The organism is Faecalibacterium sp. PGM34, assembly GCF_054456555.1.
This window is the reverse complement of the sequence record NZ_CM136898.1, coordinates 1-57,671: the sequence shown is the minus strand read 5'-3', so window position 1 is coordinate 57,671 and position 57,671 is coordinate 1. Positions and strand designations below refer to the sequence as shown.

Annotated in this window: 48 protein-coding genes and 3 pseudogenes (1 of these 51 running past the window's edge); 42 read left to right on the top strand and 9 right to left on the bottom strand. The window is 46.3% G+C overall.

Annotated features, from left to right (window positions below):
- The 3 genes in view from ACXPUX_RS00255 to ACXPUX_RS00245 are tightly spaced (at most 15 nt apart) and all read left to right on the top strand, a layout consistent with a single transcriptional unit that may run on beyond the window.
- Positions 1–1,450, top strand: the 3' portion of a protein-coding gene (locus ACXPUX_RS00255; protein WP_458829139.1) for a C40 family peptidase. Its footprint begins 287 nt before the window's first position; 1,450 of the gene's 1,737 nt are visible here — the last part of the coding sequence; the start codon falls outside the window, past its left edge; its stop codon occupies positions 1,448–1,450.
- A gap of 15 nt (positions 1,451–1,465) precedes the next feature.
- Positions 1,466–1,732, top strand: coding sequence for a DUF4315 family protein (locus tag ACXPUX_RS00250; RefSeq protein ID WP_458829137.1), 267 nt, complete (start codon positions 1,466–1,468; stop codon positions 1,730–1,732).
- Positions 1,716–2,447 (top strand): DUF4366 domain-containing protein, encoded by a 732-nt coding sequence (locus tag ACXPUX_RS00245; protein WP_458829135.1) that lies wholly within the window; start codon positions 1,716–1,718, stop codon positions 2,445–2,447. Before ACXPUX_RS00250 ends, ACXPUX_RS00245 begins: the two co-directional genes overlap by 17 nt.
- Positions 2,448–2,477: 30 nt before the next feature.
- Here ACXPUX_RS00245 and ACXPUX_RS00240 read toward each other — a convergent pair whose 3' ends face one another.
- Positions 2,478–3,701: an ATP-binding protein gene (locus ACXPUX_RS00240; RefSeq protein ID WP_458829134.1), complete on the bottom strand. Its 1,224-nt coding sequence runs from the start codon at positions 3,699–3,701 to the stop codon at positions 2,478–2,480.
- A 162-nt stretch (positions 3,702–3,863) separates the two neighbouring features.
- Between ACXPUX_RS00240 and ACXPUX_RS00235 the strand changes: the two are divergent.
- The 15 genes and pseudogenes from ACXPUX_RS00235 (at position 3,864) to ACXPUX_RS00165 (ending at position 22,951) form a co-directional block, all read left to right on the top strand.
- Positions 3,864–5,889, top strand: a pseudogene (locus ACXPUX_RS00235) (DNA topoisomerase 3).
- Complete coding sequence (locus tag ACXPUX_RS00230; protein ID WP_458829132.1) at positions 5,889–7,157, top strand: YodL domain-containing protein; 1,269 nt, start codon at positions 5,889–5,891, stop codon at positions 7,155–7,157. The pseudogene ACXPUX_RS00235 and the gene ACXPUX_RS00230 overlap by 1 nt, the downstream one beginning before the upstream one ends.
- Positions 7,147–7,350, top strand: a complete 204-nt coding sequence (locus ACXPUX_RS00225) for a transposon-transfer assisting family protein (RefSeq protein ID WP_458829131.1) — start codon at positions 7,147–7,149, stop codon at positions 7,348–7,350. Before ACXPUX_RS00230 ends, ACXPUX_RS00225 begins: the two co-directional genes overlap by 11 nt.
- A gap of 134 nt (positions 7,351–7,484) precedes the next feature.
- Positions 7,485–7,715, top strand: coding sequence for a DUF3791 domain-containing protein (locus ACXPUX_RS00220; protein ID WP_458829129.1), 231 nt, complete (start codon positions 7,485–7,487; stop codon positions 7,713–7,715).
- Positions 7,703–8,290 carry a DUF3990 domain-containing protein gene (locus tag ACXPUX_RS00215; protein WP_458829128.1) on the top strand — a complete coding sequence of 196 codons (588 nt, stop codon included), beginning with the start codon at positions 7,703–7,705 and terminating at the stop codon, positions 8,288–8,290. The genes ACXPUX_RS00220 and ACXPUX_RS00215 overlap by 13 nt, the downstream gene beginning before the upstream one ends.
- Positions 8,262–8,513, top strand: coding sequence for a hypothetical protein (locus tag ACXPUX_RS00210; protein ID WP_458829126.1), 252 nt, complete (start codon positions 8,262–8,264; stop codon positions 8,511–8,513). The genes ACXPUX_RS00215 and ACXPUX_RS00210 overlap by 29 nt, the downstream gene beginning before the upstream one ends.
- A gap of 267 nt (positions 8,514–8,780) precedes the next feature.
- On the top strand, positions 8,781–9,416 hold the full coding sequence (locus tag ACXPUX_RS00205; protein WP_458829124.1) for an AlbA family DNA-binding domain-containing protein: 636 nt from the start codon (positions 8,781–8,783) through the stop codon (positions 9,414–9,416).
- 24 nt (positions 9,417–9,440) lie between these two features.
- Positions 9,441–9,605, top strand: coding sequence for a hypothetical protein (locus ACXPUX_RS00200; protein WP_458829122.1), 165 nt, complete (start codon positions 9,441–9,443; stop codon positions 9,603–9,605).
- An 80-nt stretch (positions 9,606–9,685) separates the two neighbouring features.
- Entirely contained in the window at positions 9,686–16,171 is a 6,486-nt protein-coding gene (locus tag ACXPUX_RS00195) for a DEAD/DEAH box helicase family protein (RefSeq protein WP_458829120.1), read from the top strand.
- A 590-nt stretch (positions 16,172–16,761) separates the two neighbouring features.
- Complete coding sequence (gene ltrA, locus ACXPUX_RS00190) at positions 16,762–18,453, top strand: group II intron reverse transcriptase/maturase (RefSeq protein WP_458829118.1); 1,692 nt, start codon at positions 16,762–16,764, stop codon at positions 18,451–18,453.
- 139 nt (positions 18,454–18,592) lie between these two features.
- Entirely contained in the window at positions 18,593–19,447 is an 855-nt protein-coding gene (locus ACXPUX_RS00185; protein WP_458829116.1) for a hypothetical protein, read from the top strand.
- Positions 19,444–19,776 (top strand): plasmid mobilization protein, encoded by a 333-nt coding sequence (locus ACXPUX_RS00180; protein ID WP_458829114.1) that lies wholly within the window; start codon positions 19,444–19,446, stop codon positions 19,774–19,776. Before ACXPUX_RS00185 ends, ACXPUX_RS00180 begins: the two co-directional genes overlap by 4 nt.
- Before the next feature lie 106 nt (positions 19,777–19,882).
- Positions 19,883–20,161, top strand: coding sequence for a hypothetical protein (locus ACXPUX_RS00175; RefSeq protein ID WP_458829112.1), 279 nt, complete (start codon positions 19,883–19,885; stop codon positions 20,159–20,161).
- Between the two features lie 128 nt (positions 20,162–20,289).
- Entirely contained in the window at positions 20,290–21,501 is a 1,212-nt protein-coding gene (locus ACXPUX_RS00170; RefSeq protein ID WP_097783447.1) for an ATP-binding protein, read from the top strand.
- 67 nt (positions 21,502–21,568) lie between these two features.
- Positions 21,569–22,951: a relaxase/mobilization nuclease domain-containing protein gene (locus ACXPUX_RS00165; protein WP_458831262.1), complete on the top strand. Its 1,383-nt coding sequence runs from the start codon at positions 21,569–21,571 to the stop codon at positions 22,949–22,951.
- A gap of 66 nt (positions 22,952–23,017) precedes the next feature.
- Here the strand turns inward: ACXPUX_RS00165 and ACXPUX_RS00160 are convergent, their stop codons facing one another.
- Positions 23,018–24,898, bottom strand: a complete 1,881-nt coding sequence (locus ACXPUX_RS00160; protein ID WP_458829109.1) for a DarT1-associated NADAR antitoxin family protein — start codon at positions 24,896–24,898, stop codon at positions 23,018–23,020.
- Here ACXPUX_RS00160 and ACXPUX_RS00155 point away from each other — a divergent pair.
- Positions 24,870–25,196, top strand: a complete 327-nt coding sequence (locus ACXPUX_RS00155; RefSeq protein ID WP_458829107.1) for a hypothetical protein — start codon at positions 24,870–24,872, stop codon at positions 25,194–25,196. The two genes, ACXPUX_RS00160 and ACXPUX_RS00155, sit on opposite strands and share 29 nt — an antisense overlap.
- 35 nt (positions 25,197–25,231) lie before the next feature.
- Here the strand turns inward: ACXPUX_RS00155 and ACXPUX_RS00150 are convergent, their stop codons facing one another.
- Together ACXPUX_RS00150 and ACXPUX_RS00145 are read right to left on the bottom strand one after the other, a co-directional pair.
- The gene (locus ACXPUX_RS00150) at positions 25,232–25,567 is read right to left on the bottom strand and encodes a hypothetical protein (RefSeq protein ID WP_055185624.1); all 336 of its coding nucleotides are present in this window, start codon (positions 25,565–25,567) and stop codon (positions 25,232–25,234) included.
- A gap of 389 nt (positions 25,568–25,956) precedes the next feature.
- On the bottom strand, positions 25,957–27,108 hold the full coding sequence (locus ACXPUX_RS00145; RefSeq protein WP_458829105.1) for a tyrosine-type recombinase/integrase: 1,152 nt from the start codon (positions 27,106–27,108) through the stop codon (positions 25,957–25,959).
- Between the two features lie 260 nt (positions 27,109–27,368).
- Between ACXPUX_RS00145 and ACXPUX_RS00140 the strand changes: the two genes are divergently transcribed.
- The 22 genes and pseudogenes from ACXPUX_RS00140 (at position 27,369) to ACXPUX_RS00035 (ending at position 50,755) form a co-directional block, all read left to right on the top strand.
- Positions 27,369–29,546: a Helicase associated domain protein gene (locus ACXPUX_RS00140; RefSeq protein ID WP_458829103.1), complete on the top strand. Its 2,178-nt coding sequence runs from the start codon at positions 27,369–27,371 to the stop codon at positions 29,544–29,546.
- A gap of 45 nt (positions 29,547–29,591) precedes the next feature.
- A pseudogene (locus tag ACXPUX_RS00135) lies at positions 29,592–30,265 on the top strand (sugar transferase).
- 38 nt (positions 30,266–30,303) lie between these two features.
- Positions 30,304–31,434 carry a glycosyltransferase family 4 protein gene (locus tag ACXPUX_RS00130; protein WP_458829101.1) on the top strand — a complete coding sequence of 377 codons (1,131 nt, stop codon included), beginning with the start codon at positions 30,304–30,306 and terminating at the stop codon, positions 31,432–31,434.
- 299 nt (positions 31,435–31,733) lie between these two features.
- Positions 31,734–32,939, top strand: coding sequence for a glycosyltransferase (locus ACXPUX_RS00125; protein WP_458829099.1), 1,206 nt, complete (start codon positions 31,734–31,736; stop codon positions 32,937–32,939).
- Between the two features lie 44 nt (positions 32,940–32,983).
- Positions 32,984–34,171 carry a radical SAM protein gene (locus tag ACXPUX_RS00120; RefSeq protein ID WP_458829097.1) on the top strand — a complete coding sequence of 396 codons (1,188 nt, stop codon included), beginning with the start codon at positions 32,984–32,986 and terminating at the stop codon, positions 34,169–34,171.
- Positions 34,171–34,761, top strand: a complete 591-nt coding sequence (locus tag ACXPUX_RS00115; protein ID WP_458829096.1) for a hypothetical protein — start codon at positions 34,171–34,173, stop codon at positions 34,759–34,761. Before ACXPUX_RS00120 ends, ACXPUX_RS00115 begins: the two co-directional genes overlap by 1 nt.
- Positions 34,762–34,838: 77 nt before the next feature.
- Positions 34,839–35,486 (top strand): glycosyltransferase, encoded by a 648-nt coding sequence (locus tag ACXPUX_RS00110; protein ID WP_458829094.1) that lies wholly within the window; start codon positions 34,839–34,841, stop codon positions 35,484–35,486.
- A gap of 27 nt (positions 35,487–35,513) precedes the next feature.
- Positions 35,514–36,683, top strand: coding sequence for a polysaccharide pyruvyl transferase family protein (locus tag ACXPUX_RS00105; protein WP_458829091.1), 1,170 nt, complete (start codon positions 35,514–35,516; stop codon positions 36,681–36,683).
- A 15-nt stretch (positions 36,684–36,698) separates the two neighbouring features.
- Positions 36,699–37,739 (top strand): acyltransferase family protein, encoded by a 1,041-nt coding sequence (locus tag ACXPUX_RS00100; RefSeq protein WP_458829090.1) that lies wholly within the window; start codon positions 36,699–36,701, stop codon positions 37,737–37,739.
- Positions 37,736–38,920 carry a Coenzyme F420 hydrogenase/dehydrogenase, beta subunit C-terminal domain gene (locus ACXPUX_RS00095; RefSeq protein WP_458829088.1) on the top strand — a complete coding sequence of 395 codons (1,185 nt, stop codon included), beginning with the start codon at positions 37,736–37,738 and terminating at the stop codon, positions 38,918–38,920. The genes ACXPUX_RS00100 and ACXPUX_RS00095 overlap by 4 nt, the downstream gene beginning before the upstream one ends.
- 6 nt (positions 38,921–38,926) lie before the next feature.
- Positions 38,927–40,102, top strand: a complete 1,176-nt coding sequence (locus tag ACXPUX_RS00090; RefSeq protein ID WP_458829086.1) for an O-antigen ligase family protein — start codon at positions 38,927–38,929, stop codon at positions 40,100–40,102.
- The gene (locus tag ACXPUX_RS00085; protein WP_458829084.1) at positions 40,068–40,973 is read left to right on the top strand and encodes a glycosyltransferase family 2 protein; all 906 of its coding nucleotides are present in this window, start codon (positions 40,068–40,070) and stop codon (positions 40,971–40,973) included. The genes ACXPUX_RS00090 and ACXPUX_RS00085 overlap by 35 nt, the downstream gene beginning before the upstream one ends.
- Positions 40,970–41,965, top strand: a complete 996-nt coding sequence (locus ACXPUX_RS00080) for a DUF6625 family protein (protein WP_458829083.1) — start codon at positions 40,970–40,972, stop codon at positions 41,963–41,965. Before ACXPUX_RS00085 ends, ACXPUX_RS00080 begins: the two co-directional genes overlap by 4 nt.
- Complete coding sequence (gene murJ / locus ACXPUX_RS00075; RefSeq protein ID WP_458829081.1) at positions 41,966–43,507, top strand: murein biosynthesis integral membrane protein MurJ; 1,542 nt, start codon at positions 41,966–41,968, stop codon at positions 43,505–43,507.
- A gap of 25 nt (positions 43,508–43,532) precedes the next feature.
- The gene (locus tag ACXPUX_RS00070) at positions 43,533–44,642 is read left to right on the top strand and encodes a glycosyltransferase (protein WP_458829079.1); all 1,110 of its coding nucleotides are present in this window, start codon (positions 43,533–43,535) and stop codon (positions 44,640–44,642) included.
- A 68-nt stretch (positions 44,643–44,710) separates the two neighbouring features.
- The gene (locus ACXPUX_RS00065; RefSeq protein ID WP_458829077.1) at positions 44,711–45,775 is read left to right on the top strand and encodes an acyltransferase family protein; all 1,065 of its coding nucleotides are present in this window, start codon (positions 44,711–44,713) and stop codon (positions 45,773–45,775) included.
- Between the two features lie 278 nt (positions 45,776–46,053).
- Positions 46,054–47,028: pseudogene (locus tag ACXPUX_RS00060) on the top strand (acyltransferase family protein); the annotation flags it as partial.
- 16 nt (positions 47,029–47,044) lie between these two features.
- Positions 47,045–47,626 (top strand): VanZ family protein, encoded by a 582-nt coding sequence (locus tag ACXPUX_RS00055; RefSeq protein ID WP_458829075.1) that lies wholly within the window; start codon positions 47,045–47,047, stop codon positions 47,624–47,626.
- Complete coding sequence (locus ACXPUX_RS00050) at positions 47,623–48,558, top strand: sugar phosphate nucleotidyltransferase (protein ID WP_458829073.1); 936 nt, start codon at positions 47,623–47,625, stop codon at positions 48,556–48,558. Before ACXPUX_RS00055 ends, ACXPUX_RS00050 begins: the two co-directional genes overlap by 4 nt.
- A gap of 297 nt (positions 48,559–48,855) precedes the next feature.
- Positions 48,856–49,758, top strand: a complete 903-nt coding sequence (locus tag ACXPUX_RS00045) for a nucleotidyltransferase domain-containing protein (RefSeq protein WP_458829071.1) — start codon at positions 48,856–48,858, stop codon at positions 49,756–49,758.
- Positions 49,759–50,358 carry a Cap15 family cyclic dinucleotide receptor domain-containing protein gene (locus ACXPUX_RS00040; protein ID WP_458829069.1) on the top strand — a complete coding sequence of 200 codons (600 nt, stop codon included), beginning with the start codon at positions 49,759–49,761 and terminating at the stop codon, positions 50,356–50,358.
- Positions 50,359–50,464: 106 nt separating this feature from the next.
- The gene (locus tag ACXPUX_RS00035) at positions 50,465–50,755 is read left to right on the top strand and encodes a hypothetical protein (RefSeq protein ID WP_458829067.1); all 291 of its coding nucleotides are present in this window, start codon (positions 50,465–50,467) and stop codon (positions 50,753–50,755) included.
- A gap of 217 nt (positions 50,756–50,972) precedes the next feature.
- Here ACXPUX_RS00035 and ACXPUX_RS00030 read toward each other — a convergent pair whose 3' ends face one another.
- Complete coding sequence (locus ACXPUX_RS00030; protein ID WP_458829065.1) at positions 50,973–51,929, bottom strand: AAA family ATPase; 957 nt, start codon at positions 51,927–51,929, stop codon at positions 50,973–50,975.
- A 2-nt stretch (positions 51,930–51,931) separates the two neighbouring features.
- Positions 51,932–54,016: a hypothetical protein gene (locus tag ACXPUX_RS00025; RefSeq protein ID WP_458829063.1), complete on the bottom strand. Its 2,085-nt coding sequence runs from the start codon at positions 54,014–54,016 to the stop codon at positions 51,932–51,934.
- A gap of 83 nt (positions 54,017–54,099) precedes the next feature.
- On the opposite strand from ACXPUX_RS00025, the gene ACXPUX_RS00020 reads away from it, so the two are divergent.
- Entirely contained in the window at positions 54,100–54,630 is a 531-nt protein-coding gene (locus ACXPUX_RS00020) for a helix-turn-helix domain-containing protein (RefSeq protein WP_442249210.1), read from the top strand.
- Positions 54,631–55,032: 402 nt separating this feature from the next.
- On the opposite strand, the gene tnpC is transcribed toward ACXPUX_RS00020, so the two are convergent.
- The 3 genes from tnpC to tnpA form a co-directional block, all read right to left on the bottom strand.
- Positions 55,033–56,616: an IS66 family transposase gene (tnpC, locus tag ACXPUX_RS00015; protein ID WP_458828701.1), complete on the bottom strand. Its 1,584-nt coding sequence runs from the start codon at positions 56,614–56,616 to the stop codon at positions 55,033–55,035.
- A gap of 162 nt (positions 56,617–56,778) precedes the next feature.
- Complete coding sequence (gene tnpB / locus ACXPUX_RS00010) at positions 56,779–57,135, bottom strand: IS66 family insertion sequence element accessory protein TnpB (RefSeq protein ID WP_441915331.1); 357 nt, start codon at positions 57,133–57,135, stop codon at positions 56,779–56,781.
- Positions 57,135–57,476 carry an IS66 family insertion sequence element accessory protein TnpA gene (gene tnpA / locus ACXPUX_RS00005; RefSeq protein ID WP_441915329.1) on the bottom strand — a complete coding sequence of 114 codons (342 nt, stop codon included), beginning with the start codon at positions 57,474–57,476 and terminating at the stop codon, positions 57,135–57,137. Before tnpA ends, tnpB begins: the two co-directional genes overlap by 1 nt.
- Positions 57,477–57,671: the final 195 nt, after the last annotated feature.

Here is a 57,671-nt window from a genome sequence, read left to right as displayed (position 1 = left end):
CACGCAGGCTTTAAGCGAGGGCGAAAAAGCTGCCGAGACTACCCACGATATTTTCAAGAGCCGTTACGCTAGAAAGCTCAAAAAGAAAGCCAAGATGCAAGGCAAGAAAGGTGTCCGAAACGCAAAATCTTCCGTGCAGAAGCCGACTGCGGCACAAGATGCAGACGCATCCGGCACCGGCGAGAGCAGTTCCAACTGGCTTTCCCGGTGGCGGCAGAAACAGGATATTCAGAAAAGCTACCGTGCCGCAGCCCGGTCGGGCACGGCGGCGCAGACCGCAGGCGGTAAAGCGGCATCCAACGGTGCATCTGCCACCCGATCCGGCGTGGAGCAGGTCATCGACAAAGGAAAATCGGTGGTCAGCACCGCAGTCAACGGCATTGCCAATTTTGCAAAGAGCAACGCGCACGTTCTTTTGATCGTGGGCGTTTTTCTTTTGCTCCTACTGCTGGTCATGTCAGCGTTTTCGTCCTGTTCCATTCTGTTCTCCGGCACCACGCAGGTATCCGGGCAGACCATTTACACCGCAGAGGACCGGGACATCCGTGGAGCCGAAACCGACTACAAGAAGTTGGAAAAGGAACTGGATAAGAAAATCAAGCGTACCCCCACCGACCACCCCGGCTATGACGAATACCGATACCATCTGGATGCTATTGAGCACGATCCTTGGCAGCTCACTTCGTTCCTGACTACTCTTTACGACGACTACACCCGCAGCGAGGTGCAGGGCAAATTGAAGGAAACGTTTGCCAAGCAATACAAGCTGACCACATGGGTGGAGGTGCAGACCCGATACCGCACGGTAGTGATGATTGACATTTTTACTGGCATCCCCTACACCGTGCAAGTGCCCTATGAGTATCGAATTTTTCACACAAAGCTGGTCAATCGTGGCTTGGAAGTCGTTATCCGGGAGGAACTGGATGCTGACCAGTGGAAACGCTATGAGATCTTTCAGGATACGCTGGGCGGCAGACCCTACCTGTTCAACGGCGGTCTGCCGCCCGGTGGCTCCGATGGCTCCGGTACACCGGGCATTGATTATCAGGTTCCGGCAGAAGCCCTGACGGACAGCGAGTTTGCCGCCATCTACAAGGAAGCCCAAAAATATGTAGGCACACCCTATGTGTGGGGTGGCTCCACCCCGGAAACAGGCTTTGACTGCTCCGGATACGTCTGCTGGGTTTATAACCAGAACGGCTACGATGTGGGGCGCACCACCGCCAACGGCTTGTGGAATAAGAGCCAACACATCAGCGAGGTCGAAGCAAAGCCCGGAGATCTGGTCTTTTTCAAAGGAACCTACGACACCCCCGGCATGAGCCATACCGGAATCTATCTGGGCAACGGCATGATGGTCAGTGCCGGAGACCCCATCAAGTACGCAAACATTCACTCGTCCTACTGGGAGAAGCATCTCGCCGGGTTCGGACGGCTTTCAAAATGAAACGGAGGGATTACGATGAGCGAAAAATCGGATAAGCTGCGGGCAATGCTGGAAAAAGAGAAGGAGCGCCGCATCAAACTGAACAACCGCATCGAGATTCTGGAGCGGCGCATTCAGGAAGAGGATTCCGCCGAGGTCAACGAAATGGTGCGGACTGCCAAGCTCACGCCGGAGCAGCTCGCCGCTCTGCTGCGGCAGTCGGCTACCACCACCCCGAACCCGGCTGCGCTGTCTGCCGTGGGTGCAACTTTTGAGAAGGAGGTCGATGCAGATGAAGATTAAGAAACTGGGTGCGCTGCTGGTATCGGCGGCACTGTGCGCTGGCATGGCGGCTCCTGCCTTTGCCTTCGAGGGCGAAGCCGCCCCGGTGGAGCAGCCGGTTCTGCCGGAAGTCGTGGAGGAAGATGTTGTCACCGTCACGGACGAAACCTCTGGTGCCCTGACCCCGGAGGGCAACCTGACGCTGGTAGACGATTACCACACCGACTATTCCGATGGCAGCGGACAGCAGTTTATCACGCTGGTGTCGAAGCCTGGCAATACGTTTTATCTGGTCATTGACCGCAACGCTAAGGGTGAAAACACCGTTCATTTCATGAATCTCGTGGATGAAGCCGACCTTCTTTCCCTGATGGAAGATGAAGATGCCGAAGCGTACACCGCCGAAAAAGAAGCGGCGGCGCAGGCAGAACAGGAGCGCAAACAGACCGAGGAGGATGCGAAAAAGGCTGCGGAAGAAGCGGAGGCATCCGATTCTGAACAGACTGGTGGCAACAAAGTTACGAAGTATGCTGCCACATTCTTAGGCGTACTGGCGCTGGTCGGTTTGGTTGCTGGCGGCGGCATTTACACCTTTATGAAGCAGAAGCAGAAAAAGCAGGCAGAAAAAGAAGCCCTTGACCCCGATGCAAACTACACTGAGGACAAGGGCGACTTTGAAATCCCTGTGGAGGATGATCCGGAGGAGACCGGCGAGGAGGATAAGGCAGAAGAATAATTCTATTGGCGGCGTTTGCCGCCCTACATATCAGATAACCCAAATCGGAACAACGTAATTATCCCGATCCACCACACCGACTTTTGGCTTCATGCAGACAATAGCGCCTTTCCCGCGGGGAACAGATGCTTTATCCAGCAGGGAAAATACCTTTGTCAGTTCAGTACCGGGATTTGAAGTCTTTTTGATCTCGATGGGGTTCAGCACACCATCCTGTTCCAAAACAATGTCGATTTCCTTGGCGTCTTTATCGCGGTAGTAATACAAGAACGGCTCTCTGCCGGTATTCAGATAGGTCTTTGCAATTTCAGAAACAACGTAGTTTTCAAGGATCGCACCGTTCATAGCACCGCATTCCAGAACCTCTGCACTGCTCCACTTGGTCAGGTAACACACAAGCCCGGTGTCGTAGAAATAGAGTTTCGGGGTCTTTACCAGACGTTTCAGTAGGTTGTTAGAATAGGGGTGCAGGTAGAAGATGATGCCCAAGGTTTCCAGAATGTGCAGCCAGTCTTTTGCTTGCTTTTGATTGATGTCCGCATCCTGTGCGATCTCAGAAACATTCAGCATCTGCGAGCAGCGGGCGGCAACGGCAGTCATAAAACGCAGAAATTTCAGCGCATCAATGGCATCGGAAAGCTCTTTTATGTCACGTTCAATATAGGTAGAAAGGTAGCTGCTGTAAAAAATCTGGCTGTTGGTATTTTTTCCGCTTGCAATAGCGGGCATGGACCCCCTATAGATACGCTCAAAGATACCTTTGGTATCTGCGGGCAAAGCTTTTTCCTCTCGTTTCAGCAGAGCGTCCAAATCTACACGGAATGGCTCGGTATCTACACCGTTTATTTCTGACTGCGAAAGAGAAGTCATTGACAGCACAGCAACACGCCCGGCAAGGGATTCTTGTACCCCGTGCATCAGCTTGAACACCTGCGAACCGGTCAGCCAGAAGGCACCCGGCTCGTGGTGAGTATCTGCATAGACCTTGATATAGGTGAACAGCTCCGGTGCATACTGCACTTCGTCGATCAGAACCGGTGGCTTATGCAGCTGCAAAAACAATTCGGGATCGTTTTTTGCGAGCGCACGTTCGTTCAGATCGTCCAGCGAAACATAACCACGGGAAGTCCCCTCCATGAGTTTTTGCAGCATGGTCGTCTTTCCTACTTGTCGAGGTCCAGTTACAAGTACAACCGGATATTCCTGCGTGACCTGCTGCACGACTTTCTCAAGACTTCTGGTAATATAGCTCACGTTCGTCACCTACTTTCAATTATTTCGGCTGATTTTTCATCTAATTACATTTTAGCCGAAGCGATATGCTTTTTCAAGTGAATTTTGCGAAAAAATCAAGAAGAAATGGAGGAATGCTTATTGTCTTATCAACTTGTGGTCAGCGAGAAACCGTCCGTGGCCATGTCCTACGCCAAAGTCCTCGGTGCCACCAACCGCAAAGACGGTTATCTTGAGGGCAACGGCTATCTGGTAAGCTGGTGCGTGGGTCATCTGGTGGAACTGGCTCCGCCTAATGTCTACGATGCCAAATACGTCAAGTGGAGCATTGCAGATTTGCCCATCCTGCCGCAAAAGTGGGAGTATCTGGTGTCTGCCGGTACCAAAAAACAGTTCGGCATCCTGCAAAAGCTGATGCACCGCCCGGATGTGGACAGCGTGATCTGTGCTACGGACGCAGGGCGCGAGGGAGAACTGATCTTCCGCTTGGTGTATCAGCAAGCAGGCTGCAAAAAGCCCTTTTCTCGCCTGTGGCTGTCCAGCATGGAGGAAAACGCTATCCGGGAGGGCTTTGCTCATCTCAAACCGTCAACTGAATACGATGCGCTGTACAACGCAGCACTCTGCCGGGAACGCGCCGACTGGATAGTCGGCATCAATGCGTCCCGGCTTTTTTCGTGCCTGTACGGTCAACCGCTGGCGGTAGGGCGTGTTATGACCCCGGTGCTTGCCATGACGGTGGTGCGGGAAGCTGCCATTGCCGCCTTCACGCCAGAGAAATTCTACACGGTTGCCCTGACCCTTGCAGATGGCGGCACCGCATCCAGCAAACGGTTTGCTCAGAAAACGGACGCCGAACTGCTGCTTTCCAAATGCCGAAAGGAGGGGCGTGTCACGGTGCAGAAGATGGAACGCAAGGAAAAGTCCGAAAATCCGCCGCAGCTCTATGACCTTACCGCATTGCAGCGGGATGCAAACCGTCTGTTGGGATTTACGGCACAGCAGACCTTGGATTATGCCCAAAGCCTTTACGAAAAACGGCTCATCACCTACCCCCGCACAGACAGCCGATTTTTGACGGAGGATATGGCGGCATCCCTTCCGGGGCTGGTGACAGATACGGGCAAGGCGTTTGCTGTGGAGGAGCCGATTTCCATCCATGTGCAGCAGGTCATCAATGGCAGCAAAGTCACCGACCACCATGCACTGCTGCCCACGAAAAGCATGGAAAAAGCAGACCTTGCCGCCCTCCCTGCCGGGGAGCGGAATATCCTACGGCTGATTGCTGCACGGCTGCTCTGCGCCGTGGGTGAGCCGCACCGCTATGCTGAAACCACGATTATCACCATCTGCGCCGGGGAGGAGTTCTCCGCAAAGGGCAAGGTGGTGCTGTCCGAGGGATGGAAAGCTGTGGAGCGGAAAATGCTGGGCAAGCAGAAAGAACCGGCTGTTCTGCCCGATGTGCAGGAGCAGAGCCAGTGCAGCGTTGCCGGTGCCGAACTGAAGGAGGGGCAGACCTCCCCACCGAAGCATTTCACCGATGAACCTTCTACTTCATGCGATGGAAACCGCCAGTGCAGACAGCATGCCGGAGGGTGTGGAACGTCAGGGCATCGGCACCCCGGCAACCCGTGCCGCAACTATTGAAAAACTGGTGCAGAAGGGTTTTCTGGAGCGCAAGGGCACCAAGAAAACCAAGGTGCTGCTGCCCACGGATAAGGGCAAAGCCCTCGTCACCGTGATGCCCGAAGAAATCCAATCCCCGGAAATGACCGCCGATTGGGAAACAAAGCTGCTGCGAATCGAGCGCAGCGAAATGGAGCCGAGCGAATTTATGACCGAGATCAATACGATGATTACCGAACTGGTAAAGAACACGGAAATGAAAAAAGGAGCGAATGCACTTATGAAAAGCAAGATTATTGGTGTCTGCCCCAACTGCAGTGCAAATGTTGTGGAGCGTGAAAAAGGCTGGTTCTGTGAATCCAACCCTTGCCGTTTCGTGCTGTGGAAGGACAATGCGTTCTTTAAGCGTTTGGGCAAGCGTCTGGACGCCCATGTGGCAGACAAGCTGCTGCGGGATGGTCGGGTCCGGCTGAAGGACTGCAAGAGTGCCAAGGGCAAGACCTACAATGCCACCGTGCTGCTGGGCACCGAGGTCGATGGCCGCAGCAAGTTCAGTCTGGAATTTGAGAATGGGGGCTGCTGATGAAGGATGATGCCGTAATAAAGGACAACGAGGCAGTCTACCTCATCAACGAGCAGACGTATCTGCATCTGCGGGAAAATCTCGCAGGTGTCGGGTATGAGGTCTTCGATAAGAACAGCCCTCTCCCGGTGGAGGAAGGGCAGATTCCACGGGAAGTTCTGGGCAATACCCAGCGGCGCATTGAGACTGCCCGTGCGTACTATCTGGCAGAGCATCAGGACGAGCCTGTGGGAAGGATTCAGAACGTTGCCGTTACCACCTTGGAAAAGTTTCGCTCCGGGGTTCGCAGGCGCAGAAATCTGGCTCCACGTTCTCTGCCGGAAAATGATGTGCGGTTCATTGACCCGATGTACAACGAGCTGTTTCGGGTGCCGGACGGCGGCGTTGTGCAGATGACTTTCCCGGATGGACATCAGCGCTCCGAGAAGGTCGAATACCTCGATGACTACCACATGAAGATCGGGTCCTCGGTGCAGCACATCTGCGAATTTGCAGAGCGCATGGCGCGTAGCCGTGCCATTGTGGAACCGGAGCCGCTGACACAGCAGGAGCAGCGGGCATGGAATCTGGAATACGATTATTACCTTACCGTACAAGCAGCGGACGACGCATGGGAGTACGCTCTCTATCAGGGCGACTGCTGCCTGTTGGAGCGTGGGAAAATTGATGCGCCTGAACTGATGATCGAAGAAGTGCGGGACGAAATTATGTACACTCACAACCTATGGAACAAGGACTGCATCCCGCTCACGCAAGAGGAATTTGTGCAGAAACTCGCAGACCGAAACGAGATTCAGTCATACCGGATGAAGCAATTCCAGCAAAGCGGCCACGACTGCTATCTGGTCATGCAGCTGCATCAGGATGCAGACCCTGCGCTCCGATTTGCCGCCATGCGCTATCTGAATAAGCAGAACATTGCTCCGTCCATTGAGAATTACGAGATCCTGTACCGGGGCAATCTCCCGGAAGGAAAGCGCAGCGTTCCGCGAGCAGAACTGCTGGAACAACTGTACCAGAAATTCAACTTCGCCCGCCCTACGGACTACCATGGGCACAGCTTGTCGGTCAGTGATGTGATCATGCTGAATCAGGACGGGAAAATTTCGGCGCATTATGTGGACAGCATCGGCTTCAAGGAACTGCCGGGGTTTCTGGATAAAAAGCCGGAGCGCCTTTCTGTTCTGCAAAACCTCAAGGAGAAGTGCGATGCCCCAGAGTGCAATCCCATCGTCTGCCGGAAAGCGAGGGATGCGCATGAACTTTAATCACGAAGAACTCATGCTGATGATGCTCTACAACACCGGCACCCGGCTGGGGCTTATCCACGAACTGCGGCTCATGCAGTGCTACCTGATGCCCGATGAAGCCGCCCTGCGGGAGTTGTCGGAGGGCGTTATCGAAAAGCTGAAACTGCTGACCGATGCAGAGTTTGCCAAACTGGAATTTCCCCCGGACTGACTTTTGCCGCCTGCGGGCGGCGTACATAGGGTTTCAACCATTCCTTTTCAGGATGTTCATAATTCTTCCGTTGCTATGAAATGCAAAATGAGCTATACTTACATTAAGAAAAGCAATTGAAGGGAGGCTGCTTTATGAGTGAACGTCAGCTCAGTATTGCTGATATGCAGTGCTGGATTTTTCGTATGGCACAAACAAAATGGAAAATGTCACCCAAAGAATGTGCCGAACTGTTTAAGAAGTACGATATCCTCGGATTTATCGATGAATGCTATGAACTTCTTCATGTAAGCAGCTACGCTTGTGCGCTTGAAGATGTCGAAGAGATCCTCAAAGCTAATGGGGTAAATGTATGCAAAAGCTGACAGAAGGGGTGCTCCTTTATCATGGAAGCTATACCGAAATATCTGCGATTGATTTGAAATATAGTAAACGCACATTGGATTTTGGCAAGGGTTTTTACCTTACTTCTTCCTATGAACAGGCGTTAAACTATATTCCGTCTGCTGTCAAGAAGAATATTCGCTGGCGAAAACTTCCTGCCGATTTCAAAGTGGAAAACGGTTGTATTTCGGTTTTTCGATTCCATCCAACACCAGAGTTGTTGGTGCACTATTTTGATACAGCTAATCTTGATTGGCTTCATTTTATCTCGGCAAATCGAGACGATTCACTGTTTCAATCGCTCCTGAAAGAATACAATTCCTATGATATCATTGGTGGAAAAGTCGCAGACGATAGTACTGCGGCAACTTTGAACTCTTATATCACAGGCGAGTATGGAGAACCCGGCTCCGAACGAGCGGACAGCTTTACAATTAGTCAGCTTCTTCCAGAACGCTTGACCGATCAATTTTGCTTCAGGACAGAAGCTTCCATAGGCACACTTGAGTTTGTAAGGAGTGATCGCTATGGCGATGTCCATCAATCCAGTTTCTGATAAAAGAAAAAACGCTTGTGCTGTAAATTTAATGCGCAGTATGCTGGTAAAATATGCACAGAAGCATGGTATTCCTTTCGAGGATGCAATGCTTCAATTTACAGAATCAGACACATACGAAACACTGTTTGATTTTGACACAGCAGTTTGGAAAGAGGGCCCCGATTATCTTCTGGATGTTTATGAAGAAGAGCGGGCTTCAAACCAAAATCCGAGGGCATAATTAGCTTTTTCGTTTATAAGTGTATCCCTAAAGCGGATGGATTATATGTTCATCCGCTATTTTTATACACTGAAACTGCTGACCGATGCGGAATTTGCCGAACTGGAATTTCCCCCGGACTGATTTTTGCCGCCTGCGGGCGGCGTACATAACATCTTTTATACTGGTTTGCATTGTGGTATACTCAGTACAACAAGTTGATTTTATGCAGGCGCTTTAGGTCGATGATGAAAAAACATATAGCAGAGGTGGAAAAGGAGAAAAAGCATGAATATCGTTTCTAACGATAACATCAGTTTAATACTACAAGCTGGTGAAAGTAACACAGTTGAGTTTAAGACGAGAGTAAGCGGCTCGCCTAATTCATTACCCAAAATTATTAGTGCATTTGCTAATGCAGAGGGCGGAGTCATCATTTTTGGCTATGACGAACGTCGCAAACTTGCAGATGGAATCACCAACAATGAATTGGAAGTCCTCAGAAAAGTTATTAGAGCCAATTCGCTTGAAGGCATCTGCTATACTTATACAGTTCAGTATAAGGGGAAAACTTTGGCTGTTGTTCAAGTTGAAAAATCCAAATCAATCATCATTGCTGGTGGAGGAGCTTATATACGAAACGGTGATGAAACTACTCCATTGGCAAGCAAAGATGTTATATCACGAATCTTGTCCGATTCCGAAACTTCTGGGACTACATCATCCGAACTTGTTCTCGATCGATTGGAAAAGAGAGTAGAACAATTGTATGACCAACTGCGCCACTCCCAAGAAGTATATGAAGATGAGTTACAACGACAAAAAGAAGAACACAGAAACGAGCTGCTTTCCACTAAAAAAAGTAATTGGTTCTTTTGCATACTAGGTGCTGTCTTAGGCGGCATAGTTGGAAAAATCTTCTGATCGCATCCAGATTGAGACTACCAAATGGGTTCTGTTTTTGAAGCCCTCAAAAATGCAGTCTTGATAGCACCGTTGGGTTCATGTGTGTTCCGTGTCCTGCTTGCAAAACTGATCGAGCAACCGGAAGAAAAGCAGACCTTTGACCGTCTGCTGGAGATGGCAGAAAAGTTTGCCGCAAAACACGAATAAAATACCATAGATTCCATAGCGAGTGACCTGAAAAGGCCGCTCGCTTTTTTGTTTACCATGAACTTGAAGGGAGGAACGCTATGCCAAGCAAAACCGAAGAATATCTTGCCCTTGCCCAGCGCACGGCGAATGGTCTGACCCGGTACTGGGAAAGCTGGACGGACTACCTGACCACCGCATCCCGGTTGTACAAGTACCCCTTTGCGGACCAGCTGATGATCTACGCCCAGCGGCCCGATGCTACCGCCTGCGCTGACTATGATGTTTGGAACAACCGGATGAACCGCTATATCAGACGTGGCTCTAAGGGCATCGCCCTGCTGGACGAATCCAGCGGATTCCCGCGCCTGCACTACGTTTTCGATGTGTCGGACACCGGTGTGCGCCGTAATTCCCGTGACCCGGAGGTGTGGCAGTACAACGATGATCTGAAACAGCCTGTTTCGGAAATGCTCGCCGCTATCTACGGCATCAGCGGAGAGCGTGTTAGCCAGCAGCTTGCCGATGTTGCCGGAAAATTGGTGGCGGATTACTGGGACAACAACGGCGGCGACATCCGTGCCATCGTTGACGGCTCGCTCCTGATGGATTATGATGAAGCCGGGGTGGAGATGCAGTTCAAAAGCGCAGCAGCAATGAGTGTCACCTACACGCTGCTGGAACGCTGCGGCTTTGAGCCTGCCGGGTGGTTCGACAAGGACGATTTTCAGGCAATCTACAATTTCTCTACCCCGGATAGTGTCTACGCCCTCGGCGCAGCCGTCAGCGACATGAGCCGAGAGGTGTTGCGGAACATCGAGCGCACCGTAAAAACCACCATTCGCCGCCGAAACAATGAAAGGAGCCAGCATGAATATGAGCAGCAATCTGAGTTACACGCAGACCGGGGATTATCTTCTCCCGAACCTGACCCTGCATCAGCCGAAGACCCCGCTGGGCAAGTACGGCAGGATGCGCCTGAGCTTTCTGAGGCAGCAGCGCCCGGTGCTGTACAACACGATGCTCCTGAACGGGAGCCTGTACCCGCACCTGATGGAAGTGGAGCAGACGGCGGAAAGCCGGATGCAGCAGACCATGGCACAGCTTCTGACGCAGAACCCGGCTCCGAACAAGGAACAGAATCAGATGGCATGGGTGCAGCACATGAACAGCCTGCGGGCACAGGCAGAGGAACTGGTGCTGACGGAGCTGATCTACAGCTAAGTTTCTTCGATGCCCACATCCCCACCGAAGCCCAGCAAATTGAAACCATCGACCGAGCGGAGAGCGAAAAAACGCCCTCCGCTTTTTCGTTATCTCAAGCGGAAATTGAGAACGAACTGCGCAAGCACGGTTCAGGATTTATGGGCGGTAAACAGCGCATTATGGCACTGTACCAGACCCAGCCTGACCGCAGCCTCCGTGCCAAGGCTCTGGCAAAGGAGTACGGTATCGGTGGGCACTCCCACGATTATCTGGATGGCAGCAGAGGGTTTGTCAACCACGACTGGAAGGGACTGGAATTCGACCATTATCCCGACCACCAGAAAATCACCTTAAAATGGGCACAGGTGGAACAGTATATCGACCTGATGATCCAGTCCGACCGTTACCTGACGGACAAAGAGAAGGAGCATTACACGCCCCCTGCGCCTGTCAACGCAGAGCCGGATGTTGAGCTTGCTCGTGCCAAAAACCTGATTCGGGAGTTTTGTCAGGAAGAATACGACTCCGAGCCGGACTTTTCCGACCTGTCCAAGATCGGCGTTGCCTACACCAACGCCACCGATGAGGAGATTCCCATTCAGGTCAACATTGATCTGGTGGGATACCGTGTGGAACGCTATCTGGGCGATATTCTTGTGGATGAACGCCAGTATGAAAGTCTGGAAGATCTGACCGAAACCGAATTGGAGGCTCTGGATTTTTCGGAACTGGTCAGCGTCACAGACGAGGAACTGGAGCATTACCACAGCAAGGCAGAGGAACGCTCGGCACTGCTGCCGCTGGATGCCGCCACCGAGTACAATGCCCTGAAGGAACAGCACCCGGATGCGCTGGTGGGCTTTGAGCAGAACGGACAGTTTGAGTTTTACGGTGAGGATGCCCGGAAGGTCTGCGAACTTCTGGGCGGCAAACTTCTGGAAAAAGAAACAGCACTGGGCATCGTTCCTGTCACCGGCTTCCCCAGCGGCCAGTGGGTGTACCGTGCCAAGCAGCTGTGGCAGTGCGGCGAGAACGTCTATCTTGCCGGGCTGAACGAGGATGGCACCCACCACCAGACGAAGTATCTGCGCCGGGAGGATTATCTGCCGCTGGGTGCCACCGTCCACATGGAAGGGCGGGCCTTCCGGGTGGATACAGTAAACTTTGATAAGGGCAGCGTATCCTTGCAGGACGTGGCACTAGCAGAAATGCGGATGCCAATTTTCCGGGAAGCGCCGCTTGCTGTTGTCCGGGAGTTGTACGAGCAGGAACAGGACGAGCCGAAACTCTCTGACGGGGAACTGGATGCGCTGCCCATCTCTGCCGTGATGGACAGAAAGGTGCAGAACTTCCCGGATGCCGCTGCCTTAGACGAAGCTCTGAATGCTGTGCCTGCCGGGAACTTCCGCATCACAGATGACCATCTGGGCGAGGGCGGTGCAAAGCAGAAGTACGCCCGGAACATTGAAGCCATCCGCACCCTGTTCCAGTTGGAACAGAATCACCGGGGTGCCACCGCCGAGGAACAGCTGTTGCTTTCGCAATATGTGGGCTGGGGCGGTCTGGCAGACGCTTTTGACCCCAACAAGGAAAATTGGTCTGCCGAGTACACCCAGCTGAAAGAACTACTCTCTGAGGATGAATACGCCGCCGCTCGCGCTTCTACTCTGAACGCCCACTACACCAGCCCCACCGTCATCCGTGGTATCTACGATGCGGTGGAGCGCATGGGTTTCCGCAGCGGTAACATTCTGGAGCCGTCCATGGGTGTGGGCAACTTCTTTGGAATGCTGCCGGACAGCATGGCGGACAGCCGACTGTACGGTGTGGAGCTGGACAGCATCACCGGGCGCATTGCCAAAAAACTGTACCCTCAGGCAGATATTACTGTGGCTGGCTTTGAGACAACCGACCGCCGTGATTTTTATGACCTCGCTGTCGGTAATGTGCCCTTTGGTCAGTACAAGGTCAACGACAAGGCGTACAACAAACTTGGCTTCAGCATCCACAATTATTTCTTTGCAAAAACCATCGACCAAGTGCGTCCGGGCGGCATTGTGGCGTTTGTGACTTCTCGTTATACCATGGACAGCAAGGACAGCACCGCCCGCAAGCACATGGCAGAGCGTGCCGACTTGCTGGGTGCCATCCGTCTGCCCAATAGCGCTTTCCGCGCCAATGCTGGCACGGATGTTGTTTCGGATATTATCTTCCTGCAAAAGCGTGACCGTCCCATCGACCATGAGCCGGACTGGGTGCAGTTGGGCAAAACAGAAGATGGCTTCGCCATCAACCAGTATTTCGTAGACCACCCGGAGATGGTGCTGGGGCGGCTCACGATGGAAAGCACCCAATATGGTCACGACCTGACCGTTGCGCCCATCGAGGGCACCAGCCTTGCCGACCAGCTTGCAGAAGCGGTACAGCACATCGAGGGCAATTACACTGCGGTGGAGATTGCTGCCCCGGACATCGCAGATGCGGAAGCACAGCGCAAAACGCTGCCTGCTGACCCGGAGGTGAAGAATTTCTCCTACACGGTGGTGGACGGCGAGGTGTTCTACCGGGAAAATTCCGTGATGACGCAGGTGGAACTGTCCGACACTGCCAAGGGGCGTGTCACCGGCATGGTGGAACTGCGGCAGATCGTCAACGAACTGATTGACCAGCAGTTGAACGACTACCCGGACGAGGACATTAAGGCATCGCAGGCCAAGTTGAATGCCGCCTATGATGCCTTTACTGCAAAATACGGGCTGATCAACGACAAGAAAAATGCCCGCCTGTTCGATGATGACAGCTCCTACTATCTGCTCTGCTCACTGGAGAATCTGGACGAGAATAAAAATCTCAAGTCCAAGGCAGATATGTTCACCAAGCGGACGATTCGGCCAGAGCGTGTTGTCACCAGCGTGGATACCCCCAGTGAAGCACTGGCAGTGTCCATCGGTGAGCATGGCAAGGTTGATCTGCCTTATATGGCAGAACTGCTGGGCACACCCGGCGAGTACGGGCGCATCACCACCGAACTCTCCGGCGTGATCTTCAAAGATCCTGCCGCCGATGTAGACGACCCGGAAGCCGGCTGGCAAACAGCGGACGAATACCTTTCCGGTAATGTGCGCGATAAACTACGGATGGCACAACTTGCTGCAGAAAGCCGCTCGGAGTTCAAGGTCAATGTGGACGCACTGACCAAGGCACAGCCCAAAGATCTGGAGGCATCTGAAATTGATGTGCGTTTGGGTGCCACTTGGCTTGCCCCCTCCATCGTGCAGCAGTTTATGATGGAAACTTTTCAGCCGCCCTATCGTATCCGCTACAACAATGCCATCACCGTTCGCTACTCGCCTTACACTTCCGAATGGCGAATCAGCAATAAATCTGCTACTGGCTTCGGTGACATTATGGCCACCGAAACCTACGGTACCCGCAGGGCCAATGCTTACAAGATTTTGGAAGACACCTTGAATTTGCGTGATAGCCGCGTTTATGATACCATCGAGGAGGATGGGAAAGAAAAGCGTGTGCTGAATCAAAACGAAACCACCCTCGCCCAGCAGAAACAGCAGGCCATCAAGGATGCTTTCGCTGGCTGGGTCTGGAAAGACCCTCAGCGGCGTGCCTTATTGGTGAAGAAGTACAACGAGCTTTTTAACAGCACCCGCCCCCGTGAATACGATGGTTCCCACATTCATTTTGTGGGCATGAACCCGGAGATCAATTTGCGAGAGCATCAGCGCAATGCAGTTGCCCATGTGCTGTATGGGTACAACACCCTTTTGGCACACGAAGTCGGTGCCGGCAAGAGTTTTGAGATGGCGGCTTCCGCTATGGAACTGAAACGTCTGGGCTTGTGCCAGAAAAGTCTTTTTGTCGTGCCAAACCATTTGACGGAACAATGGGCCAGCGAATTTTTACGCCTGTACCCCAATGCAAAGCTGCTGGTTACCAGCAAAAAAGATTTTGAACCCGGTAATCGCAAAAAATTCTGTGCGAGAATTGCAACCGGTGATTATGATGCGGTTATCATCGGACACAGCCAGTTTGAAAAGATACCCTTGTCCGCAGAACGACAGGAGCGTCTGATTCAGGAACAGATGGATGAAATCGAGGAGGCCATCGAAGAAGCGAAAGCACAGGTTGGCGAGCATTTTACAGTAAAGCAGCTGGAAAAGTTACGCAAGTCTCTGAAACAGAAACTGGAAAAGCTGCAAGGCGCAGACCGTAAAGATGATGTGGTTACGTTTGAACAATTGGGCGTAGACAGGTTGTTTGTGGATGAGAGCCAAAACTATAAGAACTTGTTCTTATATACGAAGATGCGGAATGTGGCCGGACTGAGCACATCTGAAGCGCAAAAATCCTCCGATATGTTTGGAAAATGCCGCTACCTCGATGAGATCACCGGAGGCCGTGGCGTGATTTTTGCAACGGGTACACCCCTGAGCAACAGTATGACCGAGATGTACACCCTCATGCGCTACCTCCAGTACAACACCTTGCAGCAGAAAGGGTTGACCCATTTTGATGCATGGGCATCGACTTTTGGCGAAACTACTACCGCCATCGAACTTGCCCCCGAAGGTACCGGATACCGTGCCCGCACTCGTTTTGCGAAGTTCTTCAACTTACCTGAACTGATGGCGATGTTCAAAGAAGCTGCGGATATCAAGACCAGCGACCAGCTTCATCTCCCGGTGCCTGATGCAAAATTTGAGACGGTGGTGGTCAAACCTTCGGAAATCCAACAGGATATGGTGCAGGCGTTGAGCGAACGTGCAGCCGAAGTCCACAGCGGTTCTGTTGACCCCTCTGTGGATAATATGTTGAAAATCACGTCGGATGGCCGCAAAATCGGTCTTGACCAGCGGTTGATGAATTCCGCTCTGCCCGATGACCCCAACAGCAAGTTAAATGCCTGCGTCAACAACGTCCTGCGCATCTGGAACGACACCAAAGAGCAGAAGCTGACCCAGCTGATTTTCTGCGATATGTCTACTCCCAAGGGGGACGGTTCGTTCAACGTCTATGATGATATTCGCACCAAGCTGCTCAACGCCGGTGTGCCCGAACAGGAGATCGAGTTCATCCACAACGCAGATACGGAGAACAAGAAAGCAGAACTGTTCTCCAAGGTACGCAGCGGACAGGTGCGTGTGTTGCTGGGCAGCACTGCCAAAATGGGAGCCGGTACAAATGTCCAGACGCTGCTTGTGGCGGTGCATCATCTGGATGTAGGCTGGCGTCCGTCTGATATGACCCAGCGTAACGGCAGAATCATCCGCCAAGGCAACCAAAACAAACAAGTCTACGTCTATAATTACGTCACGGAATCGACATTTGACGCCTACCTCTATGTGCGACACGAAGTCGCTTAAATCAACTGTCTGGCTATGACCAGACCTGTTATTCCATTAGCAGTAGTCTACTGTCAACAAAGCAGCTGGTAACGGCTGTGAGGAAGCGTGACAGGACAAGGGTAGCCCCACCCGAAAGGGTTCAAGCCGAAACCGCGAGGTGGAAGCGATAAACTGCAAGCAACAATGTGGTTGGGGAGCCTGACTTGTATGGTATGGTTAATGTAATGTGAATCACTGTTAAACGTCGTTAAAGCTGAACAGGCTAAAGTTGCTGACAAGCCTGAACCAAAACGGTAACGCAGCTGGTTGCTCCTCTATAGAGTGGGAACACATGGATTCAAAAGCTGCTGGCGGAGAAGTGAAACCTAACCCATACTGTTGAATAAGCGGAACGTGGTAAGCCCGTATTTCCCCGAGCAATCGGACGGAAACCGTAAGGGGACTTTATGAAATGCGGGTAGAAGAACGATGGAAAAAGCGAATGCCGACCCTGTAATGGGGATGGATAGAGGTTGTAACATCACCTCATGCGAAAGCAGGCAGACTTCCATCTATGGTCTTTCTTTACGAGAGAATTTACAGAACTTTTCAAAAAGGAGGAATTGCAAATGAACGAGAAATCGTGTGCACCGACTTGCAGAGCGGGGAATTGGGACAGCATCGACTGGAACAAGGCTCGTGCTTATGTTAAAAAGCTGCAAATGCGTATCGTAAAGGCTCAACAAGAAGGTCATTACAGCAAGGTAAAAACGCTGCAATGGCTGTTAACTCACTCGTTTTACGCCAAAGCCTTGGCAGTGAAGCGGGTAACAAGCAATCGTGGTAAAAATACGGCTGGAGTTGACCATGAATTGTGGCTAACTCCTGAGGCAAAATTCAAGGCAATCAGTAAACTGAAACGGAGAGGATACCGTCCTCAGCCCCTGAAACGTGTTTATATTCCGAAGAAAAACGGCAAACTGCGGCCTCTGAGCATTCCGACAATGACAGACCGTGCCATGCAGACCCTATACAAGTTTGCATTGGAACCGCTTGCTGAAACCTACGGTGACCTCAACTCCTACGGATTCCGAATCGGAAGAAGCACACACGATGCAATCGAGCAGTGTTTCACCGACCTGAACAAGGGCAAGTCTCCTCAGTGGATTCTTGAAGGTGACATCAAGGGATGCTTCGACCACATCAGCCATGAATGGCTCATGGAGAATATCCCGATGGATACGCAGGTTTTACAGAAGTGGTTAAAGTGTGGATACGTTGATACAAAGCAACTTTTCCCCACTGAGGAAGGCACACCGCAAGGTGGAGCCATCTCGCCTACTCTGATGAATATGACGCTGGATGGACTGGAACGGCTCTTAAAGGAACGACTGCCGACCCGCAAAAAGGTCAATGGTAAAACTCATTTTAATAAGATGAACTTCGTGCGCTATGCTGACGACTTTATCGTAACCGGAGAAAGCCCGGAATTTCTGCGTGAAGAAGTGCTCCCTATTATCAGAGATTTCATGACGGAACGTGGGTTGCAGTTATCTGAAGAAAAGACGGTCATCACTCACATTGATGATGGATTTGACTTCTTGGGCAAGAACATCCGTAAGTATAACGGAAAACTTCTAATCAAGCCCTCGAAGCAGTCGGTCGGCTCTCTGCTGAAAAAGGTGCGTGAAATCGTCAAGAGCAACAAATCGGCAAAGCAGGATTCCCTGATTCGCCAGCTCAACCCGGTTATCCGTGGATGGGTCAATAACCAGCGATTTGTTGTATCCGCTGAAACATTCAGCAAAATCGACTATCAGATTTACAATTGTCTTTGGCAGTGGGCAAAGCGCAGGCATAAGAACAAAGGCATACGGTGGATAGCAGCGAAATACTGGCATCGCATCGGAACCCGAAACTGGACTTTTGCCGCAGAGGAACGCACCAAGAAGAACGGTGAGCAATCCTACTTTGCTCTTGAATATGCAACGGACACCAAAATCATCCGCTTTAAGAAAATCGTCTCTAACGCAAATCCCTTCGATGAGCGATGGAACGGTTATTATGAAGAGCGCGATGGTGAGAAAATGTTGAACAGCACTAACGGACGCGAAAAACTCCTGAAAGTATGGAGAAATCAACGCCGCTGTTGCCCAGTATGCAATGAGCCTATTACCTCGGAAACGAGTTTCAAGGTTCATAAGGTGTTTCGAAGCGGGAAGTCGCCATGGCTGGAAATGGTGCATCCCGAATGCCATGCCGTATTGCACAAAAACGATTCTTGTTTTGTTGAGCCGGGTTCCCTGATGGGAGCTTTATGAAAGGCTTGAGCCGTATGAGGGGAAACTCTCACGTACGGTTCTTAGGGGAGGGGCTGGCAGTAATGCCATCCTCTTACCCGATCAGACCCTTGAGAATAAACAGAAGTTTATCTCGCAGATTATGACGAGCAAATCGCCTATGCGATCTTGCGATGATATTGACGAACAGGCTTTATCTTACGCAGAAATCAAGGCTCTGTGTGCAGGCGACCCTCGTATCCGGGAAAAGATGGATTTGGACGTGCAGGTAGCAAAATTGAAAGTTCTGCGCGGTGACTTCCAGAATCAGAAATATCGTCTGGAAGATAAGCTGCTCAAAACATTCCCGGAAGAGATCCAGAAACAGAAAACCCGCATTGCTGCTTTACAACAGGATTCACAGATTGCAGCAGCACACCCGCAGGACAAAGAAAACTTCTGCGGCATGACCATCAAGGGTATGGTGTACGATGACAAAAAGGCTGCGGGCGAACGGCTGCTGCTGGCTCGGCAGGAGATGCCCAATGCCGATATGATGCTGCTGGGCACCTACCGTGGCTTTGAACTGAACATTCGATTCGACAGCTTCAAAAATGAGCATCAGGCCGTACTCCGGGCAGAGTTGAGTTACCCGGTGTCGCTGGGCGATGATGCGCGCGGCAATATCACTCGTCTGGACAATGCCATCGACAATTTCGCTGACCGTATTGCAGATGCCGAAAATGCTCTGCAAAACCTTGAACAGCAGAAGCAGGCCGCAGAGGTCGAAGTGGCAAAGCCCTTTGCACAGGAGGAAGAACTGGCCGAAAAGTCTGCCCGTCTTGCTGAATTGAACGCCTTGCTGAATATCGACCGTGACCGCAGTTCCTCGCAGGATGCTCCCGAAGAAACCGAGCAAACCGAAGCACCTGCAACTCGTCCGTCTGTGCTGGCTGCACTGGGGGAAAAGACCAATCAGTCGGAGCCTGTCAAACCGTTCCGCAGCTATTATGATAAGGATGGTGATGCCCGGTGAGCGACCGCCGCGACCAGCAACTCCATTTCCGGGTCAGCAAACCGGAGTTGGAGCGGATTCGAAACAAAATGGAATCCAGCGGCATTCTGAGCATCGGCTCCTATCTGCGCAAGATGGCGCTGGACGGATATTGTCTGCATCTGGATCTGCCGCAACTGCGCCGCATGGCGTATCTTTTGCAGATGTGCAGTAACAATCTGAACCAGTATGCCAAAGTAGCCAATGAAAATGGCCGGGTCTATGCTGCCGATCTGGAGGACCTGCGGCAGCGGCTGGACGAACTGATTGACATTGGTCGGCAGATTCTTTCCCGGCTGGCAGAACTTTAAAATTTTTCCCCGCAGTTGGAGGGCTGCGGGGGTACATATGGGTTGACATCCTTGCAACGCAATAGCGGATACCTTTATAATAAAGGCGGAAAGGTTGGTGCTCGATATGATGTTTACGCTGAAGAAAATTGCTCTTTTTCCTATTTCGCTTTTCGCTGCTTTTCTGGCTCTGATGGCAAAATGGTTGCTGAACCTGTCGGCGTTCGTGCTGGCGCTGCCCATGCTGTATATTTTCGGCTGCGGTCTTTATACGCTGTACTGCCGAGAGTGGTTACAGTTTTTGATTTTGCTGGTGGCAGAGTTTGGATGCTTTCTGCTCATCACAGCCGCAACGGTCATTGCGGAAGCCGTGGAATGGTTCAGCGGTTGGATTGCAGAACGGTGATGAGCAAGTTCCCTGCACGTTGCCCGTATCTTTGTTTTGATTTTTTTGGTTTTGCGATTTGAAACCGCAAAACTTGTTGACTTTGCATTGCCTTTGCGGTAATCTATACTAGATGGGAGGCGATTTCGATGATTTACAGACCTTTATATGTAAACCAAATCATGGCATACACCGATACCCCTTTCGTAAAAATCCTGACTGGCGTGCGTCGCTGCGGAAAATCCACGATCTTGAAAATGATTACGGAAAAGTTGAAAACCGAGCGGAACATTCCTGTTGAACGCATTGTCAACTGCCGCTATGATTCGATGGAGTATGCGGATATGACGGCGAAACAGATGTATGCACAGCTCAAAGCGCAGCTCTCCACAAATGGAAAGACCTATCTTTTTCTCGACGAAGTTCAGGAGGTCAAAGGCTGGGAAAAGGTTGTCAATTCGCTGGCCTCTGACTTTGATGTTGACCTGTATGTCACTGGTTCTAACTCCCATATGATGTCCTCGGAAATTTCAACTTACCTCACAGGACGATATGTTGCTTTCCGCATCTATACGTTGTCTTTCAGCGAATACCTGACGTTCAAACAGCAATACGCTACACTTAGCGATCCGAAAGACGAACTTGCCAACTACGTTCGTCTGGGCGGTTTTCCTGCCACACACTTGCAGGCATATGCGCCGGATGAAGTTTACACGATCGTCCGGGACATTTATAATTCTACTATTTTCTCTGATATTGTCCGTCGGAATCAAGTCAAGAAAATCGACCAGTTAGAGCGCATCGTCAAATACACGTTTCAGAATGTCGGTAACACATTTTCTGCCAAGTCGATTGCGGATTACCTGAAGTCCGAGCGTCGTGCCATTGACAATGAAACCGTTTACAGCTATCTCGAAAAGCTGGAAAATGCCTATTTGCTGCACCGCTGTTCCCGCTATGACCTGCGTGGCAGAGAAATTTTGAAAACGCAGGAAAAGTTCTACCTTGCAGATACCGCTTTACGATACAGTGTTCTCGGTTATAATGCCGACAGTGTTGCTGCCAGCCTTGAAAACATTGTCTATCTGGAGCTTTGCCGCCGGAGATATACTGTCCAAATCGGCAAAACACCCGATGGCGAAATCGACTTTGTTGCTGTACGCCAAAACGAAAAGCTGTATGTTCAGGTCACACAGCAGATCAATTCCATAAACACAGAAAAACGTGAATACGAGCGTCTACTGGAAATCCACGATAATTATCCCAAATATGTTCTCACCACCGATGCTTTTGCGGGTGGCAACTATGAGGGGATCAAAACAATGCACATTGCAGATTTTCTTTTGAGTTCGGAATATTGAACATTCACGTTTTCCATCAAAATGCCGCTACTGTGCGGCATTTTCTTTTTGCCGGGAGGTGGTCAGACTGGCTGCAACACGTTTGATTGCGCTGCACAAAAACAAAGGCAAGTCGGTTGCGGCCTGCCTGAAAAGCCGCACGGACTACGCAAAGAATCCTGACAAGACGAACAGGGGAGAGCTGGTCAGCAGCTACGAGTGCAGCCCTTTGACCGCAGACGAAGAATTTATGCTGTCTAAGCGGCAATACGAACTTTCTACAGGCCGCAGACAGAAAAATGATGTGATCGCCTATCAGATTCGGCAGTCTTTTCGCCCCGGTGAGATCACCGCAGAGGAGGCCAACAAGGTGGGCTACGAACTGGCGATGCGCTTTACCAAGGGCAAATATGCGTTTATCGTTGCCACTCACACGGACAGGGAACACATCCACAACCACATTGTTTATAACTCCACTGCGTTGGATGGAACACGAAAATTCCGGGATTTTTTCTTTTCAGCGTTGGCTGTGCAGCGGTTGAGTGACATGATCTGCTTAGAGCATCAGCTCTCTGTCATTGAGATAAAGCCTTACCGGGAGCGGCAGAAGCGCACGCTCTATCCGCCCAAAGAGAGCAACCGTGACCGGCTATGTAACGTGATCGATAGTATTTTGGATGAAAAGCCCAAGGACTACGAGGACTTTCTGCAAAAGCTGGAGCAGCAGGGCTATGAAGTCAAACGCGGAAAGTACACCTCCGTCAAGGGCGCACGGCAGAAACGATTCATCCGGTTCCGCACTTTGGGGGCAGGGTACAGTGAGGAAGAACTGAAAGCTGTCCTTGCCGGAGAAGCGGAGCATCGGCCACGGCAAAAGTGCCCGGCACCGGAGCAGAAATTTCAGATGCTGGTGGACATTCAGGCAAAACTAGCCGAGGGAAAAGGCACGGGTTTTGCCCGCTGGGCAAAGCAGCACAACTTAAAAGAAATGTCCCGGACGCTGGTTTTCTTGCAGGAGAACAAAATCAGCAGCATCGAGGAAATGCAGGAGCGTGTGGATGCTGCCACTGCCCGTTATCATGAACTGGGCGATTCCATTAAAGCCTCTGAGAAGCGGCTGGCAGAAATCGCGGTGCTGAAAGCGCACATCATCAACTACGCCAAGACGCGTCCGGTCTATGACGCCTACCGCAAGACCGGATACAGCAAGCGCTTTCTGGAAACGCACCGCACAGAGATCACGCTGCACAAGGCGGCGAAAGCGGCATTTGATGAAGCCAATTTGAAAACACTTCCCAAGGTCAAAGAGTTGGACGCGGAATATTCCAAGCTGCTGACAGAAAAGAAAGCGCTCTACCCGGGCTATCGCAAGGCGAAAGAAGAAATGCAGGAGTTTCTTCGAGCGCAGAAAAATATTGAGCTTTTCTTCGATGAGGAAAAGAAGCCAGAGCAAACCGAACATTCCAGATAAACAATACGACCCTGAGAACTTTGCCGCTTATCCGGCAGGGTTCTCAGGGCCTTTTTTGCTTATTGTTCAGTCTGTATTCAGAACAGCATTTCCGGTGCTTTCAATTTGTTTAGCAATCATGCTTTCCAGTTCCTGCGTGATCGTTGCACAATTTGCAACACGGTAATTCCAGAAATAAGAAACACCTTCGCACTCTTCCACGGACAAATCGCTGTTGACCAAAAGCAAGCTTTCTGGTGTCACGTTCAGCTTTTCGCACAGAGAAGCATATTTTCCATAATCAATGCTTCGGCTGGAGGATTTGGCTTCTACCCAGAAAAATTTTCCATTGATGGAGAACACGACATCCAGCTCATGCGTGCTCCCTACGGATGCCGTTTCTGAAAGAACCACATTGGAGCAAACCGAAACTTCTGCGCCCTGCTCCTCCTGATAGCGGTTCAGGATCTGCTGAACCTGATGCTCTACAAAAAGCTCCAGCCACTTTCCGCTCAAAAAATGCCGGACGGTTTCATTTTGCGCAAGTTCATAGACGATATTCTGCGGATAAATCACAATGGATGCAAAAAGTCCCATTTTGTCCCACGTCTGAGCAATCTCTGAAAGTGTGGCAAACGATTTTTTGGACGCACCCTTTGGGATACGGAACGAAAAAGAACCGTCGCTCTGCATATGTGTTCGGATAAACTGCAAGAAATCCACCACCACCGGGTCGCAAAGAGCCTCGCCTGTTTTCCAGGCCATCCGCTGAACAGCAATCGGTGGGAGCTTTTCCGGCACGACCTGCTGAACGATTTTATATCCACAGCGTTCCAGATGCTCCAATGCGGTCAAAGGCTTCTGGATTTTTGCTTTGACTTCGGGCTTTTCTGCTCCGGGTGTATTCTCGGCCAGATAGTTGAACTTCCATCCGTATTCCCAAGCAGGCGAACGGGTCAGTACTCCGACTGCATGAAATCCGCTGTCATGCTCTTCCATCGGAAAAGTGATCTTGTTCTTATGAACATTGATTTGGAGCGTTTTGTTTTTCAGTGCTTTCTGATAAGCGTCAAGAAAAAATTCCTTTCCCTTATACGCCAGCTCACTGGAATTATTTGCAGAAAGACCAGCATTTTTTGCCAAAGAAAGGAGCAGACAGGTCGCTTTGGGCAGCTCAAGGATATGTTCCATCTGCGCACCGTCCGGAATATTTGCATGATCGGACTGCGACGATTCGTCTGCCGGAATCTCCTTTGCTGGTGCAGAAACCTCGGGTGCCTTTTTTGAAGCAATTTCAGATTTTCCAGACTTGGGCAAGGGCTTTGGCTCCGTGTAAACTTCCGCAATGAATGATTCATAGGAATCGATGCACGGAAGTTTTCCAGCCGCTGCAAGTCCTACATAGATTGCAGCCGCCCGCGAGGAATCGCCATAATACTTTTTAGAATCCGCTGCGGCAGCAATATCGGAAAAGGCATTATATCTGCTCAACTGCGCAGTCTTTTCCGGGAACTGCTTCAACGCACGGCAGTAGAGCCACTCAAAAAATGAATCCGGGTACGGCTCTATCGGATACTCACTTCCTTCCAAAGAGTAGCGCAGCAACTTTCCATTGGTTCGCAGTCGAGTGTCCTTATGGACTTTGGATGGCGCACAGGTCAGAAGGTCTGCGAATGGACCACCATGTTCAAATACCATGGCGGCTTCAAAAACCGTGCAGATGGGCACATCCTGCGCAACAGAATCCAGACGCAGCAGAAGCCGCAGAGAAGAAACAGCCTCACCCTCCGGCTGAACGGATGCAGAGCTGACTTCCAGAATTGAAACATCCGGGTCTGTTGTATGGACGGCATCATGGACGGCACGGATATTCTGCCGCTTGCTACCGTTTATCCATGTGAATGTCACCGGCTGTTCTTTGCAATAGGGGTAGCCGGATATGGGAAAACAAATGGTTCGTGTAGCCATGAACACCTCCAACTTTTTAGGACGAACAGGTTTATGTAAATCAAGTATAGCACAATTCCGGATGTGCTGCATAGCACTATTTTCTGCTTCCGGGAATCTATCTGTGAAAAAAGTGCCGATACCACAGGCATCGGCACTCAGATTGAAAAAGCATTTTGCAAAAATGCGCAGCCTGCATCCACCGGATGCAGAACACAAGGGGTTTGGGCACAGCCCAACAAGCATTTTGAATTTGGATTTTGAAAAATCCGATTCAAAAATCGCAAGTTGGTACCAAGTTGCACTGCTTGCGACGTAGATGTTTCCGTCAACTGCTGCGTCAGAAATTTTAAATCACTTCAGCTTTGCGAGGATATCGTCTGCGCTCACGCCGCTTGCCAGCAGCTTTTTCAGCACGTCCTCTGCTTCGGCTTTCTTTGCGGATTCCGCTGCTTTGGTTTCAGCCTTGACCTTTTTGGCTTCAATTCTGGCGATTTCCTTGTCGATAGATTTCAGCTCTGCCTTCTTGGTTTTCAGGTCAGCTTTCAGCGCATCGATGTTCGCAGTGATCGATGCGATTTCGGCGGCAGCGGCTTCCTTTGCAGACTGCTTTTCAGCAATCTGTGCAGCAAAGTCAACGGTTGCTTTTACGGTCTTGGTCTTGTTCTTGCTTCCTTTGGGACGGGGCATAGGGGACACCTCCAATGTTTTTAGATGGCTTCAGTATAACACGCGTTTTTTATGTTCGCAAGAGGTGCAGTTTGTAGAATAAAAATATATAAACAATAAATCAATTTTGGAATATGCACCGGCGTGGGTTGCCAACTTGTTGGGATGTATCTTCCGCTGGTCGTAGAACTGTTCAAAGCGTTTGGCAACGGCATCTTTTACAGTCATGGATAAAGTTCACCTCAATATGATGCTACAGAGGTTCGTGCGCTATGCATACGCATCTGCGTATGCTGCAAAAGTATTTTATGATACAGAGAATGTGCAGCCGCGTAATGGCAAAGAATATATTTAATAAAAAAGTATCCTCCATATGGAAAATGGAGGAACGGCGAAGAAATTATGCACCACTACGTCATATTTGGAATGCTCCTGCCCTTTATGGACACCTGATGGGAGAAAATTCGGTTCATCTCCCGGCGCTTTCGGGTCAGGTCAGAGTGCACATAGCGCTGCAAGGTGATGTTGGCGTTAGCGTGTCCTAACAATTCGCTGAGGGTCTTTACATCGCACCCCGCCTGCAGACAGGTCGTTGCAAAGGTATGGCGCAGCGCGTGCGGACGTACCTGCCGGACAGTTGACTGTTTCAGATATGATTTGATGCTTTTTCGGTAGCAACGGGGTTCGGTGGGCTTGGACTCGTTGCCGGACAGAAACCATGCAGCATTGCTGACACATCCGCGCAGCTTTTTCAGCATAATAAGCAGCTGCTTTGGGATTGGAATTTCCCGGCGGGAGGTGCGGGTTTTAGGCGTTTGGATGACCACCTTTGTATGCCCATTTTCACAGGAAATTCGGCAGACTGTCCGGCTGATTTTCAGCGTTCCGAGTTTCAGGTCAAAATCACCCCATTGCAAGCCGCAGATCTCGCCAATACGCAGACCTAATTCAAGCCCCAGTAATAAGCCGATTTTGCGAGGCGTGGGGTTCTCCTGTACATAATGATAAAGCCGTTGCTGTTCTGCCGGAAAAAGGGGCACGGGTGTTTTATCAACAGCTTTTGGCAGCGCAACTTCCAACTCCATCGGACGAATCAGCCGTAAATGTGCGGCATATTTGCAGATGCGGCGCAGCATGGAGAGGCATTCCCGGGCAGAGGAGTTTCCCAGCGGCTTGTGGGTGGCATCTATCGGCGCGATGATCTGCTGCATAGCTTGTTCCAGAAAGCTTTCCTCAAGGGATGTGACTGGCACTTTACTCAAAACCGGAAGAAGATATTTGTGCAGCGTGTACGAATAATGTGCATAGGTGGATTCTTTTACTGCATTCCGCTGGGAGTGCAGCCATACCTCAGCCAGTGCTTCAAAGGTCAGGTCGGTTCTTTTCAGATTGTAGAAGCCTGCCTCTGCTTTCTTCTGAATGAGCACCCGTTTGACCTCTGCATAGACTGTGCCATAGACGTAGCCCCACTGGATCTTTCCCTCCGGTGTACGCGCTTTGATGTAGCGGCCTTCCCACCGGCCATCCTTGCGTTTGTGAATGTTTTCTCCCCGTCGTGCCATTTTGTTTCCTCCTGCGTCTTGGACACCCATCTGACCACTTATTCTGTCCACCTTCGTTTTTTGCTGAATTTTTCATGCGAAACTGGGCAATGTGCAAAAAAGTTTCAGCTACTGCGAGGTTTTTTCTAAGGTCAGGTGGGATACATTTGTATGGTTTTCTATTGATTCCCAGATATAACCATGATAAAATAATAGGGAGAATCAAACAATGATGTCGAAAAATTGGTATCCTCCATTTTCCATGTGGAGGATACCCCTTTATGCGGGAAGGGGTGAACAAGGTGGCATTATGTCTGTTTGAGCACAACGAAAAAGCATATCATGCGGCAGTCCGGATGATGGAGCGATATGGCAAAGCTGCCATTGTTCATCCCACCGGCACCGGAAAGAGCTACATTGCGTTCAAGCTGATCGAGGACAACCCGGACAAGGTCGTGATTTGGCTTTCTCCCAGTGAATATATCTTCAAGACCCAGCTGGAGAGTCTGAAAAGGAACGACCCGGATTTTCCGTTGGCAAACGTTCACTTTTACACCTACGCCAAACTGATGTGTTGTACGCAGGCACAGCTGGACGAAATAGCAGCGCAGAAGCCTGCTTATATTATACTCGATGAATTCCACCGTGCCGGTGCTGAATGTTGGGGCGAAAGCACAGTGGCTTTATTAAAGTTATGCCCGGACGCAAAACTTCTGGGGCTGACGGCAACAAACATCCGATATCTGGATAATAACCGCGATATGGCCGAAGAACTTTTTGATAGCCGTGTTGCGAGTAACATGACCCTTGGCGAAGCAGTCGTCAGGGGTATTTTGCCTGCCCCGAAATATGTGACCACGGTTTACCAGTACCAGAAAACGCTTGCAAAGTATCAGGCACGGGTGGACAACCTGCGGGCACCGGGCATTCAGGACGTGAATCAGAAATATCTGGACGCGCTGCGCCGTGCACTGGAGCAGGCGGACGGTCTGGACAGGGTCTTTGCCCATCATATCACGAATAAGGTTGGCAAGTACATCGTGTTCTGCGCCAACAAGGAGCACATGGACGAGATGGTGTCCCACGTGCCGGAGTGGTTCGCAGGGGTCAATCCAGATGTTGTGGTGTACGAAGCCTACTCCGATGATCCGAATACCGACAAGGCGTTTGCAGACTTCAAGACGGACATCAGTGACAGGCTCAAGCTGCTGTTCTGCATTGATATGCTCAACGAGGGCGTCCATGTGGAGGGCATTTCCGGCGTCATTCTGTTCCGACCAACGATTTCACCCATCATCTACAAGCAGCAGATCGGACGCGCCCTGACCGCTGGAGATACCGCAGCCCCGCTGATCCTGGATGTGGTCAACAATTTCGAGGGCTTGACCAGTATATCCGGTCTGCAAAGCGAGATGCAGGAAGCAGTCCATCGTCTGTATGCCAACGGCGAGGGCGATAAGATCGTCACCGAGCGGTTTGAGGTTATCGAGCAGGTGCACGATTGCCGGGTACTGTTCGAGCAGCTGCAGGCAAGCCTTTCTTCCGGCTGGGAGCACTATTTCTCTGAGGCGAGCATCTACTACGCAGAACACGGCAACCTGAACGTTCCGAAACTGTATACGACGCCCGGTGGTCTGAGCCTTGGGGTGTGGCTGGTGACCCAGCGCCGTGTGCGCGAGGGACAGATCCAAGGCAATCTGACCGAGCAGCAGATCGCGCGGCTGGACAGCATCGGGATGGTCTGGGGCAACCGAAAAGAAATCGCGTGGCAGCATGGATTTGAGGTCGCCAAGAAATACCACGACACCTACGGGAACCTGATGGTGCCCGGCAAATACACCGACCCGGACGGCTACCCACTGGGACAGTGGATCATCAAGACCCGGCAGCAAAAGCTGAACGGACGCTTAAAGGAAGAACGCATCGCACAGCTCGATGAGATCGGTATGGTGTGGAACATTTTCGATGCCAAGTGGGAAAAGGCTTATGCATTGGCTGCAGTCTACTATGAGGAAAATGGCAACCTGAATATCCCACGTTCCTATGTGACAGCGGCTGGTGAACGGCTGGGGCAATGGGTCGCAAGCCAGCAATGGGCGTACCCGAAAGGAAAACTGACGGACGAACAAGTCGAGCGGCTCAACAGGATTGGGATGTACTGGGGCAACCGCAATGACCGCCAGTGGAACGAAGGTTATCAGGAGGCGAAGCGCTATTTTGATGCCCATGGAGACCTGAACGTCCCAGCTGATTATGTGTCGCCGAACGGATATAACCTCGGAAATTGGGTCAAGCGGCAGCGGTATACCCGTCATAATCCTGAAAAAAGCTGCGCTGTTCTGACAGAGGAACGGATTGCCAAGCTGGATGAAATCGGGATGCGGTGGGAGAAAAGCAACCCGAAGCGCTCGTCTGGGCGGGCGGTACAAGCCGAAACCGTTACGGCAAAGGCAGGCTAAAACAAGAAATCTATAAACAAACGCAAATTTATGTGAGGAGAAAAAATGGCTACGAATACTGTCGGAATCGATAAGGAAGTTGAAGTTGACCGAAAGGAAAATCTGCGCAATCATCGCCTGTACTGGATTGGGCGTCGGACACAGGATGTGATTCTGTCGTCTCTGGCACTGGTGGTACTGTCGCCTGTCATGCTGGCTACAGCAATTGCCATTGTGGTGGATGACCCGTCTGCAGGTCCTATTTTCAGTCAGGAACGCATCGGACGCAACGGAAAGCCCTTCAAGTTCTATAAATTCCGCTCCATGTGCCCCAATGCAGAGGCAAAACTGGACGACCTGCTGGACCAGAACGAGATGGATGGTCCTGTGTTCAAGATCAAGGACGACCCCCGTATTACCCGTGTGGGCAAGTTTATCCGCAAGACCAGCCTCGATGAGCTGCCCCAGCTGTGGAACATCCTGAAAGGCGATATGAGCATTGTTGGCCCCGCCCGGCGCTTCCCCGCGAGGTGGAGCAGTACGGCGACTACGAAAAGCAGCGTCTGTATGTGACCCCCGGATTGAGCTGCTACTGGCAGATTGCCCCGCATCGCAACGACCTCTCTTTTGAGGAGTGGATGGATCTGGACGTGAAGTATGTCAAGGAGCGCAGCTTCTGGGTGGATTGGAAGATTATTTTTAAGACCTTTAAGGTGTGTCTGCTGGGGCGTGGGGAGTAAAAAATAGTACATGGAAGGAAAACTGTTGGAGAGACGAGATGGAGAGAGACCTTAGAATTGCGGTATTTGGACAGAAGCGGCTGTCAAGAGAGGGCGGTGTGGAGATCGTTGTAAAGGAGCTATGCACGCGGATGGCACAGCAAGGCTGTCAGGTGACCTGCTACAACCGGTCAGGACACCATGTGAGTGGTGCAGAATATGACGATGCTGGTAAAACGGAGTACAAGGGAATCCGTCAGAAGTACGTTCCAACGATAGAGAAAAAAGGCCTTGCAGCGGTAAGCGCATCGGCTTTTGCAGCGCTTTACAGTGCATTTGGAAAATACGATGTGGTGCATATCCATGCAGAGGGACCGGCCTTCTTCTCATGGCTGCCGAAGATGTTTGGCAAAAGGGTGGTGGTTACTATCCATGGCGTTGACTGGCAGCGCGAGAAGTGGCAGTCAGGGTTTGGCTCCAAATTTATCCGTCAGGGCGAAAAAAATGCCGTGAAATACGCGGACGAGATTATTGTTCTAAGCAAGGGCGTGCAGGACTATTTCAAGGAAACTTATGGCAGAGAAACACACTTTATCCCTAATGGCGTGAATAGGCCGCAGATTCGGAAAGCAAATCTGATTACGGAGAAGTTCGGGCTGAAAAAAGACTCCTACATATTGTTCCTTGGGCGTTTGGTGCCAGAAAAGGGGATTCGATATCTGGTTGAGGCCTTCAAGAATGTCAAGACGGATAAAAAGCTGGTTATCGCAGGCGGCTCCAGTGATACGGATTCCTTTATGGAGGAATTGAAAGAACTGGCAAAGGGTGACGATCGGATTCTCTTTACCGGGTTTGTACAGGGAGCAATGCTGGATGAACTATACAGCAATGCTTACATTTACACGCTGCCGTCCGATCTGGAAGGAATGCCGCTAAGTCTACTGGAAGCAATGAGCTACGGCAACTGCTGTTTGGTTTCGGATATTCCGGAGTGCGCAGAGGTTGTAGAAGATAAGGCGCTGATTTTCAAAAGGGCTGATGTGCAGGATCTGCAAGAAAAGCTGCAGGATGCCTGTGACCATCCTGAAAAGGTGGATGTACACAAAAAGCAGGCGGCTGATTTCATCTGCAAAAAGTACAACTGGGATGAAATCACGAAAGAAACCATGAAACTGTACAGGAGAAAATAATAGATGAGAGTATTGATAATAAATAATCTCCTCTAACCGAACGCAGGTAGTGAGATGTACATAGTGAAAACGTCTAAAAAATAGCGTATTTCCGGCATTTTTTGAGAGATGGGTGGAGCTGCAAGAGCAGTTTTAATCTCGCTACCTAGGTTCAGCAACAGCAGATGAAATTATCATAAGGACTTTCAGTATCACTACCTGCGTTTGTATGGAGCACTCTGGTTTATGAACAATACATTGGAAGTGCTTCATCTGAACAGAGGTAGTGAAATAGAACATAGAACAAGGAGAAATTTAACGTGAGGACGCTGATTTTGAATAAATTTCTGCACCGAAATGGCGGCAGCGAGACGTATATATTCAAATTGGGTGAGGCACTGGAGCAGCATGGACACGAGGTTCAGTACTTCGGTATGGAACACAAAGGCCGCTGCGTTGGCAACCGAGTCAATGCTTATACAAGCGATATGGACTTCCACGGCGGCAGCAAGCTGTCGAAGCTGACCTACCCAATCAAGACGATTTACAGCAAAGAAGCAAGAGTACAGCTGAGAAAAGTTCTGGACGACTTCAAGCCCGACGTATGTCACCTGAACAACTTTAACTACCAGCTGACACCTTCCATCATTCTGGAAATCGTGAAGTGGCGGAAGGAGACCGGAAGGGATTGTAAAATCATCTTCACGGCGCATGACTACCAGCTTGTCTGTCCGAACCACATGCTGAACAATCCGAACACCCACCAGAACTGTGAGAAGTGCCTCGGCGGCCATTTCGTGAACTGCATGAAAGGCAAGTGCATCCACGGCTCCACGGCGAAGTCTGCCATCGGCATGATGGAGGCCGAGTTCTGGAAGTGGAAAGGGACTTACAAGTACATTGATACCATGATCTGCTGTTCTGAGTTCATGAAGAGCAAGATGGACAGCAATCCGCTGTTTGCGACGAAGACCGTGGCAATGCATAACTTCATCGATAAGGTGGAGTGGAAAGAGACTCCGAAGAAGGATTACGTCCTCTACTTCGGCCGCTTCTCTGAGGAGAAGGGCATTGGCACACTCATCAAGGTCTGTAAGGAGCTGCCGGATGTGCAGTTTATCTTCGCTGGTACTGGTCCGTTGGAGGAGAGCATCAAGGGTGTAAGCAACATCAAGAATGTTGGCTTCCAGAAAGGCGAAGCACTGGAAAAGCTCATCCGTGAGGCACGGTTCTCCATCTACCCGTCTGAGTGGTATGAGAACTGCCCGTTCTCTGTGATGGAATCCCAGATGTACGGCACACCGGTGCTGGGAGCTGAGATAGGTGGTATCCCGGAGCTGATTCAGGTCGGCAAGACTGGCGAGCTGTTTGAGAGCGGTAATGCCGAAGATCTGAAGAAGAAGATCGAGAAGCTCTGGGGTGATAAGAAGCTGTGTGCGGAGTACAGTGCGAACTGTAAGGACATCAGCTTCGATACCATTGATGAGTATTACGAGAAAATTATGAAAATTTATCAGGGAAAATAATTGAAATACACAGCGGTGAAGTCGCTGCAAGAGGAGAGAAAATTATGTCAAGTAATAATGAGAAGAAACTGAATGGTACAGTCATTGTGACCTACCGTTGCAATGCGCGCTGTTCTATGTGTAATCGATATAAGGCACCTTCAAAGCCGGAAGAGGAAATCTCGATCGAGACAATCAAGAAGCTGCCGAAGATGTACTTTACCAATATTACCGGCGGTGAGCCTTTCATCCGTACCGACCTGAAGGATATCGTGCGTGAACTGTACAAGAAGTCTGACCGTATCGTTATCTCTACCAACGGTTTCTTCACAGATCGTATCGTTGACCTGTGCAAGGAGTTCCCGCAGATTGGTATCCGTATTTCCATCGAGGGTCTGGAGCAGACCAACAATGAGATTCGCGGCCTTCAGAATGGTTATCAGCGTGGCTATCAGACCCTGAAAACCTTGCGGGAGATGGGCATGAAGGACGTTGGCTTTGGCATGACTGTCCAGGACAAGAATGCTCCTGACCTCGTACCGCTGTACAAGATTTCTGACGAGATGGGCATGGAGTTCGCCACGGCGTCGCTTCACAACAGCTTCTATTTCGTGGAAGCCAAGAACATCATCCATGATCGTCCGATGGTGGCCAAGAACTTTGAGGATCTGATTAACGAGTTGTTGCGGTCTAATAGTCCGAAGAAGTGGTTCCGAGCTTACTTTAATCACGGTCTGATCAACTACATCTACGGCCAGAAGCGTCTGCTGCCATGCGACATGAGTTTTGATACCTTCTTCATCGATCCGTATGGTGATGTCATGCCCTGCAATGGCACCAAAGACAAGGAAGTCATGGGCAACCTGAACACCCAGAGCTGGGATGAGCTGTGGAACAGTCCGGAGGCAGAGAAAGTACGAGCAAAGGTACGCTGCTGTGACCGCGATTGCTGGATGATCGGTAGTGTATCTCCGGCTATGCACAAGTACATTTGGAAGCCTGCTACGTGGGTTCTGGTACATAAGTTTAAGGCACTGTTCAGCAAGCATCCGTATAGCATGTACGAGAACAAGATTTGCCGGGATTACCGTGATGGTAAGGTTACCAAAGAGGAACTGGACAAGTGCAGCACATGCGATATGTGTGCTGTTGTCAATAATGGCCTGAGTGAAGCAAGCATGGAGCAGCTGAAGAATAAGACCGGTGAAGAGATTGTTGATGCCGATATTGCGCAGCAGATGGAGAAGAAGTGATGAATATTCTGTATATAGCGTATTCATGTAATCCTTTTGCCGGAAGCGAAGATAAAATTGGTTGGTGTGTTCCTTATGAAAGCTCAAAAACAAATAAAGTGTATGTAATTACAAAAGAGGAACAGCGTGAACCAGTTGAAAAATATTTGCAGAGCCATCCACTTGAAAATATAGAATTCTATTATGTCGATATCCCGAATCTTTATAAAAAAGTTTTTAAAGGATTCATGTATTCAGGAAGGCTTAATGTATGGAATAGACGTGTCTTCCCCCTTGCAAAGAAAATCTGTGAAGATAAAAAGGTGGATATCATCCATCAAATTACACCGATCGAGTTTCGTGCAATTGGTGACTATGGAAAAATAGAAAATGTCAAATTTGTATGCGGTCCACTTGGTGGCGGAGAGTCCTTACCTAAAGGGTTAAAGGACTATGCAAAGGGACATGAAATTATTGAAATTGTTCGTTCAGGAATTAATCGCTGGTATCGTTTTAAGTTAAGAATCACAGGAAAACTTAATCGTTGTGATTATATTATGTTCGCAAACAAAGAAACTCAAGAATTCCTCGTGGGGGGGGGGCAGAACTAAACTGTCCGTATGAGTTAGTCTTTGACAATGGACTGAGACCGGATGAATTAGTATGTTGGACAGAAAAGGATGAGTAAATGGGAAAATGCAACATATGTAATGCGCCAGTGACTGAAGTCGCGGTAGATATAAATGACATTAAGAATGTCTACAACGAAAAGAACAAAAATGAAGAATGTGTATTTTTGGTTGCAGGAAGAATGATATACCGAAAGGGATTAGATTTTCTTTTTGATGCATTGATTAGAATCCCACCGGAAACAAGATATCAAGTTAGGGTTGTTGGTGATGGCCCTGAGCTTGAGCATCTGCGTAAGCGTTGCAAGGATAACACAAACTTGTCTGAGCATGTGTGTTGTATGGGTTCTATTCCCTATATGGAAATGGAAAAAGAATACGCAGGCGCAAATGTCTTTATTATGCCAAGCATACGAGAAACAACAGGGACTGTTTTGCTAGAGGCGATGTCAAAAGGAATTCCGGTTATTACCATCAATAAATTCGGTGGAGCAACTCTTTTTGATGAGGACACAGGCTGGCTTTATGATGGGAATACAAAAGATGAATATATTGAAAATCTGAAAAAAGCGATTCTTGAATGTATTGCAAACCCGAATGAAGTGGTAAGGCGTGGAACGAATGCACGAAAGAAAGCAGAAAACTATACTTGGCAGGAAAAGAATAAGAAGTATCAGAGAATATACGATGATTTGCTAAAGAAGTGAGTCTTGTAGTATAGAGGAGAAGTTAACATGGTTGGAGTATGCATAAAGTACATGCATGAAAACTATGGTGGCATACTGCAAGCGTATGCAACTGTTAGTTATTTGGAAAATCAGAATATTGAGTATGAGTTGGTTCGATATACTCGAAAGAAGACTTTGACAGAAGCGTTGAAAGATGTGCCGCGTCTATTTAATGCCGTTTGGTTTAATAGCAGGTATGAGGGAATTCAGAGAAAAATTAGTCTGAAAAAACATCCGGACTATGCAAAGAATAATGAAATTCGGATGAGAGAATTTGCTGATTTTAAGAAATGGGCATTTAAAAAGTTTTCGGATGAATATATTGGATATGCTGCGTTGTGTGAAGGCGGAAAAAAGTATTCAGCAGTAATAACTGGAAGCGATCAGCTTTGGAGCCCTGCAGGATTACCGACAAATTATTATAATTTGATGTTCGTTCCAGATGACACATTGAAGATTTCAATTGCCTCCAGCTTTGGCGTGAAGGAAATTCCGTGGTATCAGAAAAAGAGAACAATACAATATCTGAATCGAATTGCGTATATCAGTATGCGAGAAAATCGAGGAAGCGAAATTGTCAAGGAACTGACTGGACGAGATGTTCCTACAATTTTAGATCCTGTTTTCTTTTTGAGTAAAGAAGAGTGGTTGGAGAGAATTCCAAATAAAAAAGAAATTGAAGAACCGTATATTTTTGCGTATTTTCTTGGAGCTACGAGAGAATATAGAACTGCTGTGCAAAAGCTGGCAAAAGATAAAAATATGAAAGTTGTTGCACTGCGACATATGGATCAATATGTAGAAGAGGATGAGAACTTTGGCGATTATGCTCCATATGATGTTAGCCCTGAAAGATTTTTGAATCTACTGAGAAATGCAGAATATGTGTGTACTGATTCGTTCCATGGAACGGCATTTTCTATTCTTAATGAGAAACAATTTGTTGTATTTAATAGATATGCTGAAAATTCCAGCTTTTCAAAAAATTCACGGATAGACACGTTGTGTGTGAATTTTGGTTTGGAAAATAGACGTTATAAAGACGGAATGAATTTGTCTGATATTGTAAAAAACGATATTGACTACACGGTTGTAAGCCAAAAATATAAGAAGCTTAAGCGAGTAACAGACAATTATCTTAGCACTGTTTTGCGTGAAATCAAGGAGCGCGCTTAAGAGGAGAAGGAATCTATGGGAATAAGCAGTGATAATCGATATGGAAATTTGGATGGGCTAAAAGTTATTGCTGCTTTTGGCATCGTTGCAATGCATGTGTCATCTAATATGGGACATCCACTTTCCTCGGAACTTGCTACTAATATTATAGGTAGTATGACACATTTTGTGAAATTATTTCTGATTTTAAGTGGATTTGGAATGTGTTGTGGATATTATGAACGATTTAAGAATGGAACAGCAAATCTTGAAAAGTTCTATGCTCGCCGTTTTGAAAAAAATCTTCCCTTTTTTGTGCTGCTTGTGTGCATTGATACATTATTTAGCATAAAAACGGTTATTTGGAGAGATGTCTTTGCTTCGCTTACATTGGCATTTAATTTGTTGCCTTCACATGACATGTCAGTGATTGGTGTTGGTTGGACGTTGGGCGTAATCTTCGTTTTCTATTTCATGTTTCCATTCTATATTTTCTTGATTTCAACAAAAAAAAGAGCATGGATAACAGCAATTATTTGCTTTGTCCTAAATTGGTGCTGTTGTAATTACTACGAATCTGTAGGTAAAGCAGATGGTGCCAACTTTTTGTTTTTATCGATTTATTTTGTAGTTGGTGGAATTGTATATCTTTATAAAGAAGATATTAAAGAAAAAGTAAGCAACATTCCAGTGCCTTGTGTGCTAATAATAACAGCTTTTATGACAGTAATATGGTATTTAATTCCAGCAGATGAATTTTCACTTTTCTTTACATTAAAAACCGTAGTTCTCTTTTCAATGTGGATGGTAATGGCAATATCGCATCCGTTGAAGTTGTTGGATAATAGTATTACAAAATTGTTGAGCCAAGTTAGTTTGGAAGTATATCTTTCTCATATGATGATATTCCGAATCGTTGAGAAAGCCAGAATTGCAGACCATATTAGCAATGGAAACGTCGCATACTTTGTTGTTCTATTTTTAACAGTGGCATTGACGATTGCTTTTGCTTTGGTTGCCAAAAGAACGATTGACATTTGCTTCAGAAAACTAAAAAGAGCGGAGATAAGACAGTGATTGAAATTACAGATAAAAGAGAGTGCTGCGGTTGTACGGCATGCTTCAATGCTTGCCCTAGTAAATGTATTTCGATGAGGCCGGATGAAGAAGGATTTTTATACCCGGTAGTTAACAAAGTTCAATGTGTAAACTGTGGGGTGTGCGAAAAAGTATGCCCAATATCAAATTATAAACCGATTGAGGGAAAAACACCTGTAGCATATGTTGTTCGCACTAAGAATCAGAACGATCTTATGCAAAGTACATCGGGTGGTTTTTCAACTCCCCTTGCGCAATGGTTCTTCAGTAAGGGCGGAAGTGTTTGGACAGCAAGTTATGACAACGACTGGAATGTCGTACATAGAGAATTTACTAAGGATGATGCCGAGTTTTCTAAAACCAGAGGATCAAAGTATGTCCAGAGTTATTTGGGAGATGTGTATACAAAAATTTTGGATGAATTGAAAGAGGAACGCTGGGTTTGTTTTATTGGAACTACCTGCCAGGTCTATGGATTGAAGCAGTTCTTGAGAAAGGATTATGAAAGATTAATAACTGTGGATTTGGTATGTCACGGAACACCATCACCCAAGCTATGGAAAAAATATATTGATTATCAAACTCAAAAGTATAACTCTCAAATAGAGGAAATCAACTTTAGAAATAAGACATATGGTTACCATAGTGGCACTATGATGCTTAAATTTGAAAATGGAAAGAAATATACAGGCAGCGCAAGAGTTGACTATATGCTTAAGAGTTTTTTCTCGGAAATTTCGTCCAGACCATCTTGCTATGATTGTAGATTTAAACAACTGAACCGAGTTAGCGATTACACAGTGTTTGACTGTTGGCATATGGGGGAACTGCTTGAAAGGGAGGATGATGACAAGGGATATACAAATCTTTTGGTTCATACAAGCAAAGGAGAAAAACTTCTAAAAGAACTTGCCCCTTACTACGATATAGTTCCTGTTGATACAGAAAAAGCAATTTTGTTCGATGGAATAATGGTTTGTAACTCTGCAACGCCACATAAAAGCAGAGAATATTTCTACGAAGATTTGGATGAACATGGCTTGGATGAGCATATTCAGAAGTATATAAAAGTTACTACTAAGGATAGGCTGCTTGAATCAATCAAGGGGATTGCATATAAATGTGGGCTAATGGAAACATTGAGAAAAATAAAGGGGTGAATGCGTATGTTTCAAATAAAAAAGCTTCGACAAATAGATCTATTCTTTCTTTTTGTCCTAATCGCATACGCATTTGATTTTGGTTATATTAAATATGCTATGGCGTGGCTTTTCTCTGGAATGTATTTTTTAGGAAGTGGACTATATCAAAGTCGTAGGTTGAGGGGAATAGGAAGAGAATATCTGCTAATTTTTAATGGTATTACAGTTCTATTTGCTATTACAGCTGTGCTTCAAATAATGAATGGATTTAATTCGTATGCAATTAATGAAGCTGTATACTATTATACTCCACTGATATTGATTATAGTGTATTCACAACTTACTAATGAAGCACAAATAGAAAGTATTTTTGACTACTTGTTTATACTATATATTGTAGTCTTTTTTAAGAATTTTGCTGGGCAGTTGACACTTGCAAACATAAGAAGCATTTCATTTGCAAATTCATACAGCCCGTTTGAGAGTGAGCTGGCCTTTGTCTTCTTGATTTTTGAGTGTTATTACCTTTACATGGGAAAAAGAAAAAATGCATTGATCTCTTTGATTTTTTGCATTTTGAGCTTCAAAAGAATCTGTATGCTTGTTGCGATAGCTATTTTTGTGCTTTCAAAATGGCTTGTGGAAAAGAAACCTGTCAGCAAAAAGGTTGTTGTTGTTGCAGTAGCCTTTTTTGTACTATTACCAATGCTCACATGTTTGATGCTGAATGATACATTTGAAGCATGGTTTTATCAAACATTTCATGTAACGTTGTATGAAGCCACTCTTAGTAGATCTGCAAGAATTGAAGCTGTGATGAATTCGGGTCAGATTAAATATGGCTTAGGTTCCGTTACAAGCTATTTGACAAAATATTTGAATGCAATGCACGGATCGAATTTTGCAAGTCGCAATATGCATAATGATCTTGTACAAATGTACCTGGAGTGCGGAATTGTTGGATCAGTAGTTTTTACATATGTTTATATGAAAGCAGCTTCAGTAAGCAGAATGTCATTTGTCCTGATGTGTTATGTATTCTTTGAGTGCTATTTCAATCATCTTTTTGGTGCAGGATGTACACATATATGGGTGTTGGTATATTTAATGATGTCGTTGGCTGGTATGACAACACAAAACAGAAAGTCAATGGAGGAAAATCAAGTTGGAAAGAATAACGGTCTTTACGCCGACATATAACAGAAGAAAATCATTACCACGAGTGTTTGAAAGTCTAAAAAAACAGACTTTTAGAGACTTTATTTGGATCATTGTTGATGATGGATCAACTGATGATACAAAAAGCCTCGTGGATAAATTCAGAGAAGAGGCGGATTTTAAGATTGTCTATATTTATCAGGAAAATGCAGGAAAGCATTCGGCAATAAACAGGGCATTGAAGGAAACAACATCTGAACTGTTTTTGATTGCCGATTCGGATGATTCTTTCAAAGAAAATGCACTAGAAGTATTTATTAACACGTGGGAATCGATTCCTCAGGAGAAGAGAAATCAGTATAAGGGAGTTATTGCTAAATGTTACAATGCTGAAGATGGTACTCCCATTGGTTCTTATCCTAAGCATATGTTTGATAGTAATGACTTGGACGCATATTTTATATACAGACTTTGTTTTGAAAAGTGGAATATAGTTCGCACAGATGTGATGAAAGAAATTCCATTTCCTGAACCAGATGAAAAGCTCAAGTTCTATCCAGAATCTGTTGTATGGTGGAGAATGGCAAGGAAATATAAAACACGTTACATTGATGAAAATATAAGGGCTTATTATCACGATCAAGAAAACTCTGTGATCAAGCAGAGCGCTGGGCGCGCCAGAGAAACAATATATTTGTGGCGGTATTATATAAACGAAGCTATGGATTATTTCTGGAAATATCCAGAAGCATTTATTAAGGCATATATTGGATATAGCAGAGATAATATTAGAATTGGTCGGAAATATAAAGAAGCCATATCTTCAATCAATGGAATATATAGGAAAGTGCTTGTTACTTGTGGATACCCAATAGGATTTGTGTTGGCAATAAGAAAGGGAATTAGTAAATGAAAAAACAGACTTCAATATGTTATGTGATACCTTACTTTGGAAAGTTGCCTGCCGGATTTAAAATGTGGCTTCTCTCATGCAGCGCAAATGATACGATTGATTGGATCTTATATACGGATGATCACACAGAATATGAGTATCCAGATAATGTGAAAGTACATTATTGTTCTTACGAAGATATTAAGAATAGAATACAAAGATGCTACGACTTCAAAGTATCAATTGAACGCCCTTGGAAACTGTGCGAATTTAAACCGGCCTATGGTGAAATTTTTGCAGATGATTTGGTGGGGTACGACTTCTGGGGGCACTGTGATATGGACTTGATATGGGGAGATATCAGAGGGTTTATTACAGAAGATATTTTATCTAAGTATGATAAGATAGGATTTCAGGGGCATTCGATATTATATAGAAACACGCCGGAAGTAAATGGCAGATACAGAATCCATGTGGATGGAATAATTGACTATAAAGAAGCATTCACAAGTCGGGATGGTCGATTTTTCGATGAGGTTGTTATGGCGGATTTATATACAGCCTTAGACATACCGCAGTATACAGAAACCAACTTTGCTCATTTGGATAGATTTACAACAAGTTTTTATTTGCTGTATTTACCTGAGGAAGATGGATATAAGAATAATAGGCAAGTATTCAGCTGGGAAAATGGAAAAATCGTAAGAAATTATTTAGATGGAACAACTGTCAAAAAAGAAGAATATATGTATATTCATCTTTTTTCGAGACCAATTTCTTTTAAAGCCAGAGCATATTCAAAAGATATCGTTTACGCCATTTATCCAGATGTGGTTAGGGAACTCGGAAAGGATAGACTAGATTACAAATTTATCAAAAAGCATGGAACCTGTAGTACGCTGCATTTCTATACAAAAATAGCGTGGTTCTATAGAAAGAAAATTACGGTCAAAAAACTGGCTTTTTATCTTAGAAAGAAAGCCAGACTGTCCGTAAAGAGAGGATTTAATTAAATGGGTCGAAAAGGGGATAAAAGCATTGCAATAAAGGTTATTGAATTAATCTTTGTGGCATTTATAGCAAAAGGGTTAGGCTTTGTCCGCGAAATGGTTTTAGCTTATTACTATGGAACTAGCTATGTGTCAGATGTTTTTGTTGCAGTCCAAAATATTCCTGCCATTATATTCACAGTATTCGGTACAGCAGTCACAACAGGATTCATCCCATTATATACAGAAATAAAGGTTAAGAAAGATAAAGAATCTGCTGACCTATTTGCAAATAATGTGTTTAATATCTTTCTTCTACTATCAGTTGTGTTAACAGTTTTAGGAGATCTTTTCTCAAAGCAACTTGTGAAATTGTTTGCAGGAGGATTTCAAGGAGAAACATTTGAGTTGTGTAACCAATACGCAAAAATCATTATGCCTACTTGTATCGCGATTATTTTGGTATATGTTTATAATGCTTATTTGCAAATTGAAGGCTATTTCAATCAAAATTCCTTAATGAATGTTCCGTATAATTTGATTCAGATTGTTTTTATCGCAATTGGATTTTATATTGGGAATGTATACATTCTTGCAGTAGGGCTACTTTTGGCATCATTTGGACAATTTGCTTATTTGAGAGTACTGATAAAGAAAAAAACAGATTTCAAGCATGAGCGCTTATTAGATTTTCAGGATAGTCATATTAGGCAAATGCTGATACTTGTTGGTCCGGTATTTATTAGTACGGGCGTAAATCAGTTGAACTCAATTGTTGATCGTTCTATGGCATCTGGTTTGATAGAAGGAAGTGTTTCTGCACTTAACTATTCAAGTGAAGTTGCAAATATGGTCACTCAGGTCGTGATATTGAGTCTGACAACAATTCTATATCCTAAAATGACTGAGCTATATGCAAAAGATAATAAGATAGAGAAGAATTCGTTTACACTTACATATATTAATGTTGTTTCATTATTAGTTCTTCCTTTGACAGCATTGATTTTTATTTTTTCAAAAGAAATTGTGCAAATCCTTTTTGGACGTGGAGCTTTTAATGAAACCACGGTTCTATTTGTGAGCAGTGCCTTAAAAATTTATGCGCTGGGTATTGTTGGATTTTCATTTAGAGATGTTTTAAATAAAGTGTTTTACTCTATGAAAGATACAAAGACTCCAATGATAAACGGAACGATTGCTGTTGCGGTAAATATCACCCTGAATATTGTACTAGTAAATAAATTAGAATATCTCGGATTGGCTCTCGCAACTTCTATTTCAGCGACTGTTTGTACAATATTACTTTTAATCCGGATGTGCAAAAAGATGGACGGCTTTGAGTATATAAGAGCAGCAAGCACATTTGTGAAGGCACTTGTGGCAATGGTTTGCATGTGTGTTGGCGTTATTGCTATTATGCCAAGAATTACTGGACTTCAAGATATAGTAAAGTGCATAATAGGCGGAACTACTGGTTGCATAATCTATGTGTTGGTTCTTATTATGTTAAAAGAAAAGCTTATAATGCACATGATTTTGACAGGTAGAAATAAATTAAAAAAGTAAAAGGTGTTTTAAAGGAGATAGTAAAATGCGTTTGAGTTTGATTTTGCCGTGCTACAATGTAGTACAGTATCTGCCAAAATGCTTAGATAGCATTTTTGAAAATGAGTGTGCTGATGTTGAAATTATCTTGGTGGATGATGGATCTTCTGATGATATCGGGGGGGGGTTAAACCAATATTTCAATAAGAATAATTGTGACCAGAATATAAAATTTGGGTATAAAAGTGCTCAAATCAAAATAATTCACACATGCAATTGTGGTGTTTCAGCAGCAAGAAATACTGGAATTGAAAATGCAACAGGAGATTACATTATATTTATCGATCCTGATGATACAGTAAAAGTTGACTATTTTTTTACAGTAAAAGAGTTTGTGGCATCAACAAATGTGGATGTTGCTATTTTGGGGTTTCATCAGATTATTGAAAGCGCAGATGGAAACATAATTGAAGAAGGGGAATTTTATCCACAAAGAGACTATAGATCTGATTCAGTTAGAGAAACAGTAACAAACATTCTGCCCAAATACTTTGGATATTCAGTTGAAGATATTTTGAAATGGGCTAAATCAACAGACGTATTAGCAAAAAGACTTGAATGGGGAGCGGTTTGGCGAAATGTGTATCGAAGAGAATTTTTAAACAAGAATCATATCCGGTTTAATCCTTCGATTCGATTGAATGAAGACAGCATGTTTAATGCAGCATGCTTTTCTCTGGCAGAAAGTGTTAGAACGTTAAATCAATGTTACTATTGCTATACAATTCGTCCAACAGGTGCATTTATGAAAAAAAGAGATGCCTGGTTAGTAGATAATAAAACCGCATTGCTTAATGAACGTAGTCGTATTGTGGGTGACTTAAAAAGAAGAGGTTATGACTTTTCTGTTAAGGATTACGCTGGATCAAACGTTATGTCTTGTTTTGAGTTGATAATTAAAATGCCTTTTTCTGTTCGGAGCGAGACAAAAAAATATATTCAAAATTCGATTGTAAAAGAATCTATAAAGAAGTTACCGTTTACGGGAAGAAAGAAAGTGGATATTCCACTTTTCATGTTGAAATGTAACCTGGGGATGTTGTTGTTATATGCTGTGAATTGTGGGAAACTATTTGGAATTCAATTCCGGTTATAATTATCCACGATCCCCCAAAATGTTGAATCAGCAGTAGTGGTAGTACCTATGCAGAGGGGAGAAAATCAATGAATAAGACAAGACAATCTAATATGGAGTTGTTACGCATCATTTCTATGATAATTATAGTTTTAAGTCACTATGTGTATCATGGAGGGTTATTAGCTGAAACACTTTCCGCGAATCAGGTTCTAGCGCAACTCCTGAAAATCGGCGGAAAACTCGGAGTGACCTGTTTTGTACTGATAAGTGCTTATTTTTTGGTTGATTCTAAGTTCAATATTAGAAGTGTAATTAAACTATTTCTAGAGACTTCCTTTTATGCAGTTCTTGTTTTGATTATTAAGTATTTTGTAAGTGGGGGGGGGTACAGCGTAACTGAGATATTCAAATCTCTTTTCGCTCCAATCTACGGATTGTACTGGTTCCCAACGGCGTATATCGGAATGTACGTTTGTTTTCCGCTGCTCAACATCATTGTGGACAAGTTGGGGAAGAATCTATTGAAAATCCAACTTCTGTTATCACTTGTGTTCGGCCTGACCAATTTCCTGTTTGTAGGTTCCGGATTCTTATACAGCGACTTTACATGGTTTCTTTATCTGTACTTCTGGGGCGCATATATCAAGCGATATAGAATTGAAAATATCGAGGCGCATTCAATTATAATCGGAGTTGGTAGTATTCTTTTGATATGGATATCTTCTGTGTTATTCTCCGTTACTGGTTACTTTTCAGGGAGCGAAGCTATTGTCAGACAGGCATATTATTTTTCTGGTATTACATCGCCTCTGATGCTTACTGCGGGTATCGGTTTATTTGTGTCTTTCAAAAACATGAACATCCCCTACAATCGGGTCATCAATTACTTTGGTTCACTAACGTTCCCTGTATATTTACTTCATGACAATCCATACTTCAGGGATACAATGTGGAAAAAGCTATTTTGTACGGAAATGTTCTTTCATACTAATTTATTGGTATTACTTGCTCATATGTGCTTGGTTGTATTAATTCTATTTTTTTCAGCTGCTATTATTGAATTTCTTAGAAGAAGAATCGAGAATGCAATATTAGAATCGAGTATATTGACGAATGGTTTTTATAAGATAAATAACATGATGAAATTTTGAAAAAAGGGTTGACAAAATGTACAGAGAAACGCATACTTTGACAGACAGACAGACAGACAGACAGACAGACAGACAGACAGACATACAGACAGACAGACAGACAGACAGACAGACAGACAGACAGACAGACAGACAGACAGACAGACAGACAGACAGACAGACAGACAGACAGACAGACAGACAGACAGACAGACAGACAGACAGACAGACAGACAGACAGACAGACAGACAGACAGACAGACAGACAGACAGACAGACAGCGTGAATCTTGGGTTGATGTACTGAAAGGAATAGGAATAATCCTTGTTGTTATCGGTCATGTTAGCCAGGCAAATGCTCTGAATACATGGGTTTACACTTTTCATATGCCGCTGTTTTTTGCTCTCTCCGGTTACCTGTGGAGCAGATCAAACAATCAGGTTACGTTTAAAGGTTTTCTCGTAAAACGTATTAGGTCCATATTATGGCCCTTTGTTCTATTTCGCATCATTCTTGTAGCATACTGGATTGTCGTGGAGTCACATTTTCGTCAATTAGATTTAGGCCCTATTTGGTTTTTGATTGTACTGTTTGTTGCTGAGATTCTAGCTTTTTTATTTCTATCAGGGAGTAGAAAGAAAAGCATTCTGTTTAACTTTGCGTTAGCTATTATGTTAGCTGTAGTTTGGTTCGCCATGAAGCAACTCTTCCCGGAGAACACAGTGTGCGCATGGTTGCTAAGATGCCTAAACGGTCTTTTGTGGTATCTTGTGGGGCATCTAGTTGGAATTATCAAATTAAAGAATAATTTCCATATTAATAGAATCTGTATATACGGCGCTCTTGTGATTCTATTCGTGTTATCTATTTGTATCTGTATGCTGAATCCAGGAGCCTCAATGTGGAGCAATGAATATGGGAATTCGTATCTTCTCTATCTGTCAGGAAGCATTGTGGGTTCAATGTTTGTTGCCTTATTTTGTAAGTGCATTATTTGTAAGAACAGCTTTTTGGAGCTGATAGGGAAGAATACGATAGTAATTTTAGCTACACATGAGCCAATCAAACGTGTCATACTTAAGCTTACTGAGATTTTATCCGGAAAAGTTGGCGTCTACATATCGATAGATTTGTTGCAGAGTAATGCATTGTGCTCCTTGGCGATTGTATTTGAGGTGTTGATTGTGGATATCATAGTGATTTATATCTTCAAATTCATCAAAGCAATGATGCCAAGTACTGTTCAAAAGAAATATCTGAGTTTTGTGAGGTGAGAACGGGAAAGCGTGTATGGAATATGTAAAACAGATTATTCAGGATATACTGACAATGCTGTATCAGTATTTGGGGATTTCCATAATATGTTCGGTGTTGATTATTCTTGTTTGGAAGCAGGCAGAAGAAAACTCATGGAAATCCATATGGGTAAGGCTTAAAACACTGCTACAAAATCAAAGATGGAGAAAGAGATTCTTTTTTGTCCTTTATATTGTATTTGTTTTACAGAGGACAATATTTAATAGAGGCCCTTGGGGTAATCCGTTAGGCAATGTTGTTGGGAATTGGTGGTTAGTACAGAATGGAAGTCCGAATTATGAGATGTTTGAAAACATCTTGCTATTTGTTCCATTGTATCCTTTCGTTAAAACTTGCGAAACTGAGCATAGAGCCAAATGGATAGAACGATGTGGCTGTTGGGACGTAATTGTTGTTCCCTTCGTATGCTCGTTTGCCATTGAAATGGTGCAGTTGTTGTTCCGGGTTGGCACGTGGCAGCTATCAGATCTCTTTTATAATACACTGGGCGGAGTCATTGGCAGTCTTATCTACTATATTGGTTATAAAATAAAGCACAGAGGAAAAATGATATGAAAAAAACAACATTACTAATCATGGCGGCCGGAATCGGCAGCCGATTTGGAACAGGAATCAAGCAGCTGGAGCCGGTTGGCTTACATAATGAAATTATCATGGATTATTCCATCCATGACGCAATCGAAGCGGGTTTCAACAAAATCATCTTTGTAATTCGCAAGAATATCGAAGCTGACTTCCGGGAGCGGATTGGCAACCGCGTGGAATCCATCTGTGAGAAACAGAATGTGGAAATTGCCTACGCATTTCAGGATTTGAACAATGTGCCGGGTGAAGTCCCGGCGGGCCGGACCAAACCTTGGGGAACCGGACAGGCAGTGCTCGCTGCAAAAGATCTGATTCATGAATCGTTTGCCGTCATCAACGCTGACGATTACTATGGTAAAGAAGCGTACCGCCAGATGCACGACTGGTTGGTGTTGGATCACGCGGATAACGCGATTGCAATGGCGGGATTTATTCTGAAGAACACCTTGTCGGATAACGGTGGAGTTACCAGAGGCGTCTGCAAAGTAGAAGAAGGTCATACACACATCGTAGATGTTGTGGAGACCAGCAATATTATCAAGACGGTTGATGGCGCAGAAACCGATGGAAGGAAACTTGATCCAGAGTCTTATGTGTCTATGAATTTCTGGGGCTTCCCTGCAAAGGAAGGTTGTACTCCTGCATATCTGGGCGTTCTGGAGCAGGGCTTCAAGGATTTCTTTGAAAATGATGTAAAGGCGAATCCTCTGAAAGCAGAGTATCTGCTGCCAACGCATATTGGTGGCCTTTTGAGAGATGGAAAATATACCGTGAAGGTTCTGGAGACAAAGGACAAGTGGTTCGGTGTTACCTATAAGGAAGACAAAGAGTCTGTCGTTCAGAGCTTTAAGAAGCTGATTGAGGATGGCGTGTATAGGGAAGAACTGTATAGCGATTTGTGAGAATAAATATATGTGTCTTGATTTCTACCAACGCTCGCTATATACTACAATTAGGCTGTGTAGGGATATAGAATCCCTGTACGGTAGTTGCTCAGTTCTTGGCACACCTCTCCGCGGTGAGCAGCAGGCAACGCAGTAATGATGTACTGTGGCTAAGAGGCAAGTGTAGAAATGTCGTTGGTTTCAGGAAACACGTGAAGTCCAACAGTATGCTTTTGATTCAACAGTGCGTTATTTATCATACTGTATCATTTTAAAGATAAGAAAATCATCCGGACATAGAATGGAGGGGATTGTGTGAAATATTCAGAACAAACATTACAGGGGTGGACTTTACCATTGTCGCAAACGGAAGAACAAAGAGCTGAAAACACAATAAAAATGATAAGAACTGCCATTGATGCAAATGACGATTTAAAATCGATGGATATTGAGGTTTTTACCCAAGGATCATATGCAAATAATACCAACGTTCGTTCTGAAAGCGACGTTGATGTATGTGTAATGCTGAAAGACACTTTTCACACTGTGTACCCAGATGGAAAAAAACGCGAGGACTATGGCTTTCTTGCTTCTGATTTGACGTTTCAGCAATATCGTAATATGGTTAAAACTGCTCTTCAGGACAAATTTAAAACGGAATATGTAAATGATGGCAATAAGTCACTTAAAATAAACGAAAACACTTATCATGTTCAGGCTGATGTTGTTCCAGCTTTTCAGTTGCGCAATTACTATTACTGGGGAAGTACTGATCGAAATAAATACATAGAGGGTACATGGTTTGTCGCAAAAACCGGGAAAGAGGTCTCAAATTATCCGAAAAGACACATTCAAAATGGTATCTCCAAGAATAATGCGACGAATAAAGAGTATAAAAAACTTGTGCGAATAATGAAACACATTAAAAATAATATGGTTGATGATCAAGCAGCAGATGGAGAAAAGATAACTTCTTTTTTGGTAGAGTGCCTTGTATACCAAATTCCAAACAACACAATATCGAATGCTTCCACATGGACTGAAACAGTGCGACAGGCATTGATTTATCTTTACAATGAGATAAAAGAGGAACGCCATAAAGAATGGTGTGAAGTTAGCGATATGCTGTATTTATTCCGCGGCAGAAAGTGGACAGATCTAGATGCCAAGCAATGGCTGTGTGATACGTGGAATTACCTGGGGTATGGAGAAGAATAAATGAGCGAAGCGGCCAAAAAATTTATGAATATGGGTATATGGTGTACCATATTACTGTTTGTATTTCGTTGCTGGATTGATTGGAGTAATTTGAGTTCGATAGTTTCCGACCATAAGATTGCAGAGTGTAGTTACTCTCTTTATGGATACGCAGGTGAAGCAATCGGAATTGCAACGATTTTTATGACAATTTTCAACAAGTGGTTATGGAAAAGTAAATTCTTTAACTGGCTTGCTGGAGGAATGCCAGTCTTGTCAAAGAGATATAAAGGTACGATTACTTTTGTCTGGGATGGAAAAGAACAGACGAGGGATTCTGAAATTGGAATAGAGCAGACATTTCTCAGTGTTACAGTAAAATTGGGCACTGTTGAAAGTTCTAGTAATTCTGTTACGGCGTCAATAGAAACAATCAATAATGAGAAGCAACTGGTTTATACTTATTTGAACACACCGAAAGCAGAACTTCAGAATAGAAGTGCTATTCATTATGGAACCGCAATGTTACGAATTGATAACCCTGACAGGATTACGGGAAATTACTATACAAGCCGTCTTTCAAGAGGGTCAATGGATTTTATAGCTGTGCCTGTGAAATAGGCTAAATAGTAATCGTTGGGATACAATCACTTGCTTTTAAGGCTTCGCTGCTATATATAATTATCAGACAACAAAAACTAATCAATGAAACGGAGTGTGTACATCTATGCCGCGTCCCAAGGGTTCCAAGAATAAAGTCAAGCCCACTACCCAACCTACTGACTTCACTACCCTCATCGCCGAGAAGTCATCCACCAAAGAAGCGCTCGTTGCCGACATCGCAACCTTAGAAGAAAACCTCGCCAGTATCAAAGCTGATCTGAAATCGAAGAAGACGGAGTTGAAGAAGCTGGATACTGAGCTGAGTAAATTGGAAGAGCAGAAGGCTGCGTTCGATGCTGCGCAAGCTGAAGAAGCGAAGAAAGCCGAGCTAGATGATCTCCCGGACTCAGAATGAGAATAATCCCATATCTTAATTCGGTAAATACCCCTACCTGAACATTGATTATCTTTATAGCTTCAAAACATATGATGGAAATGAAGCCTTATTCGGCATATTGGACTGTACAAACCGAATTGAAATTGAGAAAAATGTGCGGCATTATTACGGAAAAAAGGGCATAGAAAAATCCAAGACAGGTGAGATATCCTGCCTTGGAGTTCATAAGAGACAATCACATGGTCATTTTGTGATGTAAACAATCATGCAGCAATGCGCTATCGATTTGAGATATGGGAAGAGAAGATGCGTCGACCTCAATTGCGACTGGTGAAGGGATTTCTGCTTCAGGGGTGTTGGCTTTTTCGAGATTTTCGGTGTCTACGAGATCTTCTTTACTATGTTTTATTGCCTTGAAGGATTGAGACTTTTCTTTGTGGGTGTGCAGAATACGCCCGGATTCTTTGATGAGCTGATAGCTGATATTTTTCCATTCTGGACGAACCTGATCGAAGAGTAGTTCAATGATTTCTATGAAGTTCCCAAGGCCACCGCTTTGGCGATCGCGGCAGATGGAAACCAGTTCAGATTTGACTTTGGAGCTAAAAGATACGGCATACTTCCGCTCCAGTTGGCGTAAGTAGTCGAGTATTTCCTGCTCATCGATGCGGTCAAACTCTTCTTTTCGGAGACGGCGGAATATCTGCGGGCGATTGTGGGTGATGTTATGATCTTTTTTCCGTTCTCCCGAAATCAGATCTTTCAGAACATAAGTACCACAGATGATGATGGGGACATCTGTTTCATCGAATATCTGGCGAAGCACATCAATCTTTGAACCGTTTCCGTTGGCAAGATATTCCGCTTCATCGAATACAAAACAATAGTTGGGATCATCCTGAAGCTTTCTTTGGATGCGATCCTGCACAGTACCGTTATCGCCTACAACCCGAACGCCGATTGCGTTAGCGACAAAAACAAGAAGGCTGTTCATCGTCGTGTTTGGAGAACAACGGTAATAATAAGCAGGATGGGGATATTGTGTGCAGAAATCCAGCATAGTAACGGTTTTTCCCTCACCGGGTTCCCCTAAAACAATGACCATTTTCTTGCTGTTCACATGTTGAATAACGCCGCCGAGAACAGTATCCTGTGTAGCGGTGTACATCCTTGGCAATATGGATTCTCTCATGATCAATCGCCTCCTCTGTTCTGTTTTTTGGATTCCCGGAGCTTTTTACCCAGTTCCCGATAGGACTGCGTAATTTTTCCCTGCTTTTTGTGAGAACCCTCCAAGTTCATCAGATTCCTGGAATACTCCTCTGCCTTTTCTTTTAGCGCTTCTGGAATAGACGTGTCATCAATTGCGTCTTTTGAATCCCTTTCTGTATCGATTGCCTGTCCATAGCGAATATTGTCCACGGGGGGAACATGACAGACCTGATCGGCAATGTCCGTTTGAAGCACGATGGAATGCAGCTGCTCCAGCTTGTCAGAATAAAAGCGGTGCTGCGCTTGCTGCTGCCGAATGTGATGGATGATCTTATATCGGTTTTGCTCTACCACATTCAGTTTCTCCACCAAATGAGCCTCGCCGATGTATTTGTGATCATAAACCACAGAAATATTACGGTTAAATGGAGTGTCGAAAGCGAATATCCGATACTTTGTGCTCTTTTTGCGTTCAATAAGCGGTGCCAATTCGGAACACCAATAGAAACGATTGTTGCCGTATTGGATTCCTTTGGTGCGAATGACCCGCTCGGCGGTTACACTCTTCAGAACGCTGAGTGTCCGCCAGGTTGGCACATAAGAACTGGCCTTTGGAAGCTTCTGATAAAGTGAATTCGGAGATTCTTTTGTGACAGCAAAATCGTTGTATTTGGGATAAATAACATCAGCAAAATAGTCGGCGAATTGCTCAAACGTGTAGAGCTCATTGGACTTGATTTGCTGTGCCAGTATAAAAGGGCGTTCATTTGGACTGGAACCGCAGTAACCAGGCAGCGGGCGAATCCATTCTCTGTCAATCGTGTTCCAGATGGACTCAATCGTTTTACTACGGGCTCGATGACTCAAGGCGTGAATGACTTTAATTCCAAACCATTCCAAAATTCCAGATTCGCCAAATTCTTTGTTCAGAAACAGCGGCTCGGATTCTGAGTTAGGCAGCCCCTTCATCTTGTTGGAACGATAATCGCGGCCGTTATCGATGTAAAAGTAATCGCAGATGCCGGAATAGGGTGTGTCAACGGTGAAGGCGCAGGCTCTGGCGAAGCACTCAGCAATACAGTCTGAGTTTGGTCTTAGGCTGAGGACATAGGATACCATTACATCGCTGGCATCATCAATGATTGCGGTAATCCAGGGGCGCTGCACCTCCCATGAACCGTCGGGCCGTTGTCTGGTACGGACCTCCAAGTCAATGATTTTGTGGTCGGAGAACCACACGCGGTTCACAACTTTAGACTTTTCTCTGGCTGGAGCGTAATGATAGAGCGCAGCCCAGGCTCTTACGCCTGCCCAAGCAAGGACATCCTGCTGTTCCGGTATTCTTCGGATGATGGTGCCAACGGTATCATCGCAATTGGGTTTGACCATAAATTCAGATTTGCGTGCACAGGTTGCGATTGGGATAGAGTCCCCTTTTTTGTGAGGCCCATTTTTTACATCAGGGTGATAAGGGCAGGTTTTGCATGGAAATGGTTTCGAATCACGAATGTCTCTGAAGATTTTTGCTGCAGAGATTTTTCCGGGTTTTTCATGGAGAAAGATGATCAGATCGCGGCAGTATAGACAGCAGGTTCGATAACGGTCTTTGGTATCTTCTGCAGAAGCAGAGTGAGACAAGGCCCTGTAAAGCGGTGTACTATTCATGTAAAGAGCTCTCCTTCTGGCTAAGGTGCTGTAAGAAATATGGTATTCAGACGCAAGTTCACGCAGATGCGCGGTGACTGTGCCGGAAGAGGCGAATGCCTGAGAGATTGTGTATGCCCTGCGCATCATCTGCATTTCACGAAACAGTGATTGAACATCGGGGGAGAATAGCGGCTTTGTAGAATAATCTCTGACAGCATCAAGAAATGAAAAATCGATCACTCGATCCCGGAGCAGATATTCCGATACGTAAATATCTTGTATGCTCCTTGGAATGTCATTCAGCGGAACACAATCATCCTGAATAATCTTACGGTAAAGCTTTTGCAGTTTTCTAGGAGATTGTTTTGTGATTTCAGCCAGAACGGAAACAGGAATCCAGCGATAGATTGTGTTTTGCATTTTTATAACCTTTGTCGATTGCGTAATGTGGACATACCAATAATATCTTGCGTTGTTTCAAATGTCAATAGGGGGACGTGGGAATGGGAGAAAAAATCCATGCGCTTAGATTATATCTGGGCCTTTCACTCCAAGCCTTTGGAGAATCGCTTGGATATACGGGAAGGCATATCAGCCGATTTGAGAAAAACGTTGTGGAGCCGGATGAGCGAGTGATTCAGAGAATCTGCGAGGTGTTTCATGTTGAGCCGTCTTATTTCACAGGTGCACTGAGCGTGGAACAGTCCGTTCGGAAAAATGATGACAGTCTTACAGGCGCAGCGGCACAACGGCTGACAAGCGCAAGACTGGAGAAGGGACTGAGCATGTGGGAGCTGTCCAGAAGATCAGGTATCTCGCAACCGCAGATCAGTTTGCTGGAAAGCGGAAAATACCAGTTGAAAAGAAAAGCCGGAGAGAAGCTTGCCGAAGCTCTCGATGTGGGAGTAGATTGGCTGATTACCGGTGATGAAGGAAAAAAGCGGTATCCGGCAGACAAGAAGTTGATTGAATGGCTGTGGGAGCACCCGGAAGTAAGAGAAGAACTGTGGAAGAAAATGGACGAAGAAGAATAGAGCACAGCTGACAACGGTAAACGAGATGATGAAAGCGTTCTGCCTCCCGAGTAATAGTATGAAAGTGGTTGAAAAAATGACGTGTGAAATTCTCAAGTTGAATGCGGCAGATCAGTGCTGAAGAAATTATTAGCCAGTGGCATGAGCGCAGATGAGATGTAAGCGGTCAATAATCACCCATCAAGGGCAAAAGAAAAAGCACCTCGGACAGGAGGTGCAGAAAATCAGGTAAGATGGCAATACTGCGGGATGGACTCAGACCACGGAAAAAGAGGTTTGAGCTGTTCCATTGCAGGCATTTCACCAAGTTTAGGAAGCTCCTGCAGCAGAAACAGCGTAAGCGGTCAATAATCACCCATCAAGGGCAAAAGAAAAAGCACCTCGGACAGGAGGTGCAGAAAATCAGGTAAGATGGCAATACTGCGGGATGGACTCAGACCACGGAAAAAGAGGTTTGAGCTGTTCCATTGCAGGCATTTCACCAAGTTTAGGAAGCTCCTGCAGCAGAAACAGCAGATACCCAAAAGGATCAAGACCATTTCGCCTTGCCGTTTCGATCATACTGAAGCACAGCGCACTTGCATCTGCACCCTTCGAGGTGTCACAAAACAGGAAGTTCCTTCGGGACATAACGAAAGGCTTCACGGTCCGCTCTGCAAGATTGTTGGTAAGCGTCAGACGGCCATCCAGCAGAACACTTTCCAGGGCTTCCCTCTGGTTCAATGAATAAGTCTGTGCCTTGCCAAGATTTGAATTTTTGTCAGATTCAAAGCTGTTCAGAAACTCCCAATACTCATCCATAACAGGTTTCAGTTCTGCCAGGCGATGTGACTTTCGGTCATCCGGCGGCAGATCCTTCCACGACGAATCCAGCGCAAAGATTTTCTCAACGTACTCAAACGCTTTTTGAGATTTGCTGCCCTCCACAGGCTTGTTATCCACGAAGCAGTCCACCCATTTACGCCGCGCATGCGCCCAGCAGCCAATATGAGTTACATTTTCTACCGCATTGTAACCCGAGTAGCCGTCGGTCTGCAGATAGCCTGAGAAGCCCTTGAGCATCTCTTTTGCTACCTGGCCCTTACGGCTGGGTTTGTACTGGTAAAGCGCAATGTTCTTTTCCGGTGAGCAGAACACCCACATCTTCGACATCTGTTTCGATTCGCGGCCATCCTCTTTCAGAACGTGGCAGTCCGTCTCGTCTGCATTGACAATGCCACTCTGGAGAAGTTCATCCCGGAAGGCATCCCATAAAGGGGCAAACCACCGGGAACTTCGAATGACCCAGTTTGCCATTGTGTTCCGTCGCAGGTCAACACCCTGGCTCTTCCAATATTCTTCCTGTCGGTAGAGAGGTACGCCTTTCTGGAACTTTTCCTGCATAACATAAGCGACTGTGGAAGCAGCAGCCATGCTTTTCTTCATGACCGGAACCGGGGCTTTCGCCTGCTCAATGTAGCATTCACCCGTTTCCTGCTCACAGTGAGCACACTTGTAGGTTGCTGTATAATAATCAATCACAGAGAGTTTTGCGGGGATAATGGTAAGCTCAGAGCGAATGTATTTTTCACCGATCCGAACCATCTCAGTGCCGCACCGGGCGCAGATCCGCTCATTCTCTGGCAGCTCGCATAAGACCTTCTGGTGTTCCAGGCCCTCGGTGAGCTCAGCCTTGGTACGCTTTGCTTTGCGTGAATGGGCTGCTACCGGAACAGTTTTCCCCGGCTCGGGAGCTGCGGCATCACAGCAGACTTCCGCTTCATTGAAAAAATCCAACTGCTTGCAGTCGACGTATTCGATCTTCTCGCTGGATTGCCCGAACATACGCTTGCGCAGGCAAACGAGCTGCTCGTTCAGAGACTGCAGCCGGACAAGCGCATCCTTCTGGGCGCGGTTTTCTTCTTCCAGCTTCTGGTTCTTCGCTTCAAGAGCGCGAATGTAGGCGGCAATCTCCGGGGTCAGAGTGCTCAAATCAATCTCCGTCATATTCTTTGCCGCCTTTCTTCTGCATTCTTCACAAGAAGATTATACAGGAGAAAAGAGCAGATTTCCAGCAAAATGAGGGAGATTGCCACGGAGAAAATTACGGTCAAAAAGGCGGTTCGTTTGGTCAGAATATTACGCGAAAAACGCAAGCACTGTTGAAAACTACACATAGAATTTTGGCTTGCCTGGACGGATCGCTTTGGGCTGCTCGATGCTCAGGCCCTGCATGAGCCAAGTGAACTGTTCCCATGTCAGCTCTTTGACTTCTTTTTCATTCCGGGGCCACTGGTATCTGCCGTTGTCCAGTACCTTATACAGAAGAACAAATCCATCCGGTTCCCAAAGCAGTGCCTTTATGCGGTCACACTTCTTGCCACAGAACAGAAACAGGCCGCTTTCATATGGATCCATTTTGAAATTCTGCATCACATAGGGCACCAGGCTTCGTATTCCTTTTCGCATATCTGTGTAGCCTGTAACGATGTACACATTCTTCGCCTGTCGGATATCCCCCAGCATCAGGAAAGACCTTTTATGATTTCCAGGATGTATGCGGCAGACACTGAATTCGGCAAAGAGATCGACAGTTCTCCTTTCCGGATCTCGACCTCCTGCCGGGATGAACGATCTGGAATACGAGTGCCAGATGCCGGTGGAGCAATTTTCACTGGTACGATCGCCTGCTGTTCCATGACCTGCTCTGCCACCTCATCCCGTAGCAAAGCCTGCCAACGCATGAATGTGGAATACTTGATTCCTTTTTCGGAACACCACTCGCGCTTGTTCTTTCCGCTGTGCGCACACTCTTTGATCAGATTCAGATACTGCTGCTTTTTCAGGCTATGATATTCACCGGCCATAGTTCACGCTCCATCCTTTGAGACTTTTTAGACTTCTGATACGTCTCGTTCGATATCTGAAACTTCCGAGACTTTTGCGTCTTTTAATAGTTCCTTGCTATTTGCCTTGGACTTTTTGGATTTCTGAGACTTCTTAGAGTCTATTATCTCATAAAGTGGAGTTGATTATAATACGGATGAAGATTGACCGCTTAC

Bases quoted from the DNA above. Each gene is read 5' to 3' on its own strand.
- ACXPUX_RS00250 (WP_458829137.1), top strand. From the start codon at position 1,466: ATGAGCGAAAAATCGGATAAGCTGCGGGCAATGCTGGAAAAAGAGAAG.
- ACXPUX_RS00245 (WP_458829135.1), top strand. From the start codon at position 1,716: ATGCAGATGAAGATTAAGAAACTGGGTGCGCTGCTGGTATCGGCGGCA.
- ACXPUX_RS00230 (WP_458829132.1), top strand. From the start codon at position 5,889: ATGAAGGATGATGCCGTAATAAAGGACAACGAGGCAGTCTACCTCATC.
- ACXPUX_RS00225 (WP_458829131.1), top strand. From the start codon at position 7,147: ATGAACTTTAATCACGAAGAACTCATGCTGATGATGCTCTACAACACC.
- ACXPUX_RS00220 (WP_458829129.1), top strand. From the start codon at position 7,485: ATGAGTGAACGTCAGCTCAGTATTGCTGATATGCAGTGCTGGATTTTT.
- ACXPUX_RS00215 (WP_458829128.1), top strand. From the start codon at position 7,703: ATGCAAAAGCTGACAGAAGGGGTGCTCCTTTATCATGGAAGCTATACC.
- ACXPUX_RS00210 (WP_458829126.1), top strand. From the start codon at position 8,262: ATGGCGATGTCCATCAATCCAGTTTCTGATAAAAGAAAAAACGCTTGT.
- ACXPUX_RS00205 (WP_458829124.1), top strand. From the start codon at position 8,781: ATGAATATCGTTTCTAACGATAACATCAGTTTAATACTACAAGCTGGT.
- ACXPUX_RS00200 (WP_458829122.1), top strand. From the start codon at position 9,441: ATGGGTTCTGTTTTTGAAGCCCTCAAAAATGCAGTCTTGATAGCACCG.
- ACXPUX_RS00195 (WP_458829120.1), top strand. From the start codon at position 9,686: ATGCCAAGCAAAACCGAAGAATATCTTGCCCTTGCCCAGCGCACGGCG.
- ltrA (WP_458829118.1), top strand. From the start codon at position 16,762: ATGAACGAGAAATCGTGTGCACCGACTTGCAGAGCGGGGAATTGGGAC.
- ACXPUX_RS00185 (WP_458829116.1), top strand. From the start codon at position 18,593: ATGCGATCTTGCGATGATATTGACGAACAGGCTTTATCTTACGCAGAA.
- ACXPUX_RS00175 (WP_458829112.1), top strand. From the start codon at position 19,883: ATGATGTTTACGCTGAAGAAAATTGCTCTTTTTCCTATTTCGCTTTTC.
- ACXPUX_RS00170 (WP_097783447.1), top strand. From the start codon at position 20,290: ATGATTTACAGACCTTTATATGTAAACCAAATCATGGCATACACCGAT.
- ACXPUX_RS00155 (WP_458829107.1), top strand. From the start codon at position 24,870: ATGGGAAAACAAATGGTTCGTGTAGCCATGAACACCTCCAACTTTTTA.
- ACXPUX_RS00160 (WP_458829109.1), bottom strand. From the start codon at position 24,898: ATGGCTACACGAACCATTTGTTTTCCCATATCCGGCTACCCCTATTGC.
- ACXPUX_RS00150 (WP_055185624.1), bottom strand. From the start codon at position 25,567: ATGCCCCGTCCCAAAGGAAGCAAGAACAAGACCAAGACCGTAAAAGCA.
- ACXPUX_RS00145 (WP_458829105.1), bottom strand. From the start codon at position 27,108: ATGGCACGACGGGGAGAAAACATTCACAAACGCAAGGATGGCCGGTGG.
- ACXPUX_RS00140 (WP_458829103.1), top strand. From the start codon at position 27,369: ATGCGGGAAGGGGTGAACAAGGTGGCATTATGTCTGTTTGAGCACAAC.
- ACXPUX_RS00130 (WP_458829101.1), top strand. From the start codon at position 30,304: ATGGAGAGAGACCTTAGAATTGCGGTATTTGGACAGAAGCGGCTGTCA.
- ACXPUX_RS00120 (WP_458829097.1), top strand. From the start codon at position 32,984: ATGTCAAGTAATAATGAGAAGAAACTGAATGGTACAGTCATTGTGACC.
- ACXPUX_RS00115 (WP_458829096.1), top strand. From the start codon at position 34,171: ATGAATATTCTGTATATAGCGTATTCATGTAATCCTTTTGCCGGAAGC.
- ACXPUX_RS00110 (WP_458829094.1), top strand. From the start codon at position 34,839: ATGGGAAAATGCAACATATGTAATGCGCCAGTGACTGAAGTCGCGGTA.
- ACXPUX_RS00105 (WP_458829091.1), top strand. From the start codon at position 35,514: ATGGTTGGAGTATGCATAAAGTACATGCATGAAAACTATGGTGGCATA.
- ACXPUX_RS00100 (WP_458829090.1), top strand. From the start codon at position 36,699: ATGGGAATAAGCAGTGATAATCGATATGGAAATTTGGATGGGCTAAAA.
- ACXPUX_RS00090 (WP_458829086.1), top strand. From the start codon at position 38,927: ATGTTTCAAATAAAAAAGCTTCGACAAATAGATCTATTCTTTCTTTTT.
- ACXPUX_RS00080 (WP_458829083.1), top strand. From the start codon at position 40,970: ATGAAAAAACAGACTTCAATATGTTATGTGATACCTTACTTTGGAAAG.
- murJ (WP_458829081.1), top strand. From the start codon at position 41,966: ATGGGTCGAAAAGGGGATAAAAGCATTGCAATAAAGGTTATTGAATTA.
- ACXPUX_RS00070 (WP_458829079.1), top strand. From the start codon at position 43,533: ATGCGTTTGAGTTTGATTTTGCCGTGCTACAATGTAGTACAGTATCTG.
- ACXPUX_RS00065 (WP_458829077.1), top strand. From the start codon at position 44,711: ATGAATAAGACAAGACAATCTAATATGGAGTTGTTACGCATCATTTCT.
- ACXPUX_RS00055 (WP_458829075.1), top strand. From the start codon at position 47,045: ATGGAATATGTAAAACAGATTATTCAGGATATACTGACAATGCTGTAT.
- ACXPUX_RS00050 (WP_458829073.1), top strand. From the start codon at position 47,623: ATGAAAAAAACAACATTACTAATCATGGCGGCCGGAATCGGCAGCCGA.
- ACXPUX_RS00040 (WP_458829069.1), top strand. From the start codon at position 49,759: ATGAGCGAAGCGGCCAAAAAATTTATGAATATGGGTATATGGTGTACC.
- ACXPUX_RS00035 (WP_458829067.1), top strand. From the start codon at position 50,465: ATGCCGCGTCCCAAGGGTTCCAAGAATAAAGTCAAGCCCACTACCCAA.
- ACXPUX_RS00030 (WP_458829065.1), bottom strand. From the start codon at position 51,929: ATGAGAGAATCCATATTGCCAAGGATGTACACCGCTACACAGGATACT.
- ACXPUX_RS00025 (WP_458829063.1), bottom strand. From the start codon at position 54,016: ATGCAAAACACAATCTATCGCTGGATTCCTGTTTCCGTTCTGGCTGAA.
- ACXPUX_RS00020 (WP_442249210.1), top strand. From the start codon at position 54,100: ATGGGAGAAAAAATCCATGCGCTTAGATTATATCTGGGCCTTTCACTC.
- tnpC (WP_458828701.1), bottom strand. From the start codon at position 56,616: ATGACGGAGATTGATTTGAGCACTCTGACCCCGGAGATTGCCGCCTAC.
- tnpB (WP_441915331.1), bottom strand. From the start codon at position 57,135: ATGCTGGGGGATATCCGACAGGCGAAGAATGTGTACATCGTTACAGGC.
- tnpA (WP_441915329.1), bottom strand. From the start codon at position 57,476: ATGGCCGGTGAATATCATAGCCTGAAAAAGCAGCAGTATCTGAATCTG.